Origin of the sequence: Streptomyces sp. NPDC006235 (assembly GCF_040613735.1) — a bacterium.
Taxonomy (GTDB): Bacteria; Actinomycetota; Actinomycetes; order Streptomycetales; family Streptomycetaceae; genus Streptomyces.
In genome coordinates, this window is the sequence record NZ_JBEXSR010000034.1 from 1 (window position 1) to 53,528 (window position 53,528).

61 protein-coding genes (1 of these 61 running past the window's edge) are annotated in these 53,528 nt (G+C 71.7%); 23 read left to right on the plus strand and 38 right to left on the minus strand.

Annotated elements, in window-relative coordinates; genetic code table 11:
• Positions 1-165: 165 nt before the first annotated feature.
• From ABZ192_RS30820 to ABZ192_RS30830, 3 genes are all read right to left on the minus strand, one after another.
• Entirely contained in the window at positions 166-432 is a 267-nt protein-coding gene (locus ABZ192_RS30820; RefSeq protein WP_356927856.1) for a hypothetical protein, read from the minus strand.
• A 106-nt stretch (positions 433-538) separates the two neighbouring features.
• The gene (locus tag ABZ192_RS30825) at positions 539-1,216 is read right to left on the minus strand and encodes a response regulator transcription factor (protein WP_356927757.1); all 678 of its coding nucleotides are present in this window, start codon (positions 1,214-1,216) and stop codon (positions 539-541) included.
• On the minus strand, positions 1,213-3,507 hold the full coding sequence (locus ABZ192_RS30830) for a histidine kinase (protein WP_356927758.1): 2,295 nt from the start codon (positions 3,505-3,507) through the stop codon (positions 1,213-1,215). Before ABZ192_RS30830 ends, ABZ192_RS30825 begins: the two co-directional genes overlap by 4 nt.
• A gap of 202 nt (positions 3,508-3,709) precedes the next feature.
• Between ABZ192_RS30830 and ABZ192_RS30835 the strand changes: the two genes are divergently transcribed.
• Complete coding sequence (locus ABZ192_RS30835; protein WP_356927759.1) at positions 3,710-4,150, plus strand: DUF5707 domain-containing protein; 441 nt, start codon at positions 3,710-3,712, stop codon at positions 4,148-4,150.
• Here the strand turns inward: ABZ192_RS30835 and ABZ192_RS30840 are convergent.
• Both ABZ192_RS30840 and ABZ192_RS30845 read right to left on the minus strand, forming a co-directional pair.
• Positions 4,140-4,841 carry a hypothetical protein gene (locus ABZ192_RS30840; protein ID WP_356927760.1) on the minus strand — a complete coding sequence of 234 codons (702 nt, stop codon included), beginning with the start codon at positions 4,839-4,841 and terminating at the stop codon, positions 4,140-4,142. The two genes, ABZ192_RS30835 and ABZ192_RS30840, sit on opposite strands and share 11 nt — an antisense overlap.
• 116 nt (positions 4,842-4,957) lie before the next feature.
• Positions 4,958-5,401, minus strand: a complete 444-nt coding sequence (locus ABZ192_RS30845; protein WP_356927761.1) for a DUF2000 domain-containing protein — start codon at positions 5,399-5,401, stop codon at positions 4,958-4,960.
• A 49-nt stretch (positions 5,402-5,450) separates the two neighbouring features.
• Between ABZ192_RS30845 and ABZ192_RS30850 the strand changes: the two genes are divergently transcribed.
• On the plus strand, positions 5,451-6,266 hold the full coding sequence (locus ABZ192_RS30850; RefSeq protein WP_356927762.1) for an AraC family transcriptional regulator: 816 nt from the start codon (positions 5,451-5,453) through the stop codon (positions 6,264-6,266).
• 214 nt (positions 6,267-6,480) lie between these two features.
• On the opposite strand, the gene ABZ192_RS30855 is transcribed toward ABZ192_RS30850, so the two are convergent.
• Positions 6,481-7,386, minus strand: a complete 906-nt coding sequence (locus ABZ192_RS30855) for an SCO1860 family LAETG-anchored protein (protein WP_356927763.1) — start codon at positions 7,384-7,386, stop codon at positions 6,481-6,483.
• Between the two features lie 406 nt (positions 7,387-7,792).
• Between ABZ192_RS30855 and ABZ192_RS30860 the strand changes: the two genes are divergently transcribed.
• Positions 7,793-8,329, plus strand: a complete 537-nt coding sequence (locus ABZ192_RS30860) for a hypothetical protein (protein WP_356927764.1) — start codon at positions 7,793-7,795, stop codon at positions 8,327-8,329.
• Between the two features lie 56 nt (positions 8,330-8,385).
• Here the strand turns inward: ABZ192_RS30860 and ABZ192_RS30865 are convergent, their stop codons facing one another.
• Both ABZ192_RS30865 and mshA read right to left on the minus strand, forming a co-directional pair.
• Positions 8,386-8,895, minus strand: coding sequence for a YbjN domain-containing protein (locus ABZ192_RS30865; protein WP_356927765.1), 510 nt, complete (start codon positions 8,893-8,895; stop codon positions 8,386-8,388).
• Positions 8,888-10,225: a D-inositol-3-phosphate glycosyltransferase gene (gene mshA, locus ABZ192_RS30870; protein WP_356927766.1), complete on the minus strand. Its 1,338-nt coding sequence runs from the start codon at positions 10,223-10,225 to the stop codon at positions 8,888-8,890. Before mshA ends, ABZ192_RS30865 begins: the two co-directional genes overlap by 8 nt.
• 371 nt (positions 10,226-10,596) lie before the next feature.
• Here mshA and ABZ192_RS30875 point away from each other — a divergent pair, with 371 nt between their 5' ends.
• The 5 genes from ABZ192_RS30875 (at position 10,597) to ABZ192_RS30895 (ending at position 15,958) form a co-directional block, all read left to right on the plus strand.
• Positions 10,597-11,397, plus strand: coding sequence for a calcium-binding protein (locus ABZ192_RS30875; protein ID WP_356927767.1), 801 nt, complete (start codon positions 10,597-10,599; stop codon positions 11,395-11,397).
• A gap of 156 nt (positions 11,398-11,553) precedes the next feature.
• Complete coding sequence (locus ABZ192_RS30880; protein WP_356927768.1) at positions 11,554-12,171, plus strand: dihydrofolate reductase family protein; 618 nt, start codon at positions 11,554-11,556, stop codon at positions 12,169-12,171.
• A 56-nt stretch (positions 12,172-12,227) separates the two neighbouring features.
• Entirely contained in the window at positions 12,228-13,049 is an 822-nt protein-coding gene (locus ABZ192_RS30885) for a class I SAM-dependent methyltransferase (RefSeq protein WP_356927769.1), read from the plus strand.
• 180 nt (positions 13,050-13,229) lie between these two features.
• Positions 13,230-14,324, plus strand: a complete 1,095-nt coding sequence (locus ABZ192_RS30890) for an NlpC/P60 family protein (RefSeq protein ID WP_356927770.1) — start codon at positions 13,230-13,232, stop codon at positions 14,322-14,324.
• Between the two features lie 284 nt (positions 14,325-14,608).
• A complete protein-coding gene (locus ABZ192_RS30895; RefSeq protein ID WP_356927771.1) occupies positions 14,609-15,958 on the plus strand; it encodes a SpoIIE family protein phosphatase in 1,350 nt (449 codons plus the stop codon).
• A 30-nt stretch (positions 15,959-15,988) separates the two neighbouring features.
• Here ABZ192_RS30895 and ABZ192_RS30900 read toward each other — a convergent pair whose 3' ends face one another.
• From ABZ192_RS30900 to ABZ192_RS30915, 4 genes are all read right to left on the minus strand, one after another.
• A complete protein-coding gene (locus ABZ192_RS30900) occupies positions 15,989-16,321 on the minus strand; it encodes a DUF2516 family protein (protein WP_356927857.1) in 333 nt (110 codons plus the stop codon).
• Between the two features lie 118 nt (positions 16,322-16,439).
• A complete protein-coding gene (locus tag ABZ192_RS30905) occupies positions 16,440-17,108 on the minus strand; it encodes a hypothetical protein (RefSeq protein WP_356927772.1) in 669 nt (222 codons plus the stop codon).
• Between the two features lie 88 nt (positions 17,109-17,196).
• On the minus strand, positions 17,197-17,895 hold the full coding sequence (locus ABZ192_RS30910) for a helix-turn-helix transcriptional regulator (protein ID WP_356927773.1): 699 nt from the start codon (positions 17,893-17,895) through the stop codon (positions 17,197-17,199).
• A 74-nt stretch (positions 17,896-17,969) separates the two neighbouring features.
• Complete coding sequence (locus tag ABZ192_RS30915; RefSeq protein WP_356927774.1) at positions 17,970-21,719, minus strand: helix-turn-helix domain-containing protein; 3,750 nt, start codon at positions 21,717-21,719, stop codon at positions 17,970-17,972.
• Positions 21,720-21,979: 260 nt separating this feature from the next.
• Between ABZ192_RS30915 and ABZ192_RS30920 the strand changes: the two genes are divergently transcribed.
• Both ABZ192_RS30920 and ABZ192_RS30925 read left to right on the plus strand, forming a co-directional pair.
• Entirely contained in the window at positions 21,980-23,185 is a 1,206-nt protein-coding gene (locus ABZ192_RS30920) for an acyltransferase (RefSeq protein WP_356927775.1), read from the plus strand.
• A gap of 76 nt (positions 23,186-23,261) precedes the next feature.
• Positions 23,262-23,540: a hypothetical protein gene (locus tag ABZ192_RS30925; protein ID WP_356927776.1), complete on the plus strand. Its 279-nt coding sequence runs from the start codon at positions 23,262-23,264 to the stop codon at positions 23,538-23,540.
• Here the strand turns inward: ABZ192_RS30925 and ABZ192_RS30930 are convergent.
• Complete coding sequence (locus ABZ192_RS30930; RefSeq protein WP_356927777.1) at positions 23,530-23,907, minus strand: VOC family protein; 378 nt, start codon at positions 23,905-23,907, stop codon at positions 23,530-23,532. The two genes, ABZ192_RS30925 and ABZ192_RS30930, sit on opposite strands and share 11 nt — an antisense overlap.
• A 106-nt stretch (positions 23,908-24,013) precedes the next feature.
• Here ABZ192_RS30930 and ABZ192_RS30935 point away from each other — a divergent pair, with 106 nt between their 5' ends.
• Positions 24,014-24,742 (plus strand): hypothetical protein, encoded by a 729-nt coding sequence (locus tag ABZ192_RS30935; protein ID WP_356927778.1) that lies wholly within the window; start codon positions 24,014-24,016, stop codon positions 24,740-24,742.
• A 29-nt stretch (positions 24,743-24,771) separates the two neighbouring features.
• Here the strand turns inward: ABZ192_RS30935 and ABZ192_RS30940 are convergent, their stop codons facing one another.
• Positions 24,772-25,425, minus strand: a complete 654-nt coding sequence (locus tag ABZ192_RS30940) for a class I SAM-dependent methyltransferase (protein WP_356927779.1) — start codon at positions 25,423-25,425, stop codon at positions 24,772-24,774.
• A gap of 178 nt (positions 25,426-25,603) precedes the next feature.
• Between ABZ192_RS30940 and ABZ192_RS30945 the strand changes: the two genes are divergently transcribed.
• The 3 genes from ABZ192_RS30945 (at position 25,604) to ABZ192_RS30955 (ending at position 28,001) form a co-directional block, all read left to right on the plus strand.
• A complete protein-coding gene (locus ABZ192_RS30945; RefSeq protein WP_356927858.1) occupies positions 25,604-26,137 on the plus strand; it encodes a DUF2269 domain-containing protein in 534 nt (177 codons plus the stop codon).
• Between the two features lie 89 nt (positions 26,138-26,226).
• On the plus strand, positions 26,227-26,814 hold the full coding sequence (locus ABZ192_RS30950) for a WHG domain-containing protein (protein WP_356927780.1): 588 nt from the start codon (positions 26,227-26,229) through the stop codon (positions 26,812-26,814).
• Positions 26,815-26,819: 5 nt separating this feature from the next.
• On the plus strand, positions 26,820-28,001 hold the full coding sequence (locus tag ABZ192_RS30955; RefSeq protein ID WP_356927781.1) for a GDSL-type esterase/lipase family protein: 1,182 nt from the start codon (positions 26,820-26,822) through the stop codon (positions 27,999-28,001).
• A gap of 127 nt (positions 28,002-28,128) precedes the next feature.
• On the opposite strand, the gene ABZ192_RS30960 is transcribed toward ABZ192_RS30955, so the two are convergent.
• Positions 28,129-28,485, minus strand: a complete 357-nt coding sequence (locus tag ABZ192_RS30960; RefSeq protein WP_356927782.1) for a helix-turn-helix domain-containing protein — start codon at positions 28,483-28,485, stop codon at positions 28,129-28,131.
• Between the two features lie 51 nt (positions 28,486-28,536).
• On the opposite strand from ABZ192_RS30960, the gene ABZ192_RS30965 reads away from it, so the two are divergent.
• Positions 28,537-29,448 carry an NAD(P)-binding domain-containing protein gene (locus tag ABZ192_RS30965; protein ID WP_356927783.1) on the plus strand — a complete coding sequence of 304 codons (912 nt, stop codon included), beginning with the start codon at positions 28,537-28,539 and terminating at the stop codon, positions 29,446-29,448.
• 29 nt (positions 29,449-29,477) lie between these two features.
• Here the strand turns inward: ABZ192_RS30965 and ABZ192_RS30970 are convergent, their stop codons facing one another.
• The 5 genes from ABZ192_RS30970 to ABZ192_RS30990 all read right to left on the minus strand — a co-directional run bounded on the left by ABZ192_RS30970 (position 29,478) and on the right by ABZ192_RS30990 (position 35,024).
• Positions 29,478-31,493 carry an AAA family ATPase gene (locus ABZ192_RS30970; protein WP_356927784.1) on the minus strand — a complete coding sequence of 672 codons (2,016 nt, stop codon included), beginning with the start codon at positions 31,491-31,493 and terminating at the stop codon, positions 29,478-29,480.
• A 41-nt stretch (positions 31,494-31,534) separates the two neighbouring features.
• On the minus strand, positions 31,535-32,173 hold the full coding sequence (locus ABZ192_RS30975) for a TetR family transcriptional regulator (protein WP_356927785.1): 639 nt from the start codon (positions 32,171-32,173) through the stop codon (positions 31,535-31,537).
• Between the two features lie 39 nt (positions 32,174-32,212).
• Complete coding sequence (locus ABZ192_RS30980; RefSeq protein WP_356927786.1) at positions 32,213-33,226, minus strand: aminoglycoside phosphotransferase family protein; 1,014 nt, start codon at positions 33,224-33,226, stop codon at positions 32,213-32,215.
• A gap of 176 nt (positions 33,227-33,402) precedes the next feature.
• Positions 33,403-34,197, minus strand: coding sequence for an HAD family hydrolase (locus ABZ192_RS30985; protein ID WP_356927787.1), 795 nt, complete (start codon positions 34,195-34,197; stop codon positions 33,403-33,405).
• Entirely contained in the window at positions 34,146-35,024 is an 879-nt protein-coding gene (locus ABZ192_RS30990; protein ID WP_356927788.1) for a winged helix-turn-helix domain-containing protein, read from the minus strand. Before ABZ192_RS30990 ends, ABZ192_RS30985 begins: the two co-directional genes overlap by 52 nt.
• Before the next feature lie 139 nt (positions 35,025-35,163).
• Between ABZ192_RS30990 and ABZ192_RS30995 the strand changes: the two genes are divergently transcribed.
• Positions 35,164-35,352 carry a hypothetical protein gene (locus tag ABZ192_RS30995; protein WP_356927789.1) on the plus strand — a complete coding sequence of 63 codons (189 nt, stop codon included), beginning with the start codon at positions 35,164-35,166 and terminating at the stop codon, positions 35,350-35,352.
• Positions 35,353-35,354: 2 nt separating this feature from the next.
• On the opposite strand, the gene ABZ192_RS31000 is transcribed toward ABZ192_RS30995, so the two are convergent.
• From ABZ192_RS31000 to ABZ192_RS31010, 3 genes are all read right to left on the minus strand, one after another.
• Positions 35,355-36,263, minus strand: coding sequence for a GntR family transcriptional regulator (locus tag ABZ192_RS31000; protein ID WP_356927790.1), 909 nt, complete (start codon positions 36,261-36,263; stop codon positions 35,355-35,357).
• A gap of 223 nt (positions 36,264-36,486) precedes the next feature.
• Positions 36,487-37,749, minus strand: a complete 1,263-nt coding sequence (locus ABZ192_RS31005; RefSeq protein WP_356927791.1) for a GNAT family N-acetyltransferase — start codon at positions 37,747-37,749, stop codon at positions 36,487-36,489.
• Between the two features lie 74 nt (positions 37,750-37,823).
• Positions 37,824-38,456: an aerial mycelium formation protein gene (locus ABZ192_RS31010; RefSeq protein WP_356927792.1), complete on the minus strand. Its 633-nt coding sequence runs from the start codon at positions 38,454-38,456 to the stop codon at positions 37,824-37,826.
• A 212-nt stretch (positions 38,457-38,668) separates the two neighbouring features.
• On the opposite strand from ABZ192_RS31010, the gene dtd reads away from it, so the two are divergent.
• The gene (gene dtd, locus ABZ192_RS31015) at positions 38,669-39,094 is read left to right on the plus strand and encodes a D-aminoacyl-tRNA deacylase (RefSeq protein WP_356927793.1); all 426 of its coding nucleotides are present in this window, start codon (positions 38,669-38,671) and stop codon (positions 39,092-39,094) included.
• Between the two features lie 19 nt (positions 39,095-39,113).
• Here dtd and ABZ192_RS31020 read toward each other — a convergent pair whose 3' ends face one another.
• The 6 genes from ABZ192_RS31020 to ABZ192_RS31045 form a co-directional block, all read right to left on the minus strand.
• Complete coding sequence (locus tag ABZ192_RS31020) at positions 39,114-40,079, minus strand: folate-binding protein (RefSeq protein ID WP_356927794.1); 966 nt, start codon at positions 40,077-40,079, stop codon at positions 39,114-39,116.
• A 10-nt stretch (positions 40,080-40,089) separates the two neighbouring features.
• Entirely contained in the window at positions 40,090-40,527 is a 438-nt protein-coding gene (locus ABZ192_RS31025; RefSeq protein ID WP_356927795.1) for a transcriptional repressor, read from the minus strand.
• 16 nt (positions 40,528-40,543) lie between these two features.
• Positions 40,544-41,119 carry an FABP family protein gene (locus tag ABZ192_RS31030; RefSeq protein WP_010036187.1) on the minus strand — a complete coding sequence of 192 codons (576 nt, stop codon included), beginning with the start codon at positions 41,117-41,119 and terminating at the stop codon, positions 40,544-40,546.
• Between the two features lie 218 nt (positions 41,120-41,337).
• Positions 41,338-42,177 (minus strand): hypothetical protein, encoded by an 840-nt coding sequence (locus tag ABZ192_RS31035; RefSeq protein ID WP_356927796.1) that lies wholly within the window; start codon positions 42,175-42,177, stop codon positions 41,338-41,340.
• Positions 42,174-43,013 (minus strand): hypothetical protein, encoded by an 840-nt coding sequence (locus ABZ192_RS31040; RefSeq protein ID WP_356927797.1) that lies wholly within the window; start codon positions 43,011-43,013, stop codon positions 42,174-42,176. The genes ABZ192_RS31035 and ABZ192_RS31040 overlap by 4 nt, the downstream gene beginning before the upstream one ends.
• Positions 43,010-43,771 (minus strand): hypothetical protein, encoded by a 762-nt coding sequence (locus tag ABZ192_RS31045; RefSeq protein ID WP_356927798.1) that lies wholly within the window; start codon positions 43,769-43,771, stop codon positions 43,010-43,012. Before ABZ192_RS31045 ends, ABZ192_RS31040 begins: the two co-directional genes overlap by 4 nt.
• 101 nt (positions 43,772-43,872) lie before the next feature.
• Here ABZ192_RS31045 and ABZ192_RS31050 point away from each other — a divergent pair, with 101 nt between their 5' ends.
• A complete protein-coding gene (locus ABZ192_RS31050; RefSeq protein ID WP_356927799.1) occupies positions 43,873-44,235 on the plus strand; it encodes a DsrE family protein in 363 nt (120 codons plus the stop codon).
• Here ABZ192_RS31050 and ABZ192_RS31055 read toward each other — a convergent pair.
• From ABZ192_RS31055 to ABZ192_RS31095, 9 genes are all read right to left on the minus strand, one after another.
• Entirely contained in the window at positions 44,229-44,615 is a 387-nt protein-coding gene (locus tag ABZ192_RS31055; protein WP_356927800.1) for a VOC family protein, read from the minus strand. The two genes, ABZ192_RS31050 and ABZ192_RS31055, sit on opposite strands and share 7 nt — an antisense overlap.
• A gap of 23 nt (positions 44,616-44,638) precedes the next feature.
• Complete coding sequence (locus tag ABZ192_RS31060; RefSeq protein ID WP_356927801.1) at positions 44,639-44,899, minus strand: DUF3099 domain-containing protein; 261 nt, start codon at positions 44,897-44,899, stop codon at positions 44,639-44,641.
• 86 nt (positions 44,900-44,985) lie between these two features.
• Positions 44,986-45,273, minus strand: coding sequence for a DUF1416 domain-containing protein (locus tag ABZ192_RS31065; protein ID WP_010036201.1), 288 nt, complete (start codon positions 45,271-45,273; stop codon positions 44,986-44,988).
• Positions 45,274-45,316: 43 nt separating this feature from the next.
• Positions 45,317-46,162, minus strand: a complete 846-nt coding sequence (locus tag ABZ192_RS31070) for a sulfurtransferase (RefSeq protein WP_356927802.1) — start codon at positions 46,160-46,162, stop codon at positions 45,317-45,319.
• 136 nt (positions 46,163-46,298) lie between these two features.
• Positions 46,299-46,379 carry a putative leader peptide gene (locus ABZ192_RS31075; RefSeq protein ID WP_350310325.1) on the minus strand — a complete coding sequence of 27 codons (81 nt, stop codon included), beginning with the start codon at positions 46,377-46,379 and terminating at the stop codon, positions 46,299-46,301.
• Positions 46,380-46,579: 200 nt separating this feature from the next.
• Positions 46,580-47,317: a DUF2993 domain-containing protein gene (locus ABZ192_RS31080; protein ID WP_356927803.1), complete on the minus strand. Its 738-nt coding sequence runs from the start codon at positions 47,315-47,317 to the stop codon at positions 46,580-46,582.
• Positions 47,318-47,648: 331 nt separating this feature from the next.
• Positions 47,649-48,767 (minus strand): hypothetical protein, encoded by a 1,119-nt coding sequence (locus tag ABZ192_RS31085; protein ID WP_356927804.1) that lies wholly within the window; start codon positions 48,765-48,767, stop codon positions 47,649-47,651.
• A gap of 2 nt (positions 48,768-48,769) precedes the next feature.
• A complete protein-coding gene (locus ABZ192_RS31090; RefSeq protein WP_037671193.1) occupies positions 48,770-49,024 on the minus strand; it encodes a MoaD/ThiS family protein in 255 nt (84 codons plus the stop codon).
• A 38-nt stretch (positions 49,025-49,062) separates the two neighbouring features.
• A complete protein-coding gene (locus ABZ192_RS31095) occupies positions 49,063-49,914 on the minus strand; it encodes an alpha/beta fold hydrolase (RefSeq protein ID WP_356927805.1) in 852 nt (283 codons plus the stop codon).
• A 172-nt stretch (positions 49,915-50,086) separates the two neighbouring features.
• On the opposite strand from ABZ192_RS31095, the gene ABZ192_RS31100 reads away from it, so the two are divergent.
• From ABZ192_RS31100 to ABZ192_RS31120, 5 genes are all read left to right on the plus strand, one after another.
• A complete protein-coding gene (locus tag ABZ192_RS31100) occupies positions 50,087-50,866 on the plus strand; it encodes a response regulator transcription factor (RefSeq protein WP_356927806.1) in 780 nt (259 codons plus the stop codon).
• A 138-nt stretch (positions 50,867-51,004) separates the two neighbouring features.
• On the plus strand, positions 51,005-52,027 hold the full coding sequence (locus ABZ192_RS31105) for a LacI family DNA-binding transcriptional regulator (protein WP_356927807.1): 1,023 nt from the start codon (positions 51,005-51,007) through the stop codon (positions 52,025-52,027).
• A gap of 120 nt (positions 52,028-52,147) precedes the next feature.
• The gene (locus tag ABZ192_RS31110) at positions 52,148-53,143 is read left to right on the plus strand and encodes a trypsin-like peptidase domain-containing protein (protein ID WP_356927808.1); all 996 of its coding nucleotides are present in this window, start codon (positions 52,148-52,150) and stop codon (positions 53,141-53,143) included.
• Positions 53,144-53,170: 27 nt separating this feature from the next.
• Positions 53,171-53,371: a hypothetical protein gene (locus ABZ192_RS31115; RefSeq protein WP_356927809.1), complete on the plus strand. Its 201-nt coding sequence runs from the start codon at positions 53,171-53,173 to the stop codon at positions 53,369-53,371.
• A 100-nt stretch (positions 53,372-53,471) separates the two neighbouring features.
• Positions 53,472-53,528 carry the beginning of a response regulator transcription factor gene (locus ABZ192_RS31120; protein ID WP_356927810.1) on the plus strand. 681 nt of this gene lie beyond the right edge of the window, so only the first 57 of its 738 coding nucleotides appear in the window; it begins with the start codon at positions 53,472-53,474; its stop codon lies off the right edge, out of view.

Below are 53,528 nucleotides of genomic sequence, written 5' to 3' on the forward strand. Positions count from 1 at the left end.
AGGTCGCAGGGAACCGACAGTGCTGATCAGCGCCGGTGAGCGGGGTCTGGTGCGTGCAGATGCAAGGCGGAGGAGGGCGTCGATGCGGAGCATCGACAACCGACGACAACGCCGCAGATGCGCGTGCCAGACCCCGCGTCTGCGGCGTGATCCAAACGACAGGCCCTAGTTCACGCTGTCGCCCCCGCGCAGCGCCCGTGCGCACGCGCCGATGATCAGGGCGTTCGCCAGCGCCCCGAGCACGACGGCGGCGACGAGCATCGAGCCGTGGTCCGGGAGCACCAGCAGGGCCAGGCTCACGGGGGCCGTCGCCAGGAGCGGGATCACCGCCGCCATCGACTCGTCAGAACTGTCGGCCAGCGTCACCACCAGTGCCCATGCCAGCAGGATCGCGCAGACGGCGAGGTAGACGAGAGCGGCGGGGTGGCGCAGGGCGTGGGCCGCCTTGCGGGAGAGCGGGCGGCCGGGAGGTGCTGCGGTCACGGTGGGACTCCTCGGTCGGGAGGTCATCGGGATGGCGTAGGGATCAGCGGAGTGGTCAGAGGTGCGTGCCCGGTTTGTTCGGGTGGGCCAGGCCCAGGTCGTACGCGAGGATCGTGGCCTGGACCCGGTCTCGTAGGCCGAGTTTGCGCAGGATCGCGTTCACGTGGGACTTCACCGTGCCTACGGTGATACCCAACGTGTCCGCGATCTCCGCGTTGTTGAGGCCCGCGGCGACCAGGCCCAGGACGTTCCGCTGGCTTGTGGTCAGGGTGCTCAGTTCGTGGGGGCCGCCCGCGTTGCGGGGGCCAGGGCCGGATGCGTAGTGGGAGATCAGGCGCCGGGTCGCCGACGGGGCCAGGACCGACTCGCCCGTGGCCACCACCCTGATGCCCTGGAGGAGTTCGGAGGCGTGCACGTCCTTGAGGAGGAAGCCGGAGGCACCGGCGCGCAGGGCGTCGAAGACGTAGGCGTCGAGGTCGAAGGTGGTCAGGACCAGGACCCGGGGGGCGTGCTCCCGGGCCGTGATGATGCGGGTGGCGGCGATGCCGTCCAGTTCGGGCATGCGTACGTCCATGAGGACGACGTCGGGCGAGACCTCTTCGGCGAGGCGTACCGCTGCCACGCCGTCGGCGGCTTCGCCTACGACCGTCATGTCGTCCTCGGCGTCGATCACCGCCGCGAAACCGGCCCGTACGATGCCCTGGTCGTCGACGACCAGCACCTTGAGGCTCATCGCTCGGTCTCCTCTTCTGCGGACAGGGGCAGGCCGATGCGGACCGTGCCGCCTCCCGGGCCGGTGGTGAGCGTGCCGTCGAGTGCCTTGATCCGCGTTTCCAGGCGCCGGCGGACGTCCGGCTCGGCCGCGGCGGTCACCCCGGTGGCCGTGAGCGTCAACGTATCGCCGTCCGCGTCGAGTTCGAGCCGGGCCGGCCGCGTACCGCCTGCCGCCAGCAGCGTCTCGGCCGCGTGGTAGGCGGCCAGGTCCACCGCCGTCGGCAGTCGCTCGGGCACGCGGTCCGTCAGGCGTATCTCCACGTCCCTGCCCGTCGCCCGGCACTGGTGGGCCAGCAGGTCGAGGGCCTGGAGGGTGGGCTGCGGTCGCAGGTCGGGGGCCGGATCGCCGTCCCGCACCGTGTCGAGCAGGGCTCGCATCGCTGCCAGGGCCTCGCGGGCGCGGTCCGCCGTCGCGTCGAGGTGCCCCGCCTCCGCCTGCGCGATCATGTCGGCGGTGCGGGCCAGGACGGTGGTCTCCAGGCCGGTGGCGATGCGGCGGCGTTCGGCCCATGCTTCCCGGACGGCCTCTTCGGTCCAGGTGGCCAGGCGTTCGTCCCGTGTGCTGCGGCCGGCCGCGTCGTGCCGGCCGCGCAGCGTTCCGTACCAGTGGGCCGTGCCGGTGGCCAGCGCCGATCCGGCTGCCGCGCCGGCTCCGACCGCCCAGACGGGGAGCGTCGTACCGCGGTCCAGGACGGCGGCCGTCGCGGCGACCGCGTGCACCGGCACTGCCACCAGCACGCTCGGGAAGCGGCCGGGCGACGGGTCGGCGACCCCTCGCGCCGCCCTCACCACGAGTGCCGTACACGTCGCGATCACACTCAGCAGCGGCGGAACGAGCACCGGTCCGGTGTATCCGCCCGCCTCCATCGCGGGCGGCCACAGCAACGCCAGCCCGAGCAGGACCCCGTAGGCCGCCCCGGGTGCCCGTGCCAGCCACAGCAGTGCCACCGCCTGGGCGGCGGCCAGCAGTGCGAAGAGGACTCCGGCGGACACCTGGGATCCAGGCGTGGTTTCCGAGGACCGGATCACCAGCACCGGGAGCAGCGGCTGCCCGGCCAGACCGGCAGCGGCCGTCAGCTGGGCCAGGCGGTAGGTCCGGGGTACGGTTCGCTCGGCCGACCCGGCGTTGCGGCCGGGCAGGACCGCCCTGACCTCCCAGCCCCCGTCCGCCGTCGGGCCGCTCGTCAGCGTGCCGCCCGCCTCCCTCGCCCGGGACCGCAGGAAACCCTGGCCCCGCCCCGAGCCGAGTCCTGTGCCGTGGGCCGGTGAACCGGCCGGGGGCGCCGCGCTCCTGACCGCCACCTCCGTGCGCGTGTCGCCGTACCGGCACAGCACCGTCGTGTGCGCGCCGGGGGCATGCCGAGTGACGTTGGTCAGGGCCTCGCGGACGATGCCGTACGCGGCGTCCGCGACGGTGCCGTCCGGGAGCGGGTCGATCTCGCAGTCGACCTGCTGGCCGAGGCGGCGGAACCCGGCCACGAGAGCCAGCAACCGTTCGTTGGGGGACGGCAGTTCCTCCTGTGAGGGTGCCGGTGCACGGACCGCTCCGAGCGCCTGGGTGACCTCGCGGCCCGTCTCGGTCGCGAACTCCAGGGCCTCAGCGGCCAGCTCGGGGCGCCGGTCGCGCAGGCCGAGGGCCGCCCCGGCCGTGACGACCACGGCGGTCAGGTGATGGGCGCTCACGTCGTGCAGTTCCCGTTCCATACGGCGCCGCTCGGCCTCCGGGAGGCGGTTGCGCTCGGCCTCGGCCCGCTTCAGCAGGTGCTCGGCGGTCCGCCGGACGCGACGGGTACGCCGTACGAGCAGGCCGGAGCCGCACGCGGCGGCGTAGAGCAGCGCGGTCAGGACCAGGTCCAGGCCGTCCGGGGCGCTCAGGCCGTGCAGGGTGAGGCCGTGCAGCGACTGCCAGGCGGCGAGCGTGACGACGGACAGGACGGCGGTGTACGTGTCGCGCTCGGTCGCCACGCTGAACAGGGCCAGTGCGACACCTGCCGTGCCGAGTACCGCGACCGCGCCCGTGGGCAGCGGACCGGCGCCCAGTGCGAGGGCGGCGGCGCTCACGACGAGGGCCGTCACCGGCCGGGTACGGCGCAGGGCGAGCACGGCCGTCGTCAGTCCGCCGACCAGGACCGCCACGAGCAGGTCGGAGGCGGGCGGCACGGTACCGCGCAGCAGCGCCGCGCCGGGCCATACCGCGGCCTGGGCGCAGGTCAGTGCGACCGGGAGGAGTCGATCGTCGGTTCGATTCATGACCTGACCAGGCTAGGGCCGCAGGCCAGGGGCGCCTCTCCGGCTGGAGGCGGATTTCGGTCTCTTACCTGGGTTACAGACGTCGCGGGGACGACCGTTCCGCAGCGTGAGGACCGGGCGACGTGCCGTCCATAGGCTCGATCACATCGACGTCCCGCACAGGGACACGTCCCGTTCCCCGACCGATCATTGAGGATCTCCCATGTCCAAGCGCACTCTCGTCGCCTCGCTCGTCGGCATCGTCGCCATCGGCGGAATCACCGCCGGCGGCCTCGCCGTGGCAGCCGCGTCCGCCTCCACCGACCCGTCCCTGTCGGACACTTCGGCCCGCTACGCCCGTACCGGCACGCTCACCTTCACGACGGACGTGAGCGACGACTCGGGCGTCCGGAGCCTCAAGGTCCTTGCCTGGCCCGCCGGTTCGAAGCTCGACCCGACCGAGGCGGAGTTGCGGTCGGCGGAGAGCGCCACGTGCCGGAGCACCGGCGCCGAGACGTCCCGCTGCACGTACACGGTGCGGGCCACCAAGAAGGAGGCGTCCGAGCTGACCACCGGCACCTGGTACGTCTCGGCGCTGGCGACGGCCGAGGACGGCGACACGACGTTCGTGCCCCAGGCCGCCACGTTCGAGGTCACGCGCTGACGATCCGCCAGTACTGCCGCTTCTCCTCGTCCCGTACGACCACGCCCAGCCGCAGCAGCTCGCGGCGCAGCTCTCGGGCGTCCTCGGCGTCGTCGTCGCTCTTGAGGGCCTGGGCGCGGGCCCGCAGCAGGGCGTCCGCGCCCTCGGGGAGACCCGGGGTGCCGGGGACCCAGCGGCGGAACTCCGCGCGGTACGGGTCCTCCTCCGCCCAGCGGTAGCCGTGCTCGGCGAGGGTGGCGGCCAGGCGTGGCCAGGGCAGGCCGCAGTGCTCCCGGGCCAGTTCCATGCCGTCCGGGGCCAGCACCACGAGCTGCTTGCCGTCCCTGCACAGCACCGCGATCTCCTCGCGGGTGAACTCCCGCGTGCTGTCCCTGATGGTCAGGGCGAGGTGGGTGTCGCAGACGCGGACCGACAGCGACTCGTGCGCGGCGGCGAGGCCCAGCAGCAGGCCGCCGAGTGCGCCCACCGCGACCGTGCCGAGGGTGAGGGCGGGCTCCGGGATCGAGGTCAGCAGTTCGGCCGGGCCCTCCAGCGGTGCCCACGGCAGCTTCAGCAGCAGGCGGGCGAGGAGGGGGAGCACGGCGCCGACGCCGGCGCCGCAGGCCACGCAGAAGAGAATGATCACCCAGGCCGACTCGGCCAGTTCCGTGTCCTTGCCCGCGCCCGCCTGCGGCACCCGCTTCTTCCCCATCGGAACGTTCCTCGCGTCCTCCATGAGGCGAGTCTCGGCGGGCGGGGCATGCCCTGTCGTCAGCCGTTGGTCTACGCGTCCGCGACTTTGGTCGCCGGGCGCGTCCACGCCCCGCCTCACGGGTGCATCCGCGCCCCCTTCACCACCTTGTCCACCGCGTTCTTCGGCCCGTGGACCGCGAGGCCGACCAGATCCAGGTCCGCCGTCGGCACCGACCGTACGGCCGCGCGGTTGTCGCGGTCGTTGCCCGTGGCGAACAGGTCCGAGGTGAAGATCGCACGGGGCAGGGAGCGGGACAGGGCGCGGGTGTGGGCCGTGGTCAGGGTCTCCTTCGTCGCCTCGAAGACCAGGACGGGCTGGCGGAACATCGGCAGGTAGGGCACGCCGTCGGCGTCCTCGTACGGCTCGCCGATCACCTCGGGGACCTGCGTACCCAAGCCGCTGACCAGGAACGACGTGACGTTGAGACGCTGCCAGGGCTCCAGGTCGGCGCGCAGCAGCACGGCGATCTTCGTGTCGAAGCGGATCGGCTCAGGAGCCGGTTCGGTGTGCGTGTTCATGATGCGAGCGTGCCCGGCGGCCATAGCCGGGGTCTTGTACGTTTTTTGCATGGCTTCCCAGCCCGCCCGGATCGTCTCCGCCTGGCGGCCCGCCGTGCCCGGCGTCGTCGAGGTCTTCCACGCCCGCTTCACCGAGTACGCGTACCCGATGCACGTCCACGACGCCTGGACGCTGCTGATCGTCGACACCGGCGCCGTGCGGTACGACCTCGACCGGCACGAGCACGGCACCCCGCACGACACCGTGTCGCTGCTGCCGCCGCACGTGCCGCACAACGGCTCCCCCGTCACCCCGGAGGGCTTCCGCAAGCGGGTGCTGTATCTCGACCGGACGTATCTCGGGGACGAGTTGATCGGTGCCGCCGTCGACCGACCGGACCTGCGCGATCCGCTGCTGCGCAAGCGCGTGGGGCAGGTGCACGGCGCGCTGCTGCGGCCCGGTGAGGAACTGGAGGCCGAGAGCAGGCTGCTGTTCGTCGGGGAGCGGCTGCGCGGGCATCTGCGGGGCGACAGCGGCACGCCCCGTCCGGCGGATCCCGTGCTCGCGCGGCGGCTGCGGGAGTTGCTGGACGAGCGGGTCGTGGAGGGCGTCGGGCTGCGGGAGGCGGCCGGGCTCGTCGGGGCCCATCCCGCCCATCTCGTACGGGCGTTCAGCGCTGCCTACGGCATCGCCCCGCACCAGTACCTGACGTCCCTGCGCGTGGACCGCGCCCGGCGGCTGCTGCTCGAAGGGCGCTCACCGGGAGAGGTCGCGGCCGAGACCGGCTTCTACGACCAGTCCCACCTCACCCGGCACTTCCGCAAGCTGGTGGGCGTGCCGCCGGGGCGTTACCGACGGAGAGGGCCCGGGGTGCCGCGCCAGTAGTCGATCCTTGGTCGTGGTGTGACCCCTGCTGCCGGCGCGTCAGTTCCTCGTCGAGGCCCGCAGCCCGATCCGCCTCCGCCGTCCGCTGCTGAGCGGCGGTGCCGGCGCCACAGGCAGAACACCGGTCACCGTCGGTGTCGCAACGGTCAGCAGCCCAACCGCACCGACAGCGGTCAGGGCTGCCGACCACCCTGCCGGCGCCGAGCGCGCCGGATCAGGTGTTCCTGCGGCTTTTCCTGCCGGCGAGTGCTGCGGCTGCTCCGCCCACAGTGACCAGCACCGCCCCGCCTGCCAGCAGGTACGGCGTCATGGGGCTGCCACCGGTCTCCGCCAGCCCGGCCTCCTGGGAAGGCGCGACCGACTGCACGACGGGTGCCGACCGGCCGGACGTTGCCGGGGTGACCGACGGCGTGGCGGACGGTGCCGGGCTCTCGGAGGCCTGCTGCGGAGACCGGCAGGTGGCCTGCGCCAGGGTCACGGTGCCTTCCACCTTTTCCACGCCCAGCCGCAGGGGGTCCACGGACACGTGCAAGCGGAGTGACGTGGCGGCGGCCGTGTCACTGGTCGTCTCCCTCTGGGACAGGGAGAGCCGGACCGTGCCGACGCCTGGGGCCTCGACGGTGGCGGTGCCGCCGGCTGCCAGCGGCACCCGCTTGCCAAGAGCGGTGACGGGGCCCAGTACCTGGGACTCGGCGGCCGGTTTCCGGCCAGCGGCACACGTTGCCGTGGCGGTGACCTGCTCTACTTCCACCAGGGACAGCGCAGGCAGCCCGGGGACATGGACACGCGCCCGTACGAGATGGGACGTCCCTTCGGCCCGGCCGTCGGCGACATCGGCTTTCGCCGTGACGGCGTCGGCCTGAAGCAGACGGACCGGGCGGTCGTGGTTGACTCGGTCGAGGATGACGTCGAGGGTCTTCTTCTCCGCGGTCGCCGGAGCTTGAACCTCATTGAGCGTGGCGCGCAGAGGCGTCGTTCCGGCCGACCCGGCCCGGGAGACGTCCAGCGCTGCGCGGAACGCCACTGCCGTGGCGCTGCCTCGGGAAGTGTCGGCCGCGGGAGCCGCAGTGGCTTCGGCGGCGAGTGCTGAGCCGGCCAGGAGGAGGCCCGTGGCTGACACGGCAGCGAGGCGACGGGCGTATGCAGTCCGAGGCGAGATTCTGGTCAACGCGGTGTCCTTGCGTACGAAGAGGTGGAGGCCGCCCGGAACCAGCCGGTGACCGGCCGGGCAGCAGGGCTCCATCCTGCTCGGGCGAAAGCCGCCAGGAAGGGGCAACACGGAATCTTCACTACAAGGAAGACGTTTGCGGGCAAGCGTTCTAACCATGGCTTTCCGGGCTACCACGGTGTGCCGCCCTGGTCCTGCTCGGGCCCCAAGACGCCGTGAGATCTCCGTGTCGATCGCGGGGTTCCCGACCCTCTTTGGGGCACAACAACCCTGCGAGTAGCGCGTGGCGTCGTGTTCCCCGGCGCGACGCGGGTGAGCATGTGCGGACCCTGCCCTCCTCCCGCACCGAGGCGATGCGATGTCCGACCGCGCCGACCAGGTCCGCTCCGAAAGCGTCGCCCGAAGGTGGATCACGCGCCATCGGCCGCCGGAGCAGTCGCTGTTCAGCGGCGTCTACGGACTGGTGCTGGCCAGCGCACTGGTGGCCGCCTTGGACGCGACGGGCGAGAAGGCGGAGCCCGGTCCGGACGCGCTGTGGGTCCTGTTCACCGCACTGGCGTCTGGCGCCGCCCATGGGTACGCGCACGTCATCGCCCAGCGTGCGTCCGACGACGGAGCTGCCACCACGAGCAGACTGCGGTCGGCGCTCGCCGAGTGGCCACTGGTCGCCGCCTCGCTTCCCACCGTGGCGCTCCTGCTCGCCGCGGCAGCCGGGTGGTGGGCGGAGGCCACGGCTGTGGACGTGGCCCTGCTGTTCAACACGGTCGCCTTGTTCGGCTGGGGCGCCTGGACCGCTCGCACTGCCGGGCACGGATGGCCGTCCTCATGCCTGGCAGGGGGCCTGGACATGCTGATCGGCCTGGTGATCATCGTCGCGAACGCCCTGATCAAGTAGACAGGCAGTCGGGTGCCATGCCGACGGGAAAGGCCGCGCTTGTCGAACCGGACTGTCTAGCTGCCGGGGCGTTGCGTGAGGTGGGCGAACGCGTCCAGGTTGCGCGTCGGCTCCCCGCGGGACACCCGCCACTCGTACTCCTTGCGGATCGCCGAGGCGAAACCCAGCTCCAGCAGGGTGTTGAAGCTGCCGTCCGAGGCCTGAAGGACCTGCCCGAGCAGGCGGTCGATCTCGTCGGCGGTGACGGCGGACAGGGAGAGCCGGCCGGTGACGTAGACGTCGCCGTGCTGGTCGACGGCGTAACTCACGCCGTAGAGCTTGAGGTTGCGTTCCAGGAGCCAGCGGTGGACGCCCTGCTCGTTCTCGTCGGGGTGTCGGATGACGAAGGCGTTGAGCGAGAGGGAGTGGCGGCCGACGATCAGGGAGACCGTCGTCTTGAGCTTGCGAGTGCCGGGGAGCTGCGCCACGTAGGTGCCGGGCTCGGGGCTCTCCCACTCCAGGTCGGCGTCCTTCAGCACTCCCTCGACGACCTGTGCCGCACGCTGTTCCAGATCGGTTTCACCCATGCTGCGAGCGTACGCGACGGCGGTGTGCCTGCATCGCGGCCGTGTACACGTCCGCCGTGGTGGCGGCCGCGGTGTCCCAGCCGAAGGACTGGGCGTGGCGGGCGGCCTGCCCGCCCAGCCGGGGCGACAGCTCCGGGTCGTCGGCGAAGTCGCGCAGCACGCGCGCGTAGTCGGCGGGATGGTGGCCGCGTACCAGGAAGCCGGTGTGCCCGTCGCGCACGGCGACCGGCAGACCGCCGACCGAGGCCGCCAGCACGGGGGTGCCCGCCGCCTGCGCCTCTATGGCGACCAGGCCGAACGACTCGCTGTAGGAGGGCATGACCAGGACGGAGGCGGCGCGGAACCAGTCCGCCAGCTGGTCCTGGCCGACCGGCGGGTGGAACCGTACGACGTCCGCGATGCCGAGGCGTGCGGCCAGCTTCTGGAGGCCCTCGGGCTTGGCGAGGCCGCTGCCGCTGGGGCCGCCGACGACGGGGACGAGGATGCGCGAGCGCAGCTCGGGGCGCTCGTCGAGGAGGACGGCGACGGCGCGCAGCAGCACGTCGGGGGCCTTCAGGGGCTGGATGCGGCCGGCGAAGAGCGGGATCAGCGCGTCCCTCGGCAGACCGAGACGGGCCCGGGCGGCGGCGCGGCCGTCGGCGGGCGAGAAGCGGCTGAGGTTCACTCCCGGGTGGACCACGGCGACCTTGTCGGGGTCGGCCGCGTAGTGCCGTACGAGTTCGTCGGCCTCTTCGGTGGTGTTGGCGATGAGGCGGTCGGCGGCGTCGACGATCTGGGTCTCGCCGATCACGCGGGCGGCCGGTTCGGGGGTGTCGCCGTCGGCCAGGTTGGCGTTCTTGACCTTGGCCATGGTGTGCATGGCGTGCACCAGGGGGACGCCCCAGCGCTGGGCGGCGAGCCAGCCGACGTGGCCGGAGAGCCAGTAGTGGGAGTGGACCAGGTCGTAGTAGCCGGGGCGGTGGCCGGCCCAGGCCTGCATCACGCCGTGCGTGAAGGCGCACAGCTGGGCCGGGAGGTCCTCCTTGTTGAGGCCCTCGTAGGGCCCGGCGTCGACATGCCGGACGAGGACGCCCGGGGCGAGCTCGACGGTCGGCGGCAGCGCGGCCGAGGTCGCGCGCGTGAAGATCTCGACCTCGATGTTGATCGCGGCGAGGCGCTGCGCGAGCTCCACGATGTAGACGTTCATACCGCCGGCGTCGCCGGTGCCCGGCTGGTGGAGCGGGGAGGTGTGCACGGAGAGCATGGCCACCCGGCGGGGCCTTCGGTGCAGCCGGAGGCGCGTGGACGGGGACGCGGAGCGCCGCCCGAGCCTGCCGATGTACTGGCTCACGTGGCGTTCCTCCTCGCTCCGGGCATGCCATGGCAGGGCGCACGTGCCCTCCAGCTCTCCAACAGCGGAGGGTTGGGTTCCATTTCCTGATTCGCGACTTTTACCGAATCATTACCGCTCCTCGCTCAACCGTTCGATGGTGACGAGTGGCTGAACTCGATCGAACATCGCAGACCACACGCGCTGTCTCCGCGATGAAAAGGCCGTGGAAAGGACGACGAGGCCGGTAGCGCGGACAACCCGGCGCTCGCCCGGCCGGTCACAGCCTGCGGAAGGATCCACCACTGCCGCACGGAGGTTACGCAATGTCCTCTCGCCTGGTCAGCCGCCGGCTGTTACGCACCTCATCCGTTCTGACGCCGGTTCTCGGCATGGCCCTGGCCGTTCCGATCGCCCTGGCCGGCCCCGCCGGCGCCGCGGAGCCGGCGGCGACCGCCATGGTGAACGAGTACGGCTGGCAGCTCACCTACACGGCCGCCCCCGGCCAGGCCAACAAGGTGGCCGTCACACAGTCCTTCACCAGCGACCGCTCCCAGTTCACCTACGTCATCGACGACGCCGTCCCGATCGACGCCGGGAACGGCTGCCGCCACCCCGACAGCGCGGACCCCACCAGGATCTCCTGCACGGTCGAAGCCCCTGAGAGCCAGTCCCCGGTCACCTCCATGGAGATGGACCTCGCCGACGGCGACGACACCGCCTCCTTCCGCAACGCCACCGACCAGGTCTACTACTTCAACAGGATCGCGCTGGGCACCGGCAACGACCGGTGGACCGGCGCCACCGGCGACCGGGTCGACGGCAGTTCCGCCCTGGGCGGGGCGGGCGACGACATCATCCGGGTGGGCGCGCTGGGATATGCCGGCGGCGGTGACGGCGACGACACACTCCACGCCGGCATCGACGGCGAGATCGTGGACGGCGGCGCGGGCGACGACGTCCTGCGCGGCGGCGCGGGCGACCAGGTCATGCGAGCCGAGGACGGTGACGACACGGTCCACGGCGGGGCCGGCGACGACGAGATCCACGGCGGCAGGGGCGACGACATCCTGCACGGAAACGGCGGCGCCGACCGGATCTGGGGGAACAGCGGCGACGACGAGCTGTACGGCGGTCCCGGAGCGGACACGCTCTCCGGCGGGCCGGGCACCGACCTCGTCCGGCAGGACTGACGGGTCTCCCCGTCCGGGGGACCGCGCTGTCACCGGTGCGGTCCCCCCGGGGCAGAGATCATCGGCATGGTGCCGGGGCCGGGACCGATGAGTTCCCGCGCCCCACGGCGTCTCCCTCAGTGTTGGCTGTGAGCGAGAAAACGGACGGGGTGCGCGATGAAGCTCGTGGTACAGGAGTTCCTGTCGCTCGACGGTGTCTCCCAGGGGCCGGGCGCCCCGGACGAGGACACCAGCGACGGCTTCGAGCGGGGCGGCTGGTTCGTGCCGCATCTGGACGAGGAGTTCGAGCGGCTGGCCGGCGGCTGGCTCGGCGAGGCGGACGCGTTGTTGTTCGGGCGGCGCACGTACCAGAACTTCGCCCGGGACTGGCCGGCGATGACCGACCATCCCTTCGCCGGGATCATGAACGGCCTGCCGAAGTACGTCGCCTCCCAGAGCCTGACCACGGCCGCCTGGGACCCGACCACGATCCTGTCCGGTGACGTCCCCGCCCAGGTGGCGGAGCTGAAGCGGCAGCCCGGCCGGGAGCTCCAGATCCACGGCAGCGCCCGGCTCGCCCAGTCCCTGCTGGCCGCCGGGCTGATCGACACGCTGCGGCTCGTGATCGCCCCGGTCGTGGTCGGCCAGGGCCGCCGCCTCTTCCCGGACGGCGGCGCACCGGCCGGGCTGCGGCTGGCCGACCACCGGACGACGCCGGGCGGTCTGTCGGTGCATGTGTTCGAGTCGGCGGGGGTTCCGGAGTTCGGGACGTACGGGGGCGAGGGCGGGGCCTAGGCAGCCGTCGGACACCGGGGGCCGTGCACGCCCGGGAGCCGCTTAACCTCGTACGCATGACATCCCGCGCCGCCGCCCGACGCCCCGTGGGCACGGTGACGCGCGGGACGACCAACCCGAACCGTCTGCGCCGTATGGACCGCTGGATCGCGGCCACGCACGGCGCCGAGCTGCGCCGTGCCGCCGACCCCGTGGCCGTCGACCTCGGGTACGGCGCCGCCCCCTGGACGGCCGTCGAGCTGCTGCACCGCCTGCGGACGGTCGCGCCACGCGCGCGCGTGGTGGGCGTGGAGATCGAGCCGGCCCGGGTCGCGGCGGCGCTGCCGTACGAGCGGGCGGGGCTCGTCTTCCGGCACGGCGGTTTCGAGATCCCGATCCCGCAGCGGCCCCTGTTGGTCCGCGCGGCGAACGTGCTGCGGCAGTACGCGGAGGGCGAGGTCGACGCCGTCTGGCACCGGCTGTGCGGGCGCCTCGCGCCTGCCGATCCGGCGACCGGGGCGCGCGGCGGGCTGCTCGTCGAGGGCACCTGCGACGAGATCGGACGCCGGCACGTCTGGGTCGCGCTCGGCCCGGAGGGACCGCGCACGGTCACCTTCGCGACCCGGCTCGGCTCCCTGGAACGCCCCTCGGACTTGGCCGAACGCCTGCCGAAGGCGCTCATCCACCGCAACGTCCCGGGCGAGCCGGTGCACGCCTTCCTGCGCGACTTCGACCGCGCCTGGGCCGCCGCCGCGCCCTACGCGTCCTACGGCGCCCGCCAGCGCTGGATCCGGGCGGTACGGGACCTGACAGCCGACTGGCCCGTGGCCGACGGGCCGGTGCGGTGGCGGCAGGGCGAAGTGACGGTTCGGTGGGAGGCGTTGGCACCAAGGCGCTGAACCCGCCTTGGAACGATCTCTTTGAGTCGTTCGTCACACAGGCGGGGAGATCGTCATGCCGGGGGCATATCGGGGAGGGGACCGAGGGAAGTACTACCCCTGTCGCTTCGCGCGCCGACGTGACAGCATCCCCAGGCGTACCGGATGTTACTGACGGTTAATCAGTTTGGGGGCTGGGGTATGGGACCGGGCAAGCGTGGCCTGATCGCGACGGCCGTGACGGTGGTCTGCGCGCTCACGGTACTGGCGGCACCGGGCACGGCGTTCGCGGCCCCCAGCCCCACACCCACACCCACCGCGAGCGCCGGCCCCACGCTCGCGCCCGGCAAGGACCTGGAAGCCGTACGCGAGAAGCTCGACAAGCTCTACCGCGCCGCGGCCCGCGCCACCGACGAGTACAACGCCGCCGAGGAGAAGGCCGACAAGCAGTCCGCCGAGATCGTCAAGCTGGCCAAGAAGATCGTCAAGGGCCAGGAGAAGCTGGCGAAGCTGAAGGACCGCGCGGGCGCCTCGGCCGCCGCCCAGTACCGCGGCGGCGGACTGCCGCCCGAGGCCCATCTGATGCTGAGCGACGATCCGCAGGAGTTCCTCGACGGGGCGGGCCGGGTGCGCCAGGGCCAGCACGCGACCAAGGGCCTGATCGGCGAACTGACCCGCACCCAGGAGGACTTGGAGCGGTACGCGCAGGACGCATCGGCGCAGTGGAAGAAGCTGGAGGCGGGCCGCAAGGCCAAGGCCGCCGCGCGGAAGAAGGTCGAGAAGCAGATCGCGCAGGCGGAGAAGCTCGAGTCCGCGCTCCAGAAGGAGGAGCAGGAGCGCCTCGCCGAGCTGGAGAAGGAGGCCGCCGGCAAGGCGCAGACCGCCTGGCTCGACTCCGGCATCCTCGACGAGATCAGCGGAAAGGCCTCCGAGCAGGGCAAGAAGGCCGTCGCGTACGCCACGGCCCAGATCGGCAAGCCGTACCAGTGGGGCGCCGAGGGCCCGAAGACCTACGACTGCTCCGGGCTGACCTCCCAGGCCTGGATATCCGCCGGCCGCGGCATTCCGCGCACCTCGCAGGAGCAGTGGAAGCGGCTGCGGCACATCGACATCCAGGACATGCGGCCCGGCGACCTCATCATCTACTTCGACGACGCCAGCCATGTCGCGATGTACGTCGGCGACGGGGCGATCGTGCACGCGCCGCGGCCCGGGCGGACGGTGACCATCGCGGGAGCCGGGTCGATGCCCATCCTCGGGGTGGTGCGCCCGGACGCCGCCGCCGACGCCGACTGAGCGCGGGAAGACACCGCCCCATGGGTCACCCGGCCCGGATCACGTGACCCAGCCCACCCCGGACCCACCGCCAAACCGCGTGCTGACGTGACGTTCGTCATCCCCGCAGCATCCCGGCGGTGTCCAACTGGGGCGCATATCGCGGCATATGACACTGGCCGATGGCGCAGCGGCGTGGCTCACACCATTCCAATGGGGCGCCGACACCCGCTATGGTCCCGGTCGGTGGGTCGAGGTCCCTCGCCCCCGCCATGCCCTCGGGGGGAGGGAAGGAACCCAAGACGATGCCCGTACCCATACCGCGGCAGAGAGCGATCCCGGCCGTGGAGAGTGGTCAGGCGCAGGCCGAGTCCCGCTGCGACGGCCCCGCCGAGCAGTCCGCCACGGACGCCTCGGCAGCCGCCCCGCGCACGCCGGACACCGCCGGGAACATCACGGACAAGGTGGAGAACAACACCGCCCACACGAACCTGACCCTGCTGCTGATCGAGGACGATCCGGCCGGGTCGCCGATCGTGCCCGACATGCTCGACCAGGCGGGCAAGCCGATCCGTGTCCGCACGGCCCGCAACCTCACCGAGGCCGGGCGGCTGCTGACCGACGACGTCCACTGCATCCTGCTGGACCTCGCGCTGCCGGCTCCGGGCCGCAGCGACTCCGATGACGAGCTCGCCGTGCTCAAGCACGTGCTGGAGCTCGCGCCCCGGCATGCCGTCCTGGCGCTGACCGCCTCGGGCGACGCCGAGCGCGGCGCGGAGGCGGTGCGCGTGGGCGCCCAGGACTATCTCTTCCGCGACGAGCTGGACGGCCGGCTGCTGAGCAGGGCGATCCGCTACGCCGTGGAGCGCAAACGCTCCGAGTCGGCCGAGCGCCGGCTCGCCGAGGGCCGGCTGCGCGCCCAGGAGAACCGCCGCCTGGAGCGCGGTCTGCTGCCGACCCCGCTGCTGGACGGCTCCCCGCTGCGGTTCGCCGCCCGCTACCGCCCGGGCCGCTCACGCGCCCTGCTCGGCGGCGACTTCTACGATGTCGTGCGCACGCCCGACGGCACCGTGCACGCCATGATCGGTGACGTCTGCGGTCACGGCCCGGACGAGGCCGCCCTGGGCGTCGAGCTGCGGATCGCGTGGCGCGCGCTGACGCTGGCGGGACTGTGCGGCGACCAGCTGCTGGGCACGCTCCAGCAGGTGCTGGAGCACGAGCGGGCCGACGACGAGATCTTCGCGACGCTGTGCACGGTGGACATCGCGCCGGACGGCCGCCGCGCCGGCCTGTGCCTGGCGGGCCACCCGTCGCCGCTGCTGGCCAGCCCGGGCAGGCCGGCCCGCCTGCTGCCGTACGACAACAACGGGCCGGCCCTCGGGCTGCTGCCGGGCGCCCGCTGGCCGCGCATGCAGGTGGAGCTGGGCGCCGAGTGGAGCCTGATGCTCTACACCGACGGCCTGATCGAGGGCCATGTCGGCCAGGGCCGGGAGCGGCTCGGCCAGGAGGGCATGACGGAGATGGTGCGCCGCCAGATCGCCGAGGGACTGCGGGGCGAGGAACTGCTGCGGGCGGCGGTGAACGAGGTGCGCAAACTCAACGGTGGCGAGCTGACGGACGACGTGGCCGTACTGCTGCTGGACCGGGTGCCGTAGCCCCGGCCCGCTCCCGTACTGCCCGGGGTCTTACCGGCCGCCGTTCCAGGGGCCGTACGGGCCGTCGCTGCTGGAGCCGCGGCGGCTGCGGCCGCCGCCGGGGAGCGCCCGGATGGCGGGACGCACGTCGACCATGTACACGATCGTCGCGATGAGCCCGATGATCGGCAGGAACGACAGGATCGGGAAGAGCAGGTTCACCACGAAGGCCAGCCCGAGGATGATCATCCAGAACGGCTTGGTCTTCTTGTCGGCCGCGCGATAGGCGTCCTCACGCCGCACGGCGGCGTCGAACAACGCGAAGCCGCTGAAGATGATCAGGGCCATGCTCAGAAGCCACATGAACCCTGCGAAGCCCTGCATCAGCACTACGTCCACCACCTGACTCGGCTCGTCCCTACGCGGTCACCGTACCCGTACAACGGGCCGGACACCCCCAGGGTGCCCGGCCCGTGTGCTCGCTCTGCGGCCTCGCGCCGCCTTACTTGGCCGGCGGGCTGCTCTTCTTGGCGGTGGTGGTCTTGCGCGCCGGGGCCTTCTTCGCCGCGGGGGCCTTCTTCGCCGGGGAGGCCGTGGCGGCGGCCGGCTTCGCCGGCTCCTCCTTGACCTCGACCGGCTGGGCCTTCGGCTCGACGGCCACGGCCAGCTCCTCGACGCCCTCGGCGACGTCCTCGATGCCCTCGGCGGCCTCGCCGCGCCAGGTGCGCACGGCCTGCTCGCCGTGCTCGGCGACCTTCTCGTAGGTCTCGCGGGCCTTGACTGCGTATTCGGCGGCCACGCCGACGCTGCGCAGCGCGAAGTCCTGGGCGGTCTCGCCCACCTTCTTCAGGTCCGCGTCGATCGTGCTGCCGAGCTTCTTGATGTCGATGTCGATGGAGCCGATGAACTCCGTGACCTTGTTCTGGAGGGTCTCCTGCGTCTCCTTGACGCGGGCGGTGGCCTCCTTGGCCCGGGCGGAGGCCTTCTCCTGGACGGCCTTCGGGTCGGTGTTGCGTACGGCGTCGATCCGCGCGGGGGCCTCGGAGCGCAGCTGCTCCACCAGGGCCGGCACCTTCTTGGCCTGCTGAAGGGCGAGGTCGGCGGTGCCTGCGGCGAAGTAGAGCGGCGTCGGGTCGCTGAGGGTCTTGCGCAGGTCGTCGGTGATGGCCATGGTGATGGTCCTCCCGGATTCTTTTTCGCTTGAGAGTTCGGCTGAGGGTGGTGTGATCCGCAGCGGTACGGCCGGTGCCCTGGTCCGGCTAGCCGGCCGTCTGCTGCGGGTCGGTGTCACTGCCGCCGGTGGCCTTGCGGGCCCGGCGGGCGGCGGACGTACCGCCGGTGTCCTTGCGAGCGCGACGGGCGGGCGACGGTGGCGTACCACCGTCGTCCTTGCGCGTGCGGCGGGTCGCCGACGGTGACGCGGACGTACCGCCGTCACTGCCTTCGCCCCCGTCGCTGTCGCGGGTACGGCGCTCGGCGGGCGGGCCGCCGTCGGCCGTGCGGGTCCGTCGTATCCCGGTGCCGCCGCCGGAGGCGTGCCCGTCTCCGTCCCTGTCCGCCCCGTCCTCGGTGACCACGAGGCCGACGACCGCGGAGCCGTCACCGGTCCCGAACCCGTTCTCCTTGCGGAAGGACTCGTAGATCTGCAACAGCACCTGCTTCTGCCGCTCGTTCAGCGTCGGGTCCGCGAGGATGACGGCACGCGTCTCCACCTCGTCCCGGTCCCGCTCGGCGTCGAGGATGCCGGCCCGGACGTACAGCGTCTCGGCGGAGATCCGCAGTGCCTTGGCGACCTGCTGCAACACCTCCGCGCTCGGCTTGCGCAGCCCGCGCTCGATCTGGCTCAGATACGGATTGGACACCCCGGCGGCGTCGGCGAGCTGCCGCAGCGACAGCTGCGCGTTGCGCCGCTGTTCGCGCAGGTAGTCACCGAGATTGCCGACGTTGAGCGATGCCATGACTCCAGAGTGCAGCACCCCGCTAACTATTGCAAGCACCCGCTTGCAAAAGTGCGCCACGCCACCCCGGGGGCCTATCGCGCTGCCGACTGGCAGCCGGTTTCAGCGGACTCGTCGAGCAGGTAGCGGGACTGTTCCAGAGGCGTGAGAGTGGTGTCGATGGCCTCGCAGATGGTGCGGATGGCGCGGGCGGGGTCGGGCAGGTCCACTTTCCACAGCCCGACGGAGCTGCCCGCGCTGACGGCCAGGGTGCGTCCGTCCGGGCTGAACGCCACTGCTGCGGGCGAGCGGGGCGGCAGGGTGATTCTGGTCTGGCTGGTGGCGAGGTCCCACAGCTGGACTCCTCTGACGCTGCTTGCGGCCAGGGTGCGTCCATCAGGGCTGAAAGCCGGCGCCGACACGTTATCGCCGACTCTGAAGCTGTCTTGGAGCCGACCGGTGCGCGCATCCCACGTCTTCACGTATCCGTTGCTGCTGCCGGCGGTGGCCAGAGTGTGCCCGTCCGGGCTGAATGCGAGGGACAGGGGGCCCCCGCTCGGCTTGATGGTGCGCAGCTTGCGGCCGGTTGCGGCGTCGAGCAGCGTGACCTGATCGCCGCCGGCCCCGATCCCCACGACGGCAAGGGTGCGGCCGTCCGGGGCGAACGCCAACGTTCTGACGGATCGGCCGTGGCCGGTGTGGACGGTGCGCAGTGCGCCGGTTGAAAGGTGCCAGATCCGCACCGATCCCTCCATGCCGACGATGGCGAGCCGCGTTCCGTCGGGGCTGAAGGTCGCCATGCGGAGGGCGCGCAAGGCACGGCTTTGGCGAAGGCGGCCCGTGGCAACATCCCGGACCTCGATCACCCTCTTCTTGAGGGCCCTGGCGGCCAGGGCGCGCCCGGTCGGGCTGAAGCCCACGGCCCCGAGGCGCTCCACCGGGAAAGGCAGCCGCTTTCCCCGGAGTGCCGGGTCGGTGTCGAGCGCCAGTGTGGCCTCGCGATCACCGGTGCCGGCATCCCAGAGCTGCGCCGACCCACGGCCGGGCGGCCCTTGGTGAACTGTGGCCACCGAGCGTCCGTCCGGACTGAATGCCAAGTCCGAGACGGAGGTGCCTGCATGGCCTGACAGAGTGGTCTGCGGGCGATCAACAGCAGGGCGGTGGATGCGGACGACGGGGTCCCCGTTGTTGCTGGTCACCAGCGTGCGGCCGTCCGCGCTGAGGGCCACGTCCATGGCCCCGCGTCCGTTATGGCCGGCGGTTACGGTGGCCAGCGCTGCGCCGGAGGCGGTGTCCCACAGCCGTACCGTGTCCCCACGACCGGGGATGGCGAGGGTCCGCCCGTCCGGAGCGAAAGCCACTCCGTCCAACTCGCTGGCACTGCCCCTGATGGTGCGCCGAACGATGCCGGTGGCCACCTCCCGCAGTTGCACCGAACCTTCGGTGCGGACAGCCGCGTATGTCCGGCCGTCAGGGCTGAAGTCCACCGCAGCGCCCTCAATCTGGTCGTCGTGGGCGGTCCGGGTGCGGCCGGTGGCCACGTCCCACACCCGCACCGCTCCGTTACCGCTCACCGCAGCGAAGGTACGTCCGTCAGGGCCGAAGGCAACCGCCTGCGGGTCGAGGTCGGTGAAGCTGTGCCGCCTGCGGCCGGTGGCGACGTCCCATACCCGTACGGCACTTGCGGAGGCGGCGGCCACGGTACGACCGTCAGGGCTGAAAGCCATCCCGCGAACCGCACCGTCGGGGATGGTGAAAGTTCTGAGTTTTCTGCCCGTGACCGGATCCAGGAGGGCCACCATCACGTCGGCGGCAGGGACGGCAGTGACAGCGAGGGTGCGTCCGTCGGGGCTGAACAGCACGACTTCGCCGCTGTCGTAGCCGGCGAACGTGTGCAGGAGCTGACCTTCGGGCAGCCTCCAGATCCGCACTTTGCCGTCTCGGCTGTTGGCGGCGAGGGTGCGTCCGTCCGGGCTGAGGGCGATGGAATCCACGGGTTCGGTGCCGCTGATCAGGCGCTTGCGCAGCGGTAGCGCCGCGGCGTCATACAGGGCGGCGGTGGCTTCGCGGGTCGGACTGGTGCGGTAGGCGTGCACGGCGAGCAGTGCGGCGAGGTCGGGCTCGGAGTCCAGCAGTGCACTGGACTGGGCGGCCAATTGCCGGGACTGGGCCAGGTGCTGGGCGGTGACCGCGCTCTGCCACTGCCCCACGGCGAGGCCGGCGGCGGCGAGGGCGAGGCACAAAGCGGTGGTGACCGCGGTGAGCACCCGCCGGTACCGGCGACGGCCCTTCTGCTCGTGGTCGCGGCTGGCGTCGAGGAAGGCGTGCTCCAGGTCGGTCAGGTCCTCGGGCGGTGCGCCGCCGAAGTGTTCCTGGGCGGCGGCGAGCCGGCTTCCCCGGTACAAGGCGCCCTTCTCGCGGCCCAGTTCCTGCCAGGCCTGGGCCGCTTCCGTCAGGTTCCGGTGCACGCGCAGGCGTTGGCGGTCTTCCTCGATCCACCCGCGCAGGCGGGGCCAGGCCGTGATCAGAGCCTCGTGTGCCATCTCGACGGTGTCACCGTCCAGAGTGAGCAGTCGCGCCCGGGCGAGTGCCTCCACCACCTGGGCGGTGTCGTCCCGGCCGGCGCCGGTCAGTTCCGCGCGCTCGACGGGACGACGGGTGTCGGGGGCGCCTCCCCCACTCTCGACTTCGCTCGAGCGGGGGGACCCCCATCCAGGGGCGACCAGCCGCAGCAACACCCGGCGGGCGGCAGCCTCCTGGCCATCGGTGAACCGGCCGTAGACCTTCTCGGCGGTCTTGGCGATCGCGCCGTCCAGCCCTCCGGTCGCCTCGTAGCCCGCCAGGGTCAGTGTCTTGCCGCGGCGGAGACGCCAGGTCTCCAGCAACGCGTGGGACATCAGCGGCAGGCCTCCCGGCGCGTCGGCGACCTCCTCGACCAGCCGGGCGGTGAGCGCGCGTTCCACGGTCAGTCCGGCGGCCGTGGCCGGCTTGACGACCGCGGCACGCAGTTCTACTGGGCTCATCGCACCGGCCAGCAGGTTGGCATCGCGCAGTGCGTCGGCCAGATCGCGGTGTTCGGCGCAGCGGCCGTAGAAGTCGCCGCGCACCGCCAACAGCACCCGTAAGCGGCTCTCGGGCTCACAGGCGGCCAGCAGCAGGTCGATGAAGCGGGCACGCTCGGCGGCATCGTGGCAGAGGGTGAAGACCTCCTCGAACTGGTCGACGATCACGAACGTGTCCGGCCCGGCGCTGCCGTCGCCGGGAACCGCGGGTGTGAGGAGCGGTGCATGGGTACGAGCGGGGCGGTCGCCCGGGGTCAGGATCCGGAGCGCGGCCGGACGCAGGTCCGGCTCCTGAGCCTGCCGGAGGACGGGTATCAGTCCGGCCCGCAGCAGGGAGGACTTGCCGCTGCCGGAGGGGCCGAAGACCGCCGCGAACCGCCGACGGCGCAACAGGTCGACCAGGTCGGCGGTGAGCTGTTCCCGGCCGAAGAACAAGGCGCTGTCACCGGTCTCGAACCGTGCCAGCCCCCGGTACGGCGCGACTGATCCGTCGTCGTCCCCGAAGCCGTCACCGGCGGACTCCTCAACCGCCTCCTTCCACCGGGCCTCCCATTCCGCCAGGTCTCCCCCGCACGCCCCCGCATAGGCCAGGGCCACCGGCAGCGTCGGCAGTTGCTCGCCCGCCGCCGCCTGGGACAGCGTGGTCACCGAGTAGCCCGCCCGCTGGGCCAGCGCCCGGTAGGTGATCCCACCCGCGTCCGCTCGCAGCCTGCGTAACTCGAACGCAAACCGCTGCACCGGACCGGCCGCCGGATCCACCGGCACCTCACGACGACCTGCCACACCCTCACCCCTCCAGCCGCCCCTGCATCAGAGCGGACAGCCAATTGTCAGGCCGCCGGAACGGTGCTGCCGAACAATGCTCCAGCCGCTGAACTCGGTGATGTGAGCGGCGCCCCACCCCGTGCGGACCACGTCGGCACCCGCCCCACGACACGCCCGACCAACCCCCTCACCGAAGAGGACTCCGTCTGCGCATGCAATCCCCACCCCTCCTCCCCGCTTCACGAGTACGTTCACTCTCGGTCAGATCACGATTACTGATGGCCTTCACCGTGGCCGGTTCGTCGCGGTTGGGCTGGCTGGACGCATTGCGCGGCATCGCCGCACTCGTCGTGGTGTTCGACCATTCGTCGTACACGTTCATGGCGGACTTCCGAAGGGAGTTGATGCCGCAGTTCAACACCAGCCGCTACGGCATCATGGTGTTCTTCCTGGTGAGCGGCTACATCATCCCCGCGTCGCTGGAACGCCGGGGCTGCGTCCGGACGTTCTGGATCGGACGGATCTTCCGTGTGTACCCGCTGTGGGCGGCTGTCGTCACGGTGTTCCTCGCCGTCAACCTCTTGGGTATAGCGGAAATGCGTGACTTCGGTCAGCAGAGCGCTGTCACGGTGGCTGTCGCCCACGCCACGATGCTCCAGGAGTTACTGGGCACACCCAATCTCCTCCTCGTCCTGTGGACGCTTTCGTACGAGATGTCGTTCTACCTGCTGGTCGTCGCTCTGTTCACGGTCCGTCTTCACCAGCAGTCCGCGGCGGTCGCCGTCCTCTTGGCCGTGCTCGCCGCTGTGAGCGTGACGGCAGGGGTGGTGCTGCCGGCCTCTGCCCTGTCCGGCCTGGTCGGCACCGGCCCGCTGATCGCGCTCGCCTCGATCGCCATGGTGGTCGCCGTCTGCTGTGCGAGCGCCAGGTCACCCGTGCTCCGGGGGTTCGGGGGTGTGTTGGGCGGGGTGCCGGCGCTCGTCCTGATCCCGCTCAACGGCACAGTCCCGGTGTGGGAGGGTCTGGTGATCCTCGCCGTGATGTTCCTCGGCACCGCCGTCCACCGCGCCGAGAACGGTCAGACCACCTGGCGCTGTGCCGTCGGCGCTGCCGCCATCGTTGTCGCCTCTGCCGTGGGGAGTGCGTACCGGTACGGCGACGGTGACCACTTCACGCGGCGCGGCTGGATCGTCGCATTCCTGCTGGCTGTGCTCACCTTCGGCGCCGGACTGGCGTGGCGTCGCCGGCGCGTGCCGCGGATGCTGACCGGACTGGGAACGATCAGCTACTCGGTCTATCTGGTGCATCCCGTGCTGCTGGCGGTGTTCGACAGCACGATCGGCCGACAGCGGCAGGACCATCTCGCGCTCGAAATGGCGTTCTTCACCGTGCTGCTGCCCCTGTGTCTGCTGACCTACCGCTGCATTGAAGCGCCGAGCCAGACTTTCGGCCGCAGGTTGGCACATCGCATGCAGCCACCGTGAAACAGGCCGGCCGAGCGGGGGGGGGCGGCACCGATCGTACTCAGTCTCACCACCGGAGCCGCTAGCGTGAAGCTCCGTGATCGTATGGCTCAACGGCACCCACGTCGCGGGCAAGACGACGACCAGCGCACTCGTGCAGCAGCTGATCCCGTTCCTCCACGCCGACCAGGACACCCTGCGCGGGCGCATCGCGGGCGACACCGTTCTCGGCCCCGACTCTCCGTTCCGCCTCCAGTACCTCGAGCCCTATGCCGAGGCGGCCCGCACCTGGCTGCACGCCGAGGCCGAGGTCGTCGACACCCACCTCACGCCCGCCGAGGCCGCCCAGCAGATCGCGGAGGCCGTCAAGAACTGAGGCCTCCGACGATGCAGAAGGGATGCCCCGCCGGGTCCGTCAGCACCCGCCACCTGCTCTCGTTCGGCTGCCGCTCCGGCCGGCCCGCTCCCAGCTCCAGCAGCCGGGCCTCGGCCTCCTCCAGGTCCGCGACCCTGAAACAGCAGTGCAGTTGCTGGGGCACGTCCTGGCCCGGCCAGCTGGGGGCTCGGTAGTCGTCGACCCGCTGGAAGCCGAGGGAGAGTCCGTCCCCACCGCCGAGAGAGGCGAAGTCGGCGTTCGATCTCGGGTGCGGTTCGAGGCCGGTGGCCGCCTGGTAGAACGCCGCCAGCGCGAGGGGGTCAGGGCAGTCCAGGGTGATGGCGCTCAACTTCATCTGTACGGACATGCCGGCCTCCTGGCCCGATCGTCGGTGGACACTCGCGATCACCCTAGAAGCGGCCCGGCCCAAAATCGTTCGACTGCCAGGCTCTGCACGATCATGATCCGCACCCATGACGACTTCCCCGCACTTCCTGGTCCGGGCCGCCGCCCGCAACAACGCCGAGTGGTGCGCGGCGATGTGCCGGGCGCATGGGGTGGCGGGTGAGTTCGAGGGCGAGGCGTGGGCCGCCGCGGGGCGGACGCCGGTCTACTACCCCGACGCGGTGACGCTGGAGCCGGGCGCCGACCCGGACGCGCTCGTGGCACGGGTCGACACGGGCTCCCCCGGCGCCTCGGTCAAGGACAGCTTCGCCGATCTCGATCTGACGGGGGCCGGGTTCCGGGTGCTGTTCGAGGCGGGGTGGATCCACCGTCCGGCGGGTGCGGCCGCGCCCACGCGCGCCCCGGGGCCCATGGATCTCGCGTGGGACGTGGTGCGTGATCCGGACGCGCTGCGTGCCTGGGCACTGGCCTGGGACGGCGGCACCGGGGACGCGGACCTCTGGCGGGACGGGCTGCTCGCCGGCCCGGAGACCTTCGTGATCGCGGGGCGGGCCGGTGACGGGCGCGTCGTCGCCGGAGCGGTGGCCACCCGTGGCGCGCAGGTGGTCGGCGTCTCCAACGTCTTCGGGCGGGACGGCGGGCCCGACGCGGCCTGGCCGGGCCTGCTGCACCTGCTCGGCCGACTCTTCCCCGCCCTGCCCGTGGTCGGCTACGAGAGCGGTGACGACCTGCAGGCCGCCCTCCGGTACGGCTTCGAGCCGGCCGGCCCGTTGCGGGTGTGGCTGCACGTCGGGTAGCGGCGGGTAGTGGCGGGGCCCGCCGCCCGCTACCGCGGCTTGTACGCCAGGAACGTGCCGATCTGCCGCTTGGTCCCCTCGTCCGGCTCCTGCACCACACGCGTCGTGATGACGAGCCCGGCCCGGTGCAGCAGTTCGGCGATCCGCTCCGGCGGCAGCAGGTACGACTCGTAGGACACCGGGTGGTCGCCGTAGGCGTGCGACGGACGCAGGTGCTCGCCGCCGCCCACCGGGCCGGCCAGCATCAGGCGGCCGCCGGGCGCGAGGGCGCGGTGGAACTCGGCGAACACGGTCGGCAGCCACTGCGGCGGGGTGTGGTGGGTGGAGTAGTACGCCAGGATGCCGCCGAGTTCGCCGCTGCCGATCTCCAGCGCGGTCATCGACCCGACGGTGAAGCGGAGATCCGGGTACGCCTCCCGGGCCAGCCCGACCATCTCCGGCGACACGTCCACGCCGAACACCGGCACACCCAGGGCGGCCAGATGTGCCGTCACCTTGCCCGGGCCGCAGCCGAGGTCGGCCACCGGCCCGGGGTGCGGCGGCCGGACGAGCTCGGCGAAGGCGGCCAGCATCGCGCGCGACACCGGGTCCAGCTCGGCCGGCTGCTTGACGAGCCGGGCGTAGTCGGCGGCGACGGTGTCGTACGACTCCCGGACGGCGGTGAGGTGGGAGGGCTCGGTCATGGCGTGAAGGTAGACGACGGCACTGACAGGGCCGGGCCGTCACGCCGAGCGAGCACATGCCGGTCCCCCGCCCGTACTCTCCGGCCCGTACTCCCAAGCCAGTACGCCGCTTTACTCCCGCCGTAAGACGCCACCGCCACCCCCCGCCCGGCACGGTGGCAGCGTGAAGCCGAAGCAGATGCCCCACTCGATTCCGAAACTCGGCCGCCCGGCGCGCCGGGCCGTTCTGGTCGTCCACGTCCTCGCCTCCGCGGGCTGGCTCGGACTCACGCTCGGGCTGCTCGCGCTCGGGACGACCGCGGCCACCACCGGGTCCGCCGTGACCGTGGAGTCGTCCGTCCGGGCCATGAAGCTCTTCGCCGACTGGCTCCTGCTCCCCGTCGCGTTCCTCACCCTGTTCAGCGGACTGGTGCTGTCCCTGGGCACGCCGTGGGGACTGACCCTGCACCGCTGGGTGTACACGAAGTTCTGGCTGACCCTCGCCACGACCACCGCCACGGTGTTCGCCCTGCGCCCCGGGGTGAACTCCGCGGGGACCGCCGTCGCCGCGGGCGGGCCCCTGCCCGATGCCGGTGACGTGCTGTTCGGGCCGGTCGTCTCGCTGTCCGCCTACGTCTTCATGACGGTGCTCTCCGTCCTGAAGCCCTGGGGCCCGACCAAGCGGGGCAGGAGGCTGCGTGCGCCCGCCCGGCGTGCCCTTCAGGACGCCTGAGCCAGTATCCGACATTCCTAACTCCATGGAGATTTGCCTAAAGGCCTTAGGCAGATGCACACTACCTTCTGGCAGAAGGGAGTGACCGTATGGCACGCGTAGGACTGACACCGGAGCGCCTGACCCGGGCAGGTGCCGAGCTGGCCGACGAGGTCGGGTTTGATCAGGTGACCGTCTCGGCGCTCGCCCGCCGGTTCGACGTCAAGGTCGCGAGTCTGTACTCGCACGTGAAGAACTCCCAGGACCTCAGGACCCGGATCGCCCTGCTCGCGCTCACGGAACTCGCCGACCGGGCCGCCGACGCCCTGGCCGGGCGGTCCGGCAAGGAAGCCCTGGCCGCCCTCGCGAACGTCTACCGCGACTACGCCCGGGAACACCCCGGCCGTTACGCCGCCGCCCAGCTGCGGCTCGACCCGCAGACGGCGGCGGCGAGCGCCGGCGTCCGGCACGCGCAGATGACCCGGGCGCTGCTGCGCGGCTACGACCTGACCGAACCGGACCAGACCCACGCGGTCCGGCTGCTGGGCAGCGTCTTCCACGGCTACGTCAGCCTGGAGATGGGCGGCGGGTTCAGCCACAGCGCCCCCGACACCGACGCCACCTGGACCCGGATCCTCGACGCCCTCGACACGCTGCTGCGGAACTGGCCCGAACCCCCCACCGACCCCCGAGGCTGACACCCATGCACACCGAGCACGACTGGATCACCACCCCCCTCACGGCGGATCTGCTGCGCGGCGCCCTCGACCTGGAGCGCACCGAACACGGGCTGCTCCCGCACCGGCTGCCCGCCCGGGCCCGCGCGCAGAACACCAACGCCCAGCTGGCCATGGCCGAGGCCCAGCCGTCCGGCGTACGGCTGGCGTTCCGTACCGCCGCGACCGCCGTCGAGCTGGACACGCTGCGCACCAAGCGCGACTACGCCGGCTTCCCGCCCCGCCCGGACGGCCTGTACGACCTGCTCGTCGACGGCCACCCGGCCGGCCAGGCCGCGGGGACGGGCGGCAACGTCCTCACGATCGACATGGCCACCTGGGCCGGCGAGGTCACACCGGGCCCGGTCGGCACCGTCCGCTTCACGGGGCTGCCCGCGCGCGAGAAGGACGTCGAGATCTGGCTGCCGCACAACGAGACCACCGAGCTCGTCGCCCTGCGCACCGACGCGCCCGTGGCGCCCGTGCCGGACCGGGGCCGCCGGGTGTGGCTGCACCACGGCAGTTCGATCAGCCACGGCTCCGACGCCGCGAGCCCGACCGCCATCTGGCCCGCGATCGCCGCGTTGCGCGGCGGTGTGGAACTGGTCAACCTCGGCCTGGGCGGCAGCGCGATGCTCGACCCGTTCACCGCGCGCGCCATGCGGGACGCCCCGGCCGACCTGATCAGCGTGAAGATCGGCATCAACATCGTCAACGCGGACGCGATGCGGCTGCGCGCGTTCGGCCCGGCCGTGCACGGTTTCCTCGACACGATCCGCGACGGGCACCCCGACGTCCCGCTGCTGGTCGTCTCCTCCGTCCACTGCGCCATCCACGAGACCACGCCCGGGCCGACGGCCCCGGACATCAGCGCGCTCGGCGAGGGCCGACTGCGGTTCGCCGCGATGGGCGACCCGGCCGAGGTGCCCGCCGGGAAGCTGACGCTCGGCGTCATCCGGGAGGAGCTGTCCCGCATCGTGCGGCAGCGCGCCGCCGAGGACCCGAACATCCACTACCGCGACGGCCTCGACCTCTACGGCGCCTCCGACGCGGCCGAACTCCCCCTCCCCGACGAGGTCCACCCGGACGCCGCCACCCACCGCCGCATCGGTGAACGCTTCCACGCCCTGGCCTTCACCGAGGGCGGCCCCTTCGCGGCGGGTTCGTGAGGCAGTACGCGTACGCGCAACACCCACTTTTTTGTGGGTACTTGGCAGCGGGCCCGGGTCGGGCGAACCTGGTGGTGGGCCGTCGGTGAGGCGCCGGATACCGATGGGACGGAGGTGAACGTGGGCGTCAGGAGGCCGACCGGGTCGCCTGCGTCCCGGCCAGTTTCTCCAGGCGCCGGTGACCCCAGTCGGACAGCGGGGCCAGTGCCTCGGTGAGTTCGCGGCCGAACGGGGTCAGGGAGTAGACCGTCTTCGGCGGCAGCACGTCGTACACCTCCCGGCGCACCAGCCCGTCCGTCTCCATCTCGCGCAGTGCCTCGGTCAGCACCTTCTCGGTGAGGCCCGGCAGCCGCCGGCGCAGTTCCGCCGGGCGGTGCGGGCCCGACTCCAGCAGCCAGAGCAGGGTCGTCTTCCACTTGCCGTCGATCACGGCGATCGCGGCGGTCACTCCGCAGACGTTCGGGTCCTGGCGCCGGCGCGTCATCCTGCAGCCCCATTCCTCATCAATTGTGCATGTTGCCAAGGGAGTTCCAGCGTGTCCACGTACAGCACGTCCTCGTTCCCGGAACATTCCGCGCGGCCCGCCGTCACGGTTCTCGGTCTCGGCCCGATGGGCCGCGCGCTGGCCGGTGCCCTCCTGGAGGCGGGACTGCCGACCACGGTCTGGAACCGCACGCCGGGCAGAGACCGGGAACTCGTCGAACGCGGGGCGGTGGGCGCCGGCTCGGCGGCCGAGGCGGTCACCGCCGGTGACGTGGTCGTCGTCTGCGTGGTGAACTACGACGCCGTCGACGCCGTCCTGCGCCAGGACGACGTCGCCGCCGCACTCAAGGGCCGTACGGTGGTGAACCTGACCGCCGACACCCCGGCCCGGGCCCGCGACACCGCCGGCTGGGCCGCCGCGCGCGGCGTCCGCTACCTGGACGGCGCGATCATGACCCCGACGACGACCATCGGCACGCCCGACGCCGTGTTCCTGCACAGCGGGCCGGCGGACCTCTACGAGGAACTGGCCCCCGTGCGCCGGGCCCTGGGCGGCAGCCACACCCACCTCGGCGAGGACACCGGCCGGGCCGCGGCCTACGACATCGCCCTGCTCGACATCTTCTGGACGGCGATGGCGGGCTACGCGCACGCCCTGGCGGTGGCCCGCGCCGAGGGCGTCACCGCCGGCGAGCTGGCGCCCTTCGCCCAGGGCATCGGCGCGATCCTGCCGCCGCTGTTCGCCGAGACCGCGGCGGACACCGACGCCGGCACCTACTCCGGCGAGGGCAACCCGCTCACCTCGGCGGTGTCGTCCATGGCCCACATCGTCCACGTCTCCGAGTCCCACGGCATCGACGCCGGCGTCATGCGCGCGGCCGAGGGCATGGCCCGCCGCGCGATCGGGCTCGGCCACGGGACGGACGGTTTCATCCGGATCGCGGAGGTCATCGGGCGGCGATGAGCCCTCAGGGAGGCCGGGCCTGGCTCGGCCTAGAACGGCAACGGCCGCCCCCGCACCACCTCCAGCCGTGTCACCGCCCGCGTCAGCACCACGTACAGCCGGTGCAGTCCCCGTTCCTCCGCCTCGGCGATCGCCGCCGGCTCGACGGCCACGACATGGTCGTACTCGAGGCCCTTGACGACGCTCGCCGGTACCAAGGACACCCGTGCGCCGAGTTCGTCCGGGGCCGCCGCGTCGATGCCGGCCGCGTCCAGGGCCGCCCGGATCCGGGGCACGTCCGCGTCCGCCGCGACGACCCCGATCGAGCCCTCCCGCCCCAGTGCGTCCCGGACGGCCTCGACGGCCGCGCCGGGCACGCCGTCCGGGGCCGTCTCGCGCATCCGCAGCTCCCCGTCCCCGCGCAGCGAACGGGCCGCCGGTACGTCCACGTCCAGCCGCTCCAGCAGCCGGTTGGCGAGGGCGACGACCGCGCGCGGCACACGGAAGCCGGTGGTCAACTCGACGACGGCCGCGTCCGGTTTCCCCAGGTGTGCCAGGACGGCCGGCCACGACCGGGCCGCCCACGGTGTCGTCCCCTGCGCCAGGTCGCCCAGGACCGTCAGCGAGCCGAAGGGCGCCCGGCGGGCGATGGCCCGGCACTCCATCGGGGACAGGTCCTGCGCCTCGTCGACGACGACGTGCCCGTACCCCTCCGGGTGCTCGATCAGCCCGGCGACCTCGTCGAGGAGCACCAGGTCGGCGGCCGACCAGCGGGCCGACTTCCACGACCGGGGCGGCTTGCGCCACAGCAGCGCCCGCTGCTCGTCGGGGTCCAGCAGCCCGTCGGCGGCCTCCGCCAATGCCCCGGGATCGCTGAGCAGTCCGGCCACGACCTCCTCGGGCCGCACCCGGGGCCAGACGGCGTCGACGTACGCGGACACGGGCCGGGCCCGCTCGATCCGGCGCACCCAGGCGTTGGGGGGCGGCCCGGCCCGCCGTTCGGCCTGCTCGCGCAGGCACCTCACGATCCGCGCCCGCACCCGCTCCCGCCCGACCCCGTAGGGCGGTTCCTCCTCCCGTACGTCCGCCACGATTCCCTCCAGGGTCTGCGCCGGCACCCGCCAGCGGTACGACCCGTCCGGCACGGCGAGGGAGCCGGGCCCCTCGGCGCGCACCCTCGCGTACAGCGCCCGCCGCAGCACCTCGGCCATCCGGGCGTCGTGCTTGACGGCGGCGGCCGCCGGCTCGTCACGGCCCCTGACCGGATGCCGCGCGATCTCCTCGGCCAGTGTCGACTGCCGCACGCCGGTCTCGCCGAGGGACGGCAGGACTTCCGCGATGTACGACAGGAAGGTGCGGTTGGGCCCGAGGATCAGCAGACCGCCGCGGCGGATGCGCTGGGGGTGCGTGTAGAGCAGATACGCGGCCCGGTGCAGCCCGACGGCGGTCTTGCCGGTGCCGGGCGCCCCCTGCACGCACACCGACACCGCCAGGTCCCCCCGTACGAGGTCGTCCTGCTCGGGCTGGATGGTCGCGGCGATGTCCCGCATGGGCCCGACGCGCGGCCGTTCGATCTCCCGGGCGACGATCTCGCTGGTCCGCGCCTCGCCCTGCCCCAGGTGCTCGTCCTCCAGGCCGGTGAGGTCGCCGGAGTCGCCCCGGCTGCCGGGCGCCCACCCGAACCGGCGGCGCACGGCGACGCCCTGCGGGTCGCGGGCCGAGGCCTGGTAGAAGGCGCGTGAGACGGGCGCACGCCAGTCGACGACGAGGGGCGGCTCGGCCGGATGCTCGGAGATCCGCAGCCGGCCGATGTGCAACTGCCCTTCCTCCCGCTGCAAGGCGCCGAAGAACAAGGGCCCTTCGGGCAGCTCGCGCAGCGCCTTGGCGTGGCTGCGCAGCCGGTACCCGAGCACCTCGGCATCGGCGCCGGACGCGGATACGTCCTCGCCGATGACGACCTGCTCCCCGGCCCCCTCGACCATCGCGGCGAGGGCGGCCCGGCAGCGGTCGTGGTGGGCGCGTTCACGGTCGAGGACAGGCTGAAGGGCAGGCTCGGTCGACGTCATTCCACAGAGCGTACCGCGAAAACGTAACCGAGTTAAATTTATTACCGAGTATCGCTGTTGCCGGTATCGCCCCGGAGGCGGGGCGGCAGCCCCGCCGCCAGCCATCCGAACGCCCGCTGCGCCGCCGCCACCGCGTCCGCCCGTACGTCCACCACCCGCTCCCCCGCCGCGATCCGCCGCCAGTTCTCCAGCGCGAGGATCCGCTGCACGGCCATGATCTGCCCGGCCGCGAGCCGCGCGTCCAGATCACCCCCGAGCGCCTCGGCGAGCGCGGCCTCGGACCGCTCCTGGTGCGTGTGCGCCCGGGCGACCAGGGAGGGCGTCCCGTAGAGCAGCCGGTGGAAGGCGAGCACCCGGGGGTCGTCGTTGAGCCCGGTCACGGGATCGCACCGCTCCAGCCCCTGAAGGAAGTGCCGCCGCAGCGCCTCCACGGGATCGCCCTCCGCCGCCGCCACCACCCGGGCGGCCTCGCCCTCGTGGTCGGCGATCCGGTGCAGGACCAGGTCCTCCTTCGCCGGGAAGTACCGGAACAGCGTCGGCTTGGAGATCTCGGCCGCCGCCGCCACCTCGGCGACGGACACCGCGTCGAACCCCTTCTCCAGGAAGAGCCGGATCGCGATGTCCGACACGACCTGGTACATGCGCTGCTTCTTGCGCTCCCGCAGCCCGATCTCACTCATGCGGCGAGCCTACGCAGTGGCGCGAGGCCGGCTTCCGCGTCAGGACGTGTGCCAGCGGATCAGCGCGGCCATGATCTGCGAGCGGCTCGGCACCTGCGCCAGCCCGAGCGGCCGCGCCGCGGCGGTGAGGATCTTCTGGAGCTTGCCGGCGGCCACGGGCAGGGCCACCCAGTTGAAGGCCGCGTCCTCGCGCAGGGACAGCGACACCCGGATGACATCGGTGAAGACCGACTGCGCCCGCTTGAAGTCGAGGATCAGCGGCAGGTCCCGCTCCCACCCGGCCGAGCTGCCCGGCCGGATCCCCTCGACGAGGTCGCACCACTCGCGGACCATACGGTGCTCCTGGTCGCCCGGGTAGCGCATCAGGTACAGGTGGGTGGCCAGGTCGTAAAGCGGATCCCCCAGCATGGCCAGCTCCCAGTCGATGGCCCAGAGCCGGCCCCCCGGATCGAGGACGAAGTTCTCCCGGTGCAGATCCCCGTGCAGGAGACAGAACGGGCGCTTCCGGAGCCCGAGGACGTGCTTCCGGAGCAGGGTGAACGATTCGTCCGAGATGCCGAGCGCGTGGAACAGGCCGGCGAACTCCGCGTGGTTCTTCCGGTAGACCTGCTCCTCGACGAAGACGACCAGCCGCTCCAGAAAGCCGTCGCTGTCCCCGTCCTCGGCGCGGTCGCGGTCCTCACAGCGCCGCTCCACCCGCAGCATGTCCGGCGTGACCTGGACCATCTCCCGGAAGAGATCGACGATCTGCCGGAACACCGCGTCGGGGACGCGCCGCCCCGGCCGCCGCTGCTCCCCGAGCGTCCGCCCCTCGATGAAGCGCTGGAATCCCATGCCGGCGACCTCGACGATGCCCGGCACGCGGCTGATGTGCTCCTGGAGGGCGCGCAGCAGCGCCTCCTCCGACCGGAAGCACCGCCGGTCGAACCACAGGATCTCGGAGCGCGGCTCACGGACCTTGACGGTTCGGGTCCCACCGGGCAGCGCGAGGACGTAGGTCTCGTGGTGGTACCCCTTGAGCGGCCCCTTGACCAGGCTCGGGTCGCCGCTCATCTCGACTGCTCGCTGCCGAGCACCGGAGACCGATGGGGGTGTCATTGGGTGGTTCAGCCTGCCCCGGTGGTGCGGATGGTGTAAGGGGGAAGGCACGTTACTCCACCGGACGCCGTCATCAGGGGAGAACCGGGCTATCGATCCGAACTCCCCTCTCCCAGGTGAACCGGCGCCGGCTAGCCGCGCAGCAACGCCAGCACCGGCTCCAGGGATTCGATGACGGTGTCGGCTCCCGCGTCCTTGAGGATCTTGGCCTTGCGGGGGTTGCTCGCGTACCCGAGGAACGGCACCCCGGCCCGGACGGCGGCCTCGTGGTCCGAGGGGGCGTCGCCGATCATCAGGGCGTCGGCCGGGGCGGCACCCATGGCGTTCAGCGCCCGGTTGAGGCAGTGGGGGTCCGGCTTCAGGTGGTGGAGTTCCTGGGCGCGGCCGTAGATGTGCGGGGCGAAGCAGCCGGCGATGCCCCGGCCCTCGAGGTACGTGCGCACCACCCGCGGGGAGTTGTTGGTGGTGATGGCGAGGCCGGAGCCCACCGCGGACCAGGTGCGTATGAGCGGATCCGCGTACGGGGTCGGCATCGCGGAGGACGCGGCCCGCAGCTCCTCATGGGTGAGACGTTCCTCCAGCTCCGCGACGAGGTCGCTGCCGGGATGCCGGCGGTCCACGGCGCGCAGGACGACCTGCGGGTCGAGCGTCTCGCGTTCCCTCTCCGTCAGCAGGCCGTGCAGCCCCCGGCCCTCCAGCCAGGCCACCAGGTCGGTCGCCACCCCGTCCGCCGAGTGCCTCGCGAACAGCCGGCAGATGGGCCCGTCGAAGTCCCACAGGACGACACGGGCGCCTTTGATCAGAGTCGGAAGATGGTACTGATCGTTCTCGTTCTCGACTGTCACCGAACCAGTCTGCGTCGTATCAGGAGTCACTAGGAGAGTGTCAGGTCCGTGGTGATGGTTTCCCAGAGGGCGTCGAACCACTTCTGGGATTCCTGCACGAAAGCCGCGTCCCGCAGACCCGCCCGCTTCACGAAGGAGAAGAGGAGGGACTGGGAGCCGAGGACGTCGTACATGTCCAGGGTCCGGCTGCCCCACTCCTCCTCTCGCCTGGTCAGCATGTAGTAGCCGATCAGCGCCTCCTCCCCGTTGAGCAGGTACAGCTTGACCGGCGGGGTGAAGGGCAGCGCGCGGAACGTGACGTGCACGTCGATGCCGTGCGTGGAGCGCAGGGCGAGCAGGTTGTGCTGGAGGACCTGCCCCTGGGCGTTGCGCATGGCCAGCCAGCGCCGGTGGACCGGATTGTCGTCGCCGTGCGCCTCGACCGGGACGGGGAAGGCCAGCTCGATGTCCCGGGAGGGCACCAGGATGCGGACGTCGATCGACTCGGGGTGGATACGGCCCTCGTGGATCAGGCGGAGCGGCTCCCCGATGGCGACCATCAGGGTCTCCGCGGTGTGGCAGACGACGTCGACGCGGACCCGGCGGGCCGAGAACGCCTCGGTGAGCCGCGGTGCCAGGCCCACCATCGTCGGCTGGGGCTCGCCGCGGGCCGGGGCGGGCGTGGCGATCCGCGGCGGGCTGCCCTTGCTGACGTTGGTGAGGAGGCCGTCCTCCTGGAGTGCCCGCAGGGCCTGCCGGACGGCGCCGCGCTCCACGCCGAACTCCTCCGCCAGTTCGGCCTGGGTGGGCAGGCGGTCGCCCGGCTTGAGCTCACCGGCGCGGATACGTTCCCGCAGGATGTCGGCGATCTTCTGGGGCGAATGCCTGCTGCTGCCGTTCACTGCCACGCTCTCCTGGGTCACGACCAAACGCTACAACTCTGATCCATCTGACGGGAGTTGTTTGAAAGTTGTTTATTACTAGTAGCCAAGTGGGGACAACTTAATCAGAGTTGGTTGCCAACTCGCTTGAGTTGGCGGAAGTTTTGCTTCCGAAGGGGGAACTCCGATGCCTGCCCTCGCTCTCCTCTCCGCCGCCTTCGTCGTCGCTTTCGAGCAGCTCGTCCAGTGGAAGTACGGCCCGGCCGGAATCGTCGGGCTGATCCTTCTCACCGTGGGCATCAAGGCCAAGAGCCCGGCCGTCAGCTCCGTCGGGGCGGTCGTGCTCGCCCTGCTGATGACGGGCCCCGTCCGGTGACGTCAGCTCGTGAGCACCAGCTCCGAACTGATCGTCTCCCACAGTGCGTTGAACCACAGGTGCGACTGCTCGACGAACGTCGTGTCGCGCAGGCCGGGGCCCTGCTGGAAGGAGAACAGCATCGACTGGGTGCCCTGGGCGTCGTACATCTCCAGGTGCTCGTGGTCGATCTCGGCCTCCCGGCGCATCAGCGTGTAGTACGCGAACAGCGCCTCGGTGTTGTTGAGCAGATACAGCTTCACCGGCGGGGTGAAGGGCAGCGCGCGGAACGTGACGTGCACGTCGATGCCGTGCGTGGAGCGCAGGGCCAGGAGGTTGTGCCTCAGGACCTGCCCCTGGGCGTTGCGCATCGCGAGCCACCGCTCGTGCACCGAGTCGTCACCGTGTCCGCCCACCGGCACCGGGAAGGCGAGGTCGATGTCCCGGCTCGGCAGCAGGACCCGGACGTCGACCTTGGCCGGTTTCAGCCGTCCGGCGTGGATCTGCCGCAGCGGCTCACCGATGGCGAGCGTGAGGGAGATGGCGGTCAGGCACACGGCGTCGATCTCGACGTGCTCCGCCGCGAAGGCCGCCGCGATCCGGGGCGCGAGGGCCACCGTGGTGGGCAGCGGCGGGGCTTGTGGCCCGGTCAGCGCCCCGGCGGGGTCGGGGGCGACGGTCGCCGGGCTGCCCTTGGACACGTTGGTGAGCAGCCGCTCGGACTGGAGGATGCGCAGGGCCTGGCGTACGGCACCGCGCTCGACGCCGAACTCGTGGGCCAGCTGTGCCTGGGTGGGCATGCGTTCGCCCGGCTGCAGCTCTCCCGACCTGATCCGGGCGCGCAGTTCGTCGGCCACCTCGTGATGTGTCCTCTGTGGCCGTTGCGACCTCTTCCGTCCATTGACGGGGGCGTGTTCCGGGTCCACAACCAAACAGTACAACTTCCCGCCATCTTCCGGCAGTTCAGCACCAGGTGGTTATGAGCCGCTTCCAAGCGGAGATAAGTACAGTGAAGTTGGTCACCAACTTCGTTGACATGGTCAGGCCTTCAAGGGGTTGGCCATCCATCAAGGGGCTCCCTTCCGGAGGGGAGCCGGGAGCCCCCGACAACTCGCTACGGATACGAGGTCCCTGTCGTCGGCGGAAGGGAGCGGCTCAGAACAGGTCCGGGCACCAAGGCCGCCTGGACGTACGCAGCAGGGCGTCGGCCTTCCGGGCGGCGCCCGCTCGTTCTTCCCGGACCCGGCCCAGTGCCGCCAGCCGCACCGCCGACTCGTCGCCGAGCCACAGCGCCCCCAACTCGACCAGCCCGAGCGTGATGTCCGCGCTCCGCGTGGTCGGCGTACAGGACGCCCCGGCGGCCGAGGCCTCCAGCCGGTAACACCCGCCGGTCAGCCCGTCCACGCCGGCGACCTCCAGCACCAGCGTCCCCTCCCCCTCGTACGTCCGCGCCTCGAGCGCCCGTGTGACGTCGAGGATCCGCACCCACAGCCAGTCCGCCAGGGTCGTGATCCCGGCCGCCCGCGGATCGGGCAGGACATGCGGAAGCAGGTCGTCGGGGGCCCGCCAGCCGCTCTTGACCCGCACGACCCAGTCGATGGAGCAGAGGTACTGCCACAGGGAGCGCTCCGCGGCCGGCGTGACGCCGGTCAGCCACCTCACCGTCGCCGTGTTCAAGGGCTGCTTGCCATCGCCCCAGTTGTCGTCCACGTCGTAGGCGGCCATGCCCTCGACCTCGCCGGACGCCGAGCGGTACACGGCGAAGAAGGGCTGCTTCCAGGACGGGTCGACCTTTACGGCGCCGGTGTTCCACTTCCACCACAGCTCGTCGCGGTCGATGGCGCCGGGCTGCAGGCGGCACAGCCGCTCGTGCAGGTCGGGGCCGAGCTTGCGGACCTCCTCGCCGTCCACCAGGTCGATCCGCCCGCCGTCCGCCGGGCCCGCCCAGCGGGCGTCGAGGCCGGCGCGCGGCACGTCGACCGTCCACTCGGCCATCCACGTCGCCGGTCCGAAGCCGTACCGGCCGTAGATCGGGTACTCGGCGGCGATCAGCGTCGCGACGACGTCCCCGCGCTCCTTCGCGGCCGCCAGGTCCCGCGCCATCATCCGGCTGAGCAGCCCGCGGCGGCGGTGGGTGGCGTGGACGGTGACACCCGAGACGGCGTCGGCCGGCACCCTCGCCCCGCCCACCACCGTGAGCTCCTGGTCGAAGGACCGGAAGGTCGCCACGCACCGGCCGCCGTCGAAGGCGCCAAGGTAGCGGCCCGGGACGAACCGCTCACGGCGGCCCTCGACCTCCTCCTCGGACACGTCGGGCACCCGCAGGAAGCCGGTGTTCACGGCGCGCAGCCAGTCGGCGAACTCGGTCTCGGTGATGGGGCGTACGTCGATGCCGTCGGCGCGGGGAGTGGCGGTCATGGCATCACGCTAGGCGGGGGGCCGGTCGGTGTCGCGTAAATATCCGACCCGCCCGCGCCAGGCCCCCGAGCGACTCACACGAGCAGGTCGTCGATCTGGGCCTCCCCCTCGCGGTACCGGCGCGCGATCTCCGTGCTGCACTCGTCGGCCGTGCGCTGGAGCCGCTGCCGCCGCCGGGAGACCTGCTGCTCGTAGCGCACGAGCCGCCCCATGGCGGTGTTCAGCTCCAGGTCCGTCCGGGCGTCCAGGTCGGACAGCTCGACCTCGGCGAGCATCTCCGCGGCCAGCTGCCGGTACTCCTCGCCCTGCGGCGTGCCCAGCGTCAGATGACGGGCGGAGGAGCGGTGCCGGGCCGGGGCGTCCCGCAGGATCTCCGCGAGTCGCTCGACCACGGACGCCTCCGCGGGCCCGGCGACCGAGGCCGCGCCGACCGGGGTGCGCCGCGTCAGCTCCGCCCGCAGGATGTCGATCCGCCCCTGGAGCAGCCGCCGTACGTAGCTGAGGTCGGCTTCGTCGCGCTGGGCCTCACGGCGCAGCGTGCGCAGCTCGGGCAGGCTCAGCGTGGCCAGATCGTGCTCGGGAGCGTCCGAGGGCAGCGGCGGGCTGTCGGTGCGCTGTGTGGGCGGCCGGTGGTACTCCGCCGCCCCGGCCCCCGTGTGGCTGGACCAGACAGCCCCCAGCGGATGTCCGGTACTGGATGTGCTCATGTGCCTCAACCGTCCCCTCGACCGGTGTGTGAAAGCATCGTGCCACCCCAACTGGCCGCTATGGGAACGAGTGCCCCCGATAGACCCCAGATGGGCGGTTAAGCAGCAAAATACGGCCGTGCGCGGCCTGTTGACGCCCTGCGCAAACCACCCTTTCGGGCCATGCGCCAACCGCGCGAGGCGCGAAAGTCACCTCCCGGCATGATGGACGTATGCGAGCAGTGGTGCAGAGGGTCGACGGCGCGAGCGTCGTCGTGGACGGCGAGACCGTAGGGGCGATCGAGGGCGAGGGGCTGTGCGTCCTCGTCGGCGTCACGCACGAGGACACCAAGGAGAAGGCGGCCCAGCTGGCCCGCAAGCTCTGGTCGGTGCGCATGCTGCACGACGAGAAGTCGTGCAGCGACATCGACGCCCCGCTCCTGGTGATCAGCCAGTTCACCCTCTACGGCGACGCCCGCAAGGGCCGCCGCCCCACCTGGAACGCGGCCGCCCCCGGCGATGTCGCCGAGCCGCTGGTCGACGAGGTGGTCGCCCAGCTGCGCTCGCTGGGCGCGACGGTGGCCACGGGCCGCTTCGGGGCGGCGATGCATGTATCACTGACGAACGACGGCCCGTTCACCGTGCTGATCGAGATCTGACCCGAAAGAACGACAAGCCTTACGGCTCGACGACGACTTCCTGGGCCGCGGCCGTGTCGCCGGCCACCAGCGGGGCGTCCACGGCCACGTTCCGCTTCACCAGCGCGAGGGCGACCGGCCCCAGCTCGTGGTGGCGTACGGAGGTGGTGATGAAGCCGATCTTCCGGCCGTCGGGGCCGTCGCCGGCGAGCCGGAGCTCGGTGCCGGCCACCGGCAGGTGGACCTCGCTGCCGTCCAGGTGCAGGAAGACCAGCCGGCGCGGCGGCTTGCCCAGGTTGTGCACCCGGGCGACCGTCTCCTGGCCCCGGTAGCAGCCCTTCTGGAGGTGCACCGCCGAGCCGATCCAGCCCAGCTCGTGCGGGATGGTGCGGTGGTCGGTCTCGAAGCCGAGCCGGGGCCGGTGCTGCTCCACGCGCAGCGCCTCGTAGGCGAGGATCCCGGCGGGCGGCCCGGCCTGCGCGGCGTACGCCTCCAGGTCGGCTCGGGGCAGGAACAGGTCCCGGCCGTACGGCGTCTCCCGTACGACGGCGTCCTGCGGCACCTCGGCGATGGAGCCGGCCGGCAGGTGCACCACCGCGATGTCGGCCGTCCGGTCGGCGACCTCGACCTTGTAGAAGAACTTCATGGACTCCAGGTACGCGATCAGCGCCTCCTGGGTGCCCGGCTCCACATGGGCCCAGACGGTCTCGCCGTCGTCGACGAGGTAGAGGGCGTGCTCGATGTGGCCGTTCGCGGAGAGGATCAGCGCCTCGGTGGCCTGGCCGGCCGGGAGGTCGCTGACGTGCTGGGTCAGCAGCAGGTGCAGCCAGGCGAGCCGGTCCTCGCCGGTGACGGTGACGACCCCCCGGTGCGAGAGGTCCACGAAACCGGTGCCGTCGGCGAGCGCACGCTGCTCGCGGAACAGATCGCCGTAGTGGGCGGCGACGCCTTCGTCCACGCCCTCGGCGGGGACGGCGCCGGGCAGGGTCAGCAGGGGGCTCTTCATATCCGTAAGCCTACGACTCGGTAGTTGAAGCCTTGAGCGTGCAGTCCTCGCACCGGCCGAAGATCGCGAAGTGCTTCATGTCGGTGTCGAAGCCGAACGTCTGCCGCAGCTTCGCGGTGAACTCGGCGGCCACGGCCACATCCGCCTCGATGACGTTCTGGCAGTCGCGGCAGACCAGGTGGAGGTGGTGGTGCCGGTCCGCGAGGTGGTACGTCGGCGCGCCGTGCCCCAGATGGGCATGGCTGACCAGGCCGAGCTCCTCCAGCAGCTCCAGCGTCCGGTACACCGTGGAAATGTTGACCCCCGACGCCGTCTTCCTCACTTCCACGAGGATGTCGTCGGGGGTCGCGTGCTCCAGGGTGTCCACGGCTTCGAGCACGAGTTGCCGCTGCGGGGTCAGCCGGTAGCCGCGCTGCCGCAGATCGCTCTTCCAGTCGGTGCTCACCACACCGGCCAGTCTAGGACTACTTGAAGAAAGCGATCCCGTCGTCCGGCATGTCGTCGGGCAGGGCCTTGGCCCAGCGCTCGACCTCCTCCGGCGTGACGACCTTCTTCAGGTGGGCCGACATGTAGGGCCGCAGCTCGACCTCGGGGGTCTGCTTCTCGCCGACCCACATCAGGTCGCTCTTGACGTAGCCGTAGAGCCGCTTGCCGCCGGTGTACGGCTGGGAGGCGGCGGTGCGGGCCACCGCGTCCGTCACCAGGTCGATCTGCGGCTTCTTGTCGGCCAGCTCGCCGTACCAGATCTCGATGACGCCGTCGTCGCGGGTCATCGTCACCTCGACCTTGCGCTCGGCGTCGATGCGCCAGAAGCCGTGCTCGGACTCCAGCGGCCGGACCTTGTTGCCGTCCTTGTCCAGCACCCAGCTGTGGGAGCGGTACTCGAGGAAGTCCCGGCCGTCGTGGGTGAAGGCGACCTCCTGCCCGAAGTTGCACTTCTCCGAGCCGGGGAAGTCGTGCACACCGGCACCGGCCCAGTTGCCGAGCAGGAAGGCGAGCGGGACGAGGTCTTTGTGGAGGTCGGACGGGATCTCGATCATGAGAGGTTCCTAGACGTGGGTCAGCGCTGGCCCTGGTACAGCTTCTTCACGGTCAGTCCGGCGAAGGCCAGGACGCCGACGGCGACCAGGACCAACAGGATTTCGAAGAAAAGCTCCACGGGGTGCTCCTTGAGCGGGGTGCGGATGTGTGCACAGGGCCGGGCCCAGCTTACGCGGCCGGGGTCCGGGCCTCGTTGTGAGGTGGACCCCGGCGGGAGTCAGCCGAGCAGCTGGCCCTGCAGGGCCACCGTCTGCTGGAAGGGCACGGCCCGCGCACCGCCCTTCCGGGACTGCACGACCAGCGCGAGGGTGTCACCGGCGGCGAGGTAGGCGTGGCGGACCTGTTCGCCGCCGTACGGCCTGGCCTCCTCGTAGACCACGCGCTCGACGTCGTCCACCACGGCGGCGTCGGGGAACGCCTTGTCGTTCGCGGACGTCCCGGCGCCGCGCAGGGGGAACTTCGGCGCGCTGTAGGGGGCGAGGTAGGGCGCGAGCAGCCCGTCGACGACGGCCGCGGTGTCGAACCGGAGCAGGTAGATCCGCGTGCGGGTGCCGTCCGGCATCGTCCAGCCGCGGGCGGCGATGTGCCGCAGACCGTGGTCGGTGAGGTGCTGCCCGAGTTCCTCGCGGTCGTCCTTCGCGGCGTACTCCGCCAGGAGGTCCTTCTTCGCCGCCCAGCCGGCCGAGCCCCGCAGCGCCTTGTCCTCCCTGGCGCCCTTCGGAGCGGGCAGGAGGAGGGCACGCGGATCGGCGTGGTGCGTGCCGGCCGTGTTCCCCTCGGCGAAGGGGCCCGGACTGCCGGAGGGCAGCGGCGGACGGGTGAGCACCGGGTACTCCCAGCGCCCGTCCGGCTCCGTCGCGAGCCCGGGTACGTCGGTCCGGTCCATGCGCGTGATTCCGAACGCCGTGGCCGCGCCGACCGCCACGCAGACGGCCACGGCGGCGGTCCAGCGCAGGACGGCCCGCAGGACCCGGCGGTCCTTGCGCACCGCGTCCGATGGCACGTCCGGCCGCACCTCGGGCACGGCCGGAACGGCGGTCTGCTGCTGCTCGGTCATACCGCCTCCCCCGGCTCGGCTATACGGTCGAGCTGCTCGCGCAGCAGCATCGCGGCCCCCTTGGTGTCGAGTGGCTCCGCGCCGGCCGCGACGGCGGTGACCAGGACGTTCCCGACGTGGGCCGAGCAGAACATCGTCTCCAGGCCCCCCTCGGCGTCCTTCGGCGGCAGGAAGCAATGGGCGTTCTTGTGGCCCTTGATCTCCGGGCCCTTGCGGAAGGCGCCCAGGGCATCGACGACCGCGCTCCGGAAACGTGAGGCGTCCCGGACCGCGGCCCTGTTGTCCATCTGGGCGAGCTCGACGCGCACCGTGTAGGCGTCATCGGTGTAGGCGTCGGAGAGCTTGGTGGTGCTGAGGTAGCTGCGCATGGCGATGCCGGTGATGCGCAACCGGTCGACCGCCTTCTCCAGCCGCTTGCGCTGGGTGCGCGGCAGGCCGCTCAGGGACTCCTTGCGCAGGGCCGTGGCTTGCTCCCCGCTCAGCGCGGCGTCCGAGCCGTACTCACCGAGGTCCGGGCCGCGCCCCCACCCATTGGCCCCGGGGGCCCCGTACGGCACGAGCATGCCGGCGAGCCCGGTGGGAGCGGCCTTCTCGTCCGCCTCGGCCTTGGTCTTGTCCCGGGGAAACGTCCAGACGGGGGCGCCCGCGTCCCGGTCGGCGCCGTTCACGGCCACGACGGTGTAGCCCGCGCCTCCGGCGACGGTGACCGCCAGCAGGACGGACGCGGCGACGGCGGCGACACGACCACGGCGTACGGGCTGCTTCTGCGGCTCGGGGGCGGGCTCGGACATGGTCGTCGACTCCGCCGGCTCCACCGGCTCCAATGTGTCGCTCACAGCCGCTCCATCTGCCGCTCGGCCAGGTTCAAGATCTTCGCCTTGGGAATCGGCTTGGTGTCCGTCACCCAGACCTCCACGGCGATGTCACCACGCCAGGCGTGTGCCTCGGCGGTGTACACCGGCACGTAGCCGGGCTCGTTCTCGGGCCGGTTGTGGACGTAGGCCCGGCCGTCCCCGGTGCCGGGCACGGCCCAGCTGTCGGTGCCGCCCTCGGCCTCGGCCCAGTACTGGCTGTTGCCGGTCCTGTCGACGGCTGTGAGCACCTCTTCCTGCCGGTACTGCACCAGGCGGATCTCCACCTGGTAGGTGCCGCCGACCCGCCAGCCGGTGACGGCAGCGCGCCGGAACTCGTCGCTGACGAGCTCGCCGAACATCTCGCCCGGCTTCTTGTAGTACGCCGCGTAGCCCGCGAGGTCCAGCCAGCCTTCGTCGCCCATCAGATACCCGGCGTCCCGCGCCCCGCGCGGCTTCTTCAGCAGCAGCTTCCGCAGGTCACCGTCGGTCTTCACGCGCCTGTCCCGCGCGGCCGACAGCGGCTCGGGGCCGTCGCCCGTGGCCTGCGCGAGCGACGGCTGCGCGAGCGAGGGCAGCTTCGTGGGCGCGCGGTCCACCTGTACGAGGTAACCGGCGCAGGTGCCGGCCACCAGTCCGAGCACGGCGCCGGCACCGATCAGCGCGGGCGTACGCCCCCGCCCACGGCGACGGGACCCGGGCTCGGCCCCGGACTCGCCGGCCACTTCTTCGGGTACTTCCAAGACGTCCCCCACAGAACGTGAAGCGCGCATTCCGTATGCGCGCGCACAGGAGACCTTCAGGCAGTGCCCGGAGTTGTAGGTGCGTTGATTACGATTCGGCCATGGCGAAGAAGCTGGTGATCAAGGTGACGGCCGGGGCGGACGCCCCCGAGCGGTGTTCCCAGGCGTTCACGGTGGCGGCGGTGGCCGTGGCGAGCGGCGTCGACGTCTCCCTGTGGCTGACCGGCGAGTCCGCCTGGTTCGCCCTGCCCGGCCGCGCCGCCGAGTTCGAACTGCCGCACGCGGCCCCGCTCCCCGACCTGCTCGACTCGGTCCTGGCGGCCGGCCGCGTCACCCTGTGCACACAGTGCGCGGCCCGCCGCGAGATCACGGAGCAGGACGTCCTCAAGGGCGTCCGCATCGCCGGCGCCCAGGTCTTCGTCCAGGAGGCGATGGCGGAGGACACACAGGCGCTCGTCTACTGAGACGCCTCCGCGGCCTCCGTGTGGAGGCAGAAGGGATGGCCCGCCGGGTCCAGGAGCACCCGGACGCCGTCCTGCGGCTGGTGCTCGGCGAGCCGCGCGCCCTCGGCCAGGGCCCGCGCGGTCTCGCGTTCCAGGTCGTCGACCTCGATGTCGAGGTGGATCATCATCTGCTGCCCGTCCGGCGTACTCGGCCAGACGGGCGGCCGGTAGGCGGGCTCGGTCTGGAAGGACAGCCCGGTGCCCCCGTCCGGCGGCCGGATGTGCACCCAGTCCTGCCAGTCCTCCCCACGCCACACCCGCCACCCGGGCAGCAGCCGCAGGTAGAAGGCGGCCAGCTCACGGGCGTTCGGGGCGTCCAGAGTCGCCGCCGTCAGACGCACAGTCGCGCTCCCCCCTCGCCGGTTCAGTACCGGCGCTTCTTGCCGTCCAGTTCGTCCCACCACTCGTCGCTCTTGGGGTCGCCGGACGGGTCGTCCCACCAGCGGTCGTCGGGTCCGCGCCGGTTCGCGACCATGGCCGCGACAGGCGGGATCACCATGGCGACGACGCACATCCCGACGGCGACGGGCATGGACCACAGGCGTACGACGCCCCAGGCCAGGACGAACAGGGCGATGCAGCCGCCCATCATCGCGAAGTACGTGCGCCGCCGTCGTGCGTACATACGACCAGCGTAGGTCCGGGCAGGCCGAAGGGCCGCACCCCAGGCGTCCAACCCGTGGGATGCGGCCCTTCGTGGCACTGTCGCCGTCAGACGGCGATCGCGACCTCCGCCAGGCCGCCCTTCTGGGCGACGACCGTGCGGTCGGCGGTGGCGCCGGGCACGAGGGCGCGGACGGTCCAGGTGCCCTCGGCCGCGTAGAAGCGGAACTGTCCGGTCGCCGAGGTCGGCACCTCGGCCGTGAACTCGCCGGTCGAGTCCAGCAGACGCACGTACCCCGTCACGGGCTCGCCGTCCTTGGTCACCTGCCCCTGGATGGTGGTCTCACCGGGCTTGATCGTCGAGGCGTCCGGGCCGCCGGCCTTCGCTCCACACATGTCGTACTCCTGAAGAGAGGTCTTGAGAGGTCGGTCGGTTCGCTTACTTGTTGGCGCCGAGCTCGATCGGCACGCCCACCAGGGAGCCGTACTCGGTCCAGGAGCCGTCGTAGTTCTTGACGTTCTCCACACCGAGCAGCTCGTGCAGCACGAACCAGGTCAGCGCGGAGCGCTCACCGATGCGGCAGTAGGCGATGGTGTCCTTGGCCAGGTCGACGCTCTCCGCGGCGTAGAGCTCCTTGAGCTCCTCGTCCGACTTGAAGGTGCCGTCGTCGTTGGCGTTCTTGGACCACGGGATGTTGCGGGCGCTCGGCACGTGGCCGGGGCGCTGGGACTGCTCCTGCGGCAGGTGGGCCGGGGCGAGCAGCTTGCCGGAGAACTCGTCGGGGGACCGCACGTCGACCAGGTTCTGCGAGCCGATGGCGGCGACGACGTCGTCACGGAAGGCACGGATGGACGTGTCCTGCGGCTTGGCCTTGTAGTCCGTCTTCGGACGCTCCGGCACCTCGTCGCCGGCGACCAGCTCGCGGGCGTCGAGCTCCCACTTCTTGCGACCGCCGTCGAGGAGCTTGACGTTCTCGTGGCCGTACAGCTTGAAGTACCAGTACGCGTACGAGGCGAACCAGTTGTTGTTGCCGCCGTACAGGACCACGGTGTGGTCGTTGGCGATGCCCTTCTCCGACAGGAGCTTCTCGAAGCCCTCCTGGTCGACGAAGTCACGGCGGACCGGGTCCTGGAGGTCCTGGGTCCAGTCGATGCGGATCGCGTTGCGGATGTGGTTCTTCTCGTAGGCGGACGTGTCCTCGTCCACCTCGACGATGGCGATGGTCGGGTCGTCCAGGTGCTCCTGGAGCCAGTCGGCGTCGACCAGGACGTCGCTGCGGCTCATGCTCTTTCTCCTCCGGGGCAGTTACGGCGGGGCGTGCGAGGTCTGCGGGGCGCGCCCATGACGAGGGCGGCGCACGGGTGCCCTTGGTGCAGGGCGGCGGGGATGCGCGCGTCGGCGCATGGGCCGACGCGGTCGCTCAGAAGGTGCGACAGAGCATGGCGGCGACGCGGCACAGGTCTACTGCCCGCCGCTTCGTGAGATCCGCCTGTCGCTTCATGCCGTCGATCGTAGGGACGGTCAGGCACGCGTGTCACCGGTGTGTCGCATGCTGAGACGAGAAAATCCACGATGTGGGATCGAGGGGCCTCGGGAAGGTGTGGGGCACGGATCGTGCCCGAATGTATCCGCCGTCACATCTGAGCTACGGACGTCACCGTCTCGCCCACCGGACACCCCAGGTCCGGCCCGGCCCCTTTCCTACCCGGCCAGGCGGACGTTGGAACCCTTCACCGTGATCTCGACGCCGCCCGGCGCGGCCTGGACCTTGTCCAGCTTGATGCCGCCGGGCAGGCCGTCGATCCTCTGCTGGAAGTCGGTGATGGCCCGGACCCGGGACTCGGCGATGTCGACGCCGCCGAACTTGGGCAGACCGTCGGCCTTCACCCGGACGGTGCCGTCGGTCACCGTCACCGAGCTGAGCACGGAGACCGGTTCGGGCAGCTTGGTGCCGAGGACGGTGGCCTCGACGGTGACCTTGATCTTGCCGTTGCCGCCGTCGGAGAGGCCGACGACGTTGGCGGTGACGCCCGGGGCGACCTGGGTGGGCTCGGACTTGGCCGTCTTCAGCAGCTCGTCGTAGGCGATGGTCGCGGTGCCGGTGGCGCTGGTCGCGGTGGCGGAGCTGTAGTCGCCGGAGAACTCGACGCCGCGCATGTCCGCCCGGAGGTCGTCGATGCGGATCTTCTCGGCGCCGTTGCCCGCGGCGGCCTCGTAGTTCGTGATGCCGACCTCGATGTCGTCCAGGGAACCGCCGACGACCTGGGTGAGGAACGGGAAGCCCTTGATGGACACGTCCGGGGTGGCGGAGAGGTTCTCGGTGGTCTTCAGGCGGTCGGCGGCCTCGCCCTCCGCGAAGTTCACGGCGACGCGGTCGGCGATCACGAAGAGCCCGCCGAAGATCACGACGACGATCAGCAGTATTCGCAGTGCGCGCATGCGGTGTTTCCCCCACCTAGGCGGTTGGACGGCGGTCCGGTGTTCGACGACCGAGCGGCCGTCCTTGCGTGAGGGTAACTCCGCGGGTGCTTCGGTCCCCGGGTTTGTCGATCATCTGTGACAGGCCAGGCGCTCGGCGCCGGTGCTGAGGCCGGGTGGGTCCGCAGCCCGGCGGAGCGGGGTGCCGCCGCGCCCACCCGTGCCGCCTGGGGGCACCTCCCAGGCCCTTAAGGCACTGGGGGAGGCACGACTGCCCGCAGCTCACGCCTGCGGCAGCTGAGCCCCCGCGCGCCCGCGGCCGCGGCCCCGACCCACCACCACAGCGCAGGCGCTAGACCAGCGCCCGCCCCAGCACATAGACCACCGGGGCCGCAGCGGACAACGGCAGCGCCACGCCCGCCGTGAAGTGGACGAAGCGGGACGGGTAGTCGTAGCTGGCGACCCGGTGGCCGATCAGGGCGCAGGCTGCCGCGCCCGCGCCCATGAGGGCGCCCGACGTGCCCAGGCCCGTCAGCGAGCCGGCCGCGACGCCGCCGCCCGCACCCGCGAGCAGCGCCACCACCACCGACGCCGGGGTCGGCAGCGGCAGGGCGCGGGCCAGGACCGCGACCGCCACCGCGATCGCGCCCACGGTCACCGCGTCCGCCTCGGCCGCGAGGTACCCGCCCGCCACGATCGCCAGCGCCGACGCCGCGACCGTCGCCATCAGGCCGTACATCCGCTCGTCCGGGTCGGCGTGCGACCGCAGCTGGAGCACCAGCGCCAGCAGCACCCACACCCCGAGCGTGCCCAGGATCGCCGAGGGCGAGCGGTCCGACGCCAGCAGCGCCGCGTCCGCGGCCAGCGCGCCCGCGAAGCCCAGTGCGATGCCCTGCCGCGCCGGCCACATCCCGTTCAGCCGGAACCAGCCGGCCGCGGTGACGGCCTGGAGGACGACGAGCGGCACCAGCAGCGCGTACGTGCCGACCGCCGCCGCGCCGGCCAGCAACAGCCCCAGCAGCGCCGTCAGCGCGGCCGGCTGCATCCCGGGCTCGATGATCGGCGACCGGCCCTCCGCCCGAGCCCGCTGCGCGTCCGTGATCCGCGGGTTCCCGGCAACGGTGGCCGGGCCGTACTCGGCGGACGAAGCAGGAGTGGGAGCCGGAGCGGGAGTGGGAGCGGGAGCAGGAGCCCCGTGCCCCTGCGGCGGCAGATACGCCGTCTCCTCCGCCGCCGTCACCTGCGCGGACACCGGCGACTGCGTCTGCGTCTCCCAGGTCTGGCCCTGCCACTGCTGCGTGTACTGCTGACCGGCGTACGGGTCGTCGTACCCCTGATGCCCCTGCGGGTACGCCTGGTGCGCCTGATGCCCCTGCGGGTACGCCTGGTGCCCTTGCGGGTATCCCTGCTGCCCATAGGGGTCGTAGCCGTCATAGCCGTCGTACGGCTGGTTGGTCGGCTGGTCGGTCATCGTCACCCTCCTGCGAACGGCGGGAGCACCTCGACCGTGCCGCCGTCGGCCAGCCGTACCGTCTCATGTCCGCGGGTGCCCACGGGGTCACCGTCCACGAGGAACGAGCATCGCCGCAGCACGCGCTCCAGTTCGCCGGGGTGTCGCGCACGTACCCCGTCGAGCGCCTCGGCCAGCGTGGCCGCCTCGTACGGCTCCTCGGCCACCCCGGCCGCGGCCTTGGCGGCGGCCCAGTAGCGCACCGTGACCTTTGGCATCTGCTTCCTCGATCTGCTTGTCGGTGAACCCCGTCAGGCTAGCCCGCCCGGCCCACCACCCACTCCCCGATCCGGCCCAGCAGTTCGTCGCTCGCCGCGTTCTCGGCATGCCCCATGCCCGGCTCCAGCCACAGTTCGCCCTGGTCGGCGGCGGCCGCGGCCAGCATGCGGGGATGGTCGACGGGGAAGTAGCCGTCGGCGTCGCCGTGCACGATCAGCAGGGGCGTGGGCGCGATCCTCGGCACCGCCTCCACCGGCGAGAGCGGCACCGGGTCCCAGTCGCGGTGGTGGATGCGGGTGCGCAGGCCGTAGCGGCTCACCACCCGGCCCTCCGGCCGCGTCACCAGCCAGTGCAGCCGGCGCATCGGGGCCGTGCCCCGGTAGTACCAGCGGGCCGGCGCGCTCACCGACACCACCGCGTCCGTCTGCCGTGGGTGCAGCGCCGCGTGCCGCAGCGCCACCGAGCCGCCCATGGAGAAGCCCACCGTCCCCACGCGCGCGTGCCCGAACTCCCGGGCCCACTCCACCGCCGCCGCCAGGTCCAGCACCTCCCGGTCCCCGACCGTCGAGCGCCCGCCGGAGGCCCCGTGGCCCCGGAAGGAGAACGTGACGACGGCGCCGTACCGGGCGAAGGTCCGCGCCACCCGCCGTACGTGCGGACGGTCCACCGCACCGGTGAAGCCGTGGGCGACGACGAACACGGGGTGATCGGCAGGCGATCGTGAGGTGTCGTATACAACCGCACCCGGGTCGTATACGGCGTCGATGGCCACGCCGTCTGACGTGCGCAGAAAGGCCCGCGTTCGCGTCCGCACAGGCGTTCCACGGGTCGTCTCGGAGTGCGGACGAACGGTGGAACGCGCCACATGACCTGCCGGACCAGTGCTCATGTGGGCTATTCTGCTGGGCAGAGGACTCGGGCAGCGTAGCCCCCGGGTCCTTTTGTGCTTTCGGAAGCGTTGTATACGACGCGGGAAACCGCAGGTGTACGGGGCCTTCGGGATCGCAGAGCTGTGCTGTGCCAACAAACGTCCTCGCAGGGACCGAGGAGGAACCAGACGTATGAGTTCTCTGCTGCTCCTGACCAACGCCCTCCAGCCGTCGACGGAGGTGCTCCCCGCCCTCGGTCTGCTCCTGCACAACGTGCGAGTGGCCCCCGCGGAGGGCCCCGCCCTCGTCGACACCCCCGGCGCCGACGTCATCCTCGTCGACGGCCGCCGTGATCTGCCGCAGGTCCGCAGCCTGTGCCAGCTGCTGCGTTCGACCGGGCCCGGCTGCCCGCTCGTCCTCGTCGTCACGGAGGGCGGTCTCGCGGCCGTCACCGCCGACTGGGGCATCGACGACGTCCTGCTGGACACCGCCGGACCGGCGGAGGTCGAGGCGCGCCTGCGTCTGGCCATGGGCCGCCAGCAGATCGTCAGCGACGACTCCCCGATGGAGATCCGCAACGGCGACCTGTCGGTCGACGAGGCGACGTACTCCGCCAAACTCAAGGGCCGTGTCCTCGACCTCACCTTCAAGGAGTTCGAGCTCCTGAAGTACCTCGCGCAGCACCCCGGCCGCGTCTTCACGCGCGCCCAGCTGCTCCAGGAGGTCTGGGGCTACGACTACTTCGGCGGTACGCGCACGGTCGACGTGCACGTACGGCGGCTGCGCGCCAAGCTCGGGCCCGAGCACGAGTCGCTGATCGGCACCGTCCGGAACGTCGGTTATCGATTCGTTACGCCGGAGAAGGTGGAGCGCGCCGCCGAGGAGGCGAAGGCCAGGGCGGCCAAGGAAATTCCGGACACCAAGGACGAGTCGGCCGATCTGGACGCCGCTGAGTCGCGCAGTAAGGCGTAAAGAGGCGTATTGCGGTGCCCACCTGGGCATCGCTTTCCGCACGGAACGCACCGGCGTCCCCCGGACGGCGGTCGGGATATCGTACGGAAGCTCCTTTACGCCCTGCCCAGAGCGGGTATATCCGCGTAGACTCCGCGCGTGGCCAAGGTGACTCGGGACGATGTGGCGCGGCTGGCAGGGACTTCCACTGCCGTGGTCAGCTATGTCATCAACAACGGACCCCGGCCGGTCGCCCCGGCCACGCGCGAGCGTGTCCTCGCCGCGATCAAGGAACTGGGGTACCGGCCCGACCGCGTCGCCCAGGCGATGGCGTCCCGGCGTACGGACCTCATAGGCCTGATCGTGCCGGACGCGCGCCAGCCCTTCTTCGGGGAGATGGCGCACGCGGTCGAACAGGCCGCGTCCGAGCGCGGAAAGATGGTGCTCGTCGGGAACTCCGACTACATCGGCGAGCGCGAGGTCCACTACCTGCGGGCGTTCCTGGGGATGCGGGTCTCGGGCCTGATCCTCGTCAGCCACGCGCTCAACGACCTGGCCGCCGCCGAGATCGAGGCCTGGGACGCCCGGGTCGTGCTGCTGCACGAGCGGCCCGAGGCCATCGACGACGTCGCCGTCGTCACGGACGACCTGGGCGGCGCCCAGCTCGCCGTCCGCCACCTGCTGGAGCACGGCTACGAGTACGTCGCCTGTATGGGCGGCATAGCCGAGACCCCGGCGGTCGGCGACCCGGTCTCCGATCACGTCGAGGGCTGGCGCCGCGCGATGGACGAGGCCGGGATCTCCACGGAGGGCCGCCTCTTCGAGGCCCTCTACAACCGCTACGACGCCTACCAGGCCGCCCTGAAGATCCTCTCCGGCCCCGAGCGCCCGCCCGCGATCTTCTGCTCCACGGACGACCAGGCGATCGGCCTGCTGCGGGCCGCGCGCGAACTGCGGATCGACGTGCCCGGGGAGCTGGCGGTGGCCGGCTTCGACGACATCAAGGAAGCGGCGCTGACCGACCCGCCCCTGACGACGATCGCCTCCGACCGCTCGGCCATGGCCCGCGCGGCGGTGGACCTCGTCCTCGACGACGGGCTGCGCGTGGCGGGGGCCCGCCGGGAGCGGCTGAAGGTATTCCCGTCGCGGCTGGTCGTACGGCACTCCTGCGGCTGCGGCTGACCCTGGCAAGGGCGGCCAGGGACGACCTGGGGGCGCCTTTATATCGGGCATACGAGGTTCTGTCGGGCTTCTCAGCATGCACTCAGGAAGCTCTCATGGTCGGGCTCCAAGCTCTGAGACATGACCGAGAGCTTCCACCGCAGTGGCGAGTACGAGAACCCTTACGAGGGTCAGCAGCAGGCCCCGGTGAACCCCGAGTGGCCGCCCCCGCCGGCGTACGCCCCGGCATCCGCTCCGAAGAAGCGCAAGCGTGGCCCGGTCGCCCTGCTCGCCGCCGTGGCGATCGTCGCCGCGGCGATCGGCGGCGGCACCGCCTACGGCATACAGGAGCTGACGGGCAACGACACCGTCGCCTCCAGCTCCACCAGCACCAACGTGGTGCCGTCCGCCCAGAAGGGCACGGTCGCCGGTGTCGCCAAGGCGGTCAGCCCCAGCATCGTCGAGATCAGCGCCGACTCCAACGCCGGTTCCGCCACCGGCTCCGGCGTGATCATCACGAGCGACGGCGAGATCGTCACCAACAACCACGTCGTCGCCGGTGCCTCGCAGATCAAGGTGACGACCAGCGACGGCAAGTCGTACTCCGCCAAGGTCGTCGGCACCGACAGCAAGAAGGACCTTGCGTTGATCAAGCTGGAGAACGCCTCCGGCCTGAAGGCGGCCACGCTCGGCGACTCCTCCGGCCTGCAGGTCGGCGACCAGGTCGTGGCGATCGGCTCCCCCGAGGGTCTGTCCGGCACCGTCACCAGCGGCATCATCTCCGCTCTCGACCGTGACGTCACGGTCCCGACCGACGAGGACCAGGGCCAGCAGCAGTCCCCGCAGGGCGACGGGTGGCCGTTCGAGTTCGGCGGGCGGCAGTTCAACGGCGACACCGGCTCGGACACCACGACGTACAAGGCGCTCCAGACCGACGCGTCCCTCAACCCGGGGAACTCCGGCGGCGCGCTGATCGACATGAACGGCAACATCATCGGGATCAACTCCGCGATGTACTCGCCGGCGGGCAGCGCCTCCTCGTCCTCCGACGCGGGCAGTGTCGGCCTGGGCTTCGCCATACCGATCAACACCGTCAAGGCCGACCTCGCCAAGCTGCGGGCCGGCGCCACGGACTGAGTTCCACCCGATGCGAGGAGTACGGCGATGATCCAGCAGGTTCCGCACACGGTGCCGGGGACCGACCCGGCGGGGTTCGCGCTGGCACTGGCGGTGGCGCACGAACTGCACGCACCGGCGGCGTCGGCGACGCGGGCCCCCGAGGTGGCGACGGCCAAGGCCCGGCCCGCGCGCAAGGCCGCCGCCCGCCGGGCCGCCGCCGCCCGACGCCGCACGGTACGGGGCTGATCCGGGGCTGATCCTGCTCCCGGCCCGGCCCGCCGACATGCGAGGCTGAGAGCGTCAGCGACACCCCGTCCCGCCCCACCACACCCGAGGACCCCGACCCATGAGCCCCGCAGACGGCGACCGTGACCTCCAGCGCATCCTGATCGTCGACGACGAG

Coding starts and splice junctions, on each gene's coding strand:
- ABZ192_RS30825 (WP_356927757.1), bottom strand. CDS start 1,216: ATGAGCCTCAAGGTGCTGGTCGTCGACGACCAGGGCATCGTACGGGCC.
- ABZ192_RS30830 (WP_356927758.1), bottom strand. CDS start 3,507: ATGAATCGAACCGACGATCGACTCCTCCCGGTCGCACTGACCTGCGCC.
- ABZ192_RS30835 (WP_356927759.1), top strand. CDS start 3,710: ATGTCCAAGCGCACTCTCGTCGCCTCGCTCGTCGGCATCGTCGCCATC.
- ABZ192_RS30840 (WP_356927760.1), bottom strand. CDS start 4,841: ATGGGGAAGAAGCGGGTGCCGCAGGCGGGCGCGGGCAAGGACACGGAA.
- ABZ192_RS30845 (WP_356927761.1), bottom strand. CDS start 5,401: ATGAACACGCACACCGAACCGGCTCCTGAGCCGATCCGCTTCGACACG.
- ABZ192_RS30850 (WP_356927762.1), top strand. CDS start 5,451: ATGGCTTCCCAGCCCGCCCGGATCGTCTCCGCCTGGCGGCCCGCCGTG.
- ABZ192_RS30860 (WP_356927764.1), top strand. CDS start 7,793: ATGTCCGACCGCGCCGACCAGGTCCGCTCCGAAAGCGTCGCCCGAAGG.
- ABZ192_RS30865 (WP_356927765.1), bottom strand. CDS start 8,895: ATGGGTGAAACCGATCTGGAACAGCGTGCGGCACAGGTCGTCGAGGGA.
- ABZ192_RS30875 (WP_356927767.1), top strand. CDS start 10,597: ATGGCCCTGGCCGTTCCGATCGCCCTGGCCGGCCCCGCCGGCGCCGCG.
- ABZ192_RS30880 (WP_356927768.1), top strand. CDS start 11,554: ATGAAGCTCGTGGTACAGGAGTTCCTGTCGCTCGACGGTGTCTCCCAG.
- ABZ192_RS30885 (WP_356927769.1), top strand. CDS start 12,228: ATGACATCCCGCGCCGCCGCCCGACGCCCCGTGGGCACGGTGACGCGC.
- ABZ192_RS30890 (WP_356927770.1), top strand. CDS start 13,230: ATGGGACCGGGCAAGCGTGGCCTGATCGCGACGGCCGTGACGGTGGTC.
- ABZ192_RS30895 (WP_356927771.1), top strand. CDS start 14,609: ATGCCCGTACCCATACCGCGGCAGAGAGCGATCCCGGCCGTGGAGAGT.
- ABZ192_RS30900 (WP_356927857.1), bottom strand. CDS start 16,321: ATGCAGGGCTTCGCAGGGTTCATGTGGCTTCTGAGCATGGCCCTGATC.
- ABZ192_RS30905 (WP_356927772.1), bottom strand. CDS start 17,108: ATGGCCATCACCGACGACCTGCGCAAGACCCTCAGCGACCCGACGCCG.
- ABZ192_RS30910 (WP_356927773.1), bottom strand. CDS start 17,895: ATGGCATCGCTCAACGTCGGCAATCTCGGTGACTACCTGCGCGAACAG.
- ABZ192_RS30920 (WP_356927775.1), top strand. CDS start 21,980: ATGGCCTTCACCGTGGCCGGTTCGTCGCGGTTGGGCTGGCTGGACGCA.
- ABZ192_RS30930 (WP_356927777.1), bottom strand. CDS start 23,907: ATGTCCGTACAGATGAAGTTGAGCGCCATCACCCTGGACTGCCCTGAC.
- ABZ192_RS30935 (WP_356927778.1), top strand. CDS start 24,014: ATGACGACTTCCCCGCACTTCCTGGTCCGGGCCGCCGCCCGCAACAAC.
- ABZ192_RS30940 (WP_356927779.1), bottom strand. CDS start 25,425: ATGACCGAGCCCTCCCACCTCACCGCCGTCCGGGAGTCGTACGACACC.
- ABZ192_RS30945 (WP_356927858.1), top strand. CDS start 25,604: ATGCCCCACTCGATTCCGAAACTCGGCCGCCCGGCGCGCCGGGCCGTT.
- ABZ192_RS30950 (WP_356927780.1), top strand. CDS start 26,227: ATGGCACGCGTAGGACTGACACCGGAGCGCCTGACCCGGGCAGGTGCC.
- ABZ192_RS30955 (WP_356927781.1), top strand. CDS start 26,820: ATGCACACCGAGCACGACTGGATCACCACCCCCCTCACGGCGGATCTG.
- ABZ192_RS30960 (WP_356927782.1), bottom strand. CDS start 28,485: ATGACGCGCCGGCGCCAGGACCCGAACGTCTGCGGAGTGACCGCCGCG.
- ABZ192_RS30970 (WP_356927784.1), bottom strand. CDS start 31,493: ATGACGTCGACCGAGCCTGCCCTTCAGCCTGTCCTCGACCGTGAACGC.
- ABZ192_RS30975 (WP_356927785.1), bottom strand. CDS start 32,173: ATGAGTGAGATCGGGCTGCGGGAGCGCAAGAAGCAGCGCATGTACCAG.
- ABZ192_RS30980 (WP_356927786.1), bottom strand. CDS start 33,226: ATGAGCGGCGACCCGAGCCTGGTCAAGGGGCCGCTCAAGGGGTACCAC.
- ABZ192_RS30995 (WP_356927789.1), top strand. CDS start 35,164: ATGCCTGCCCTCGCTCTCCTCTCCGCCGCCTTCGTCGTCGCTTTCGAG.
- ABZ192_RS31005 (WP_356927791.1), bottom strand. CDS start 37,749: ATGACCGCCACTCCCCGCGCCGACGGCATCGACGTACGCCCCATCACC.
- ABZ192_RS31010 (WP_356927792.1), bottom strand. CDS start 38,456: ATGAGCACATCCAGTACCGGACATCCGCTGGGGGCTGTCTGGTCCAGC.
- dtd (WP_356927793.1), top strand. CDS start 38,669: ATGCGAGCAGTGGTGCAGAGGGTCGACGGCGCGAGCGTCGTCGTGGAC.
- ABZ192_RS31020 (WP_356927794.1), bottom strand. CDS start 40,079: ATGAAGAGCCCCCTGCTGACCCTGCCCGGCGCCGTCCCCGCCGAGGGC.
- ABZ192_RS31030 (WP_010036187.1), bottom strand. CDS start 41,119: ATGATCGAGATCCCGTCCGACCTCCACAAAGACCTCGTCCCGCTCGCC.
- ABZ192_RS31035 (WP_356927796.1), bottom strand. CDS start 42,177: ATGACCGAGCAGCAGCAGACCGCCGTTCCGGCCGTGCCCGAGGTGCGG.
- ABZ192_RS31050 (WP_356927799.1), top strand. CDS start 43,873: ATGGCGAAGAAGCTGGTGATCAAGGTGACGGCCGGGGCGGACGCCCCC.
- ABZ192_RS31060 (WP_356927801.1), bottom strand. CDS start 44,899: ATGTACGCACGACGGCGGCGCACGTACTTCGCGATGATGGGCGGCTGC.
- ABZ192_RS31065 (WP_010036201.1), bottom strand. CDS start 45,273: ATGTGTGGAGCGAAGGCCGGCGGCCCGGACGCCTCGACGATCAAGCCC.
- ABZ192_RS31070 (WP_356927802.1), bottom strand. CDS start 46,162: ATGAGCCGCAGCGACGTCCTGGTCGACGCCGACTGGCTCCAGGAGCAC.
- ABZ192_RS31075 (WP_350310325.1), bottom strand. CDS start 46,379: ATGAAGCGACAGGCGGATCTCACGAAGCGGCGGGCAGTAGACCTGTGC.
- ABZ192_RS31080 (WP_356927803.1), bottom strand. CDS start 47,317: ATGCGCGCACTGCGAATACTGCTGATCGTCGTCGTGATCTTCGGCGGG.
- ABZ192_RS31085 (WP_356927804.1), bottom strand. CDS start 48,767: ATGACCGACCAGCCGACCAACCAGCCGTACGACGGCTATGACGGCTAC.
- ABZ192_RS31090 (WP_037671193.1), bottom strand. CDS start 49,024: ATGCCAAAGGTCACGGTGCGCTACTGGGCCGCCGCCAAGGCCGCGGCC.
- ABZ192_RS31095 (WP_356927805.1), bottom strand. CDS start 49,914: ATGAGCACTGGTCCGGCAGGTCATGTGGCGCGTTCCACCGTTCGTCCG.
- ABZ192_RS31100 (WP_356927806.1), top strand. CDS start 50,087: ATGAGTTCTCTGCTGCTCCTGACCAACGCCCTCCAGCCGTCGACGGAG.
- ABZ192_RS31110 (WP_356927808.1), top strand. CDS start 52,148: ATGACCGAGAGCTTCCACCGCAGTGGCGAGTACGAGAACCCTTACGAG.
- ABZ192_RS31115 (WP_356927809.1), top strand. CDS start 53,171: ATGATCCAGCAGGTTCCGCACACGGTGCCGGGGACCGACCCGGCGGGG.